Raw genomic sequence first — 41318 nt, forward strand, 5'->3', positions numbered from 1 at the left:
GTCGGGGCGCCGCGGCACGCGGAGACCCCGACCCGGAAATTTGAAACAGCCCCCCCGCGGTTAAGAAGTACTCACGGGCGGCGGAGCCGCATCGCCGAACGGATCCGACGTCCGGCCGACCAGGTCGGCGACCGATTTGAGCACCGCGGTGGGACGGTAGGGGAACAGTTCCACCGAATCCCGCGTCGAAATTCCGGTGAGGACGAGGATGGTCTGCAGGCCGGCCTCGAGCCCGCAGACGATGTCGGTGTCCATGCGGTCGCCGATCATCAGCGTGTTCGCGGAGTGCGCGCCGATGGCCCGCAACGCCGAGCGCATCATCAGCGCATTCGGCTTGCCCACGTAGTACGGGTCGCGACCGGTGGCCCTACTGATCAGTGCGGCAACGGATCCCGTGGCCGGAAGGGAACCCTCCCGGGACGGGCCGGTGGGGTCGGGGTTGGTGGCGATGAAGCGAGCGCCCCTCTCCACCAAACGAATTGCGGTGGTGATCGCCTCGAAGGAGTAAGTGCGGGTCTCGCCGAGGACCACGTAGTCGGGATCGTTGTCGGTGAGGACGTACCCGATGTCGTGCAGTGCGGTGGTGAGCCCGGATTCGCCGACGACGTAGGCGCTGCCGCCGGGGCGCTGGCTCGCCAGGAACGTCGCGGTGGCCAGGGCGGACGTCCAGATCGATTCCTCGGGAATGTCCAGGCCGGTGCGGAGCAGACGGGCGCGGAGGTCGCGCGGAGTCCTGATCGAATTGTTGGTGAGGACGATGAACGGGGTACCCGACTCCCGGAGTTCGGCGAGGAACAGGTCGGCCCCGGGAACCAGGTGCTCTTCGTGGACGAGAACGCCGTCCATGTCCATCAGATAGGTCCAGCCCGGGTGCTCTACGTCTTTGCTCACCGACTCAGTATGAGGGAGCGGGAGGGTGCATGCGCGACTATGCGAGCAGCCGGAACAGGCCGATGAGGCCGACGACGACGATGGTTCCCCGCAATGCGGTCGGCGACAGCCTGCGGCCGTAACGGGCACCGAGGACGCCTCCGAACAGCGAGCCCACCGCGATCAGGCCGGCGGCCGCCCAGCTGATCCGGTCGAAGGCCACGAGCGTGTACGCGGTCGCGGCGACGACGTTGACGAGGAGCGAGAGCAGGTTCTTCGCGCCGTTCATCCGTTGCAGGCTCTCCGGCAGGATCGCGCCCATCACACCCATCAGCAGGATGCCCTGCGCGGCGGTGAAGTATCCGCCGTACACGCCGACGGCGAACGTCCCGACGGTCAGCAGGGTGAGGCGCGCCGGGCTCAGGCCCGCCTCGTGGCTGCCGCGCTGCTTCGCCCAGGCCTGGATCTTCGGCTGCAGCACCACCAGGATCAGGGCGAGGATCAGCAACACCGGGACGACGAGTTCGAACACAGTTTCGGGTAGGTGCAGCAGTAGCCACGAGCCGAGAACCGCACCGCACAGCGACGCCGGGATCTGCCACCGCAGCCGCGGTCCCTGCCCGGCCAGTTCCCGCCGGTACCCCCACGTGCCGGACACGCCACCGGCGACCAGGCCGATCGCGTTCGACATCGTGGCGGTCACCGGAGGGAACCCGAACGCCACCAGGGTGGGGAAGGTGATGAGCGTGCCGCTGCCGACGATGGCGTTGATCGCGCCCGCGCCTACACCGGCTACCAGGATCGCGATGACTTCGAGTGGTGTCACCGAGGCGACGTTACAAGGGCCTCGGAAGGCCCGGCAGCCGGGTCGCACGACCACGGAGATGCAGGGCTGCACGCATCATCCAACCGCATCGATCTCCGTCTGTCAGTACTTCTGCGCACGGTGATTCTTGCGGCCGATCGGCACCATTTCCCCTGTGTTGCAGGGAAATACCCCGTGTTGACGGGGTTCGGGAATGCGGCTAGTGTTCGCTTCAACCATCCAGAGCGACCGAGAGACCTGGCTCGTTGACGTCGCAGCAACCCTTCCGAATTCTTCGGGTGCGGGTGCTACCGCCGGGATCGATGGAAGGCAGCACATGAACTACCCCGCGCGCCCTGCGTGGCGCAGACGGCACATCGACCTGTGCCGGACCACCTCCTGCCACTGTTGACGAGGTCTCACAGCACGCTCACCGGGCATTTCGCCCGGTGAGCGCCTGACGCGCGCCCGCATCCCGCGGAAGACGCGCCGTCCTCCTGTCCCGATACCAGGTGAAAGGCCGCCTCAGTGATGTCTGTCGTAAGTGGTGAGGAAGCGTGAGCGCCCCCGTCCGGGCGCGTTCGGCCGCGCCCCTCCATTCAGTGCCCTCCGGCGACGGGGACGCCGCGCTGGAAGTGGCGCGGAGGTGGCATCCGTGGCGGTGGATCGTCAGCGCCGCCGTGCTGGTCCTGCTCGCTCAGTTCGTCCACGGCCTCGCGACCAACCCGGGATGGGACTGGGCGACCTTCGCCAAGTACTTCACCGCCGGCTCCGTGCTGCAGGCGCTGTGGATGACGGTGAAGCTGACCTTGTGGGGGACGGTCCTCGGATTCGCACTCGGTGTGGTGCTGGCGGTCAGCCGCTTGTCGCACAACCCGGTGTTGCAGGTGATCGCCTGGGTGTACATCTGGGCGTTCCGGTCGATTCCGCTGATCGTGCAGCTCCTGTTCTGGTTCAACATCACATACCTGTATCAGACTCTGTCGCTGGGCATTCCGTTCGGTCCGGGCTTCTTCACGTTCGAGGTGAACGGTGTCATCAGCGGCTTCACCGCCGCCGTCATCGGTCTGGCCCTGCATCAGGCCGCGTACTCCGCCGAGATCATCCGCTCCGGCATCATCTCGGTGGACCACGGGCAGATCGAGGCGGCGCAGTCGCTGGGCATCCCGCGCCGACGCCAGTTCTTCAAGATCGTTCTGCCCCAGGCGATGCGCGGCATCCTGCCGAACGCCGCGAACGAGGTGATCAGCCTGTTCAAGGGCACCTCGATCGTGTCGACGATGGCAATCGCCGAACTGTTCTACCAGGTTCAGGTGATCTTCGGCCGCAACGGCCGCGTCGTGCCGCTGCTGATGGTCGCGACGATCTGGTACATCATCCTGACCACGCTGTTGTCGATCGGCCAGTACTACGTCGAGCGGCACTACGCGCGCGGATCGGCACGGGCGCTGCCGCCGACTCCGTGGCAGAAGCTCACCCGGAAGTTCGCCGAGATCCGTGACGCCGGTGTCTCCGTACCGAGAGGCGCCACGAAATGACAACCGAAGCCCATCCGGCGGAGTACGCGGTGGAAGTTCGCGGAGTCCACAAGTCCTTCGGCGCACTCGAAGTCCTGCGGGGTGTGGACCTGCTGGTCCGCAAGGGCGAGGTGACGGTGATCCTGGGGCCGTCGGGTTCCGGCAAGTCCACGCTGCTGCGCACGCTCAACCACCTGGAGAAGGTCGACCGCGGCACCATCCGCATCGACGGCGACCTCATCGGTTACCGGCGCAAGGGCGGCAAACTGCACGAACTGCGTGAACGCGACATCCTGAAGCAGCGTTCCCGGATCGGATTCGTCTTCCAGAACTTCAATCTGTTCCCTCACCTCACGGTGCTGGAGAACGTGATCGAGGCGCCGGTGTCGGCGCAGGGCCGCGACCGGGCCGAGGTCGAGGCCGAGGCGATTGCGCTGCTGGAACGGGTGGGCGTGGGTGACAAGGCCCACGAGTACCCGCGACAACTGTCCGGCGGCCAGCAGCAGCGGGTTGCGATCGCCCGGGCCCTCGCACTGCGCCCGGCGGTGATCCTGTTCGACGAGCCCACGTCTGCCCTCGACCCGGAACTGGTCGGCGAGGTCCTCGCCGTGATCAAGCAATTGGCACGGGACGGCGCGACCCTCGTGATCGTCACCCACGAGGTGGGCTTCGCGCGGGAGGTCGCCGACACGGCGGTCTTCATGGACGCCGGCGTCGTGGTGGAACAGGGCCCGCCCTCGCAGGTCATCGACAACCCGCAGCACGACCGCACCACAGCATTCCTCTCCCGAGTTCTCTGATTCTCCACACCTCGGTGTGGATCCCCGAAAGGCGCACATGTCCACCGCACGGTTCCGTACGAAAATTCTGGCCTCGGCCCTCACCACCGTCGCGCTGCTCGCCGCCGCATGCGGGGGCGGCGACGTCGAGGACGAGGGATCGGCGCCGACCTCGGCTGCCGGATACAACCTCACCGCCGACCAGAATCGCATCACCACCGACGAGGTCGAGTCGATCGCCGCGAAGGTTCCCCAACAGATTCGCGACCGCGGCACGCTCGTCGTGACGGGCAGCGCCGGCTCCGCCCCGCCCCTGCGTTTCTACGCCGACGACGACAAGACGCTCATCGGCTCGGAGACCGACTTCGCGTACCTGATCGGCGACGTTCTCGGGTTGAAGGTCGATCTCCAGGCGGCGGACTGGGCGCAGAACTTCGTCCGCATCGATTCGGGGGAGGCCGACGCGTTCATCTCCAACGTCACCGTCACCGAGGAGCGGAAGGAGAAGTACGACTTCTCGACGTACCGCCTCGACACGGTCGCGTTCGAGACGAAGAAGGACAGCGGCATCCAGATCAAGGAGCCCAAGGACGTCGCAGGTCTGAAGATCGCGGTCTCCTCCGGCACCAATCAGGAAGCGCTGCTGGTGAAGTGGAGTGAGGAGAACGTCGCGGCGGGGCTCGAACCGACCGACATCACCTACTACCAGAACGTCACCGACTACTACCTGCCCCTCGCGTCGGGCCGGATCGACGCCTACTTCGGGCCCAACCCGTCCTCGTCGTTCCACGTGGCGCAGGCCGGGGAGAGTGAGATCGCCGGAACGTTCTCGGGGGCGGGCGACGCCCTCCAGGGTGAGATCGCCGTGCTCACCAAGAAGGACAACGGACTGGTGGCCGCCGTCAACGAGGCCATCAACCACATCATCGAGAACGGTACGTACGCACAGGTTCTCGAACGCTGGAACATCGCGAGCGAGGCCGTCGGCACGTCGGTCGTCAACCCGCCCGGACTCCCGAAGACCAGCTGACAGGAGGACCAGTGACCGAGAGGACCGAATCCGTGCAGACCGTGTTCGTCGATCAGGCCGATCCGCTGGCCGCGCCGCTGCTCGAAGAACTGGCGATCGAATACAGCACCCGGTACGGGCGCACCCGCGACGAGATCTACGACGACCTCAGCACGTACCCGGCGGAGGAGTTCGCCGCACCGGGTGGCGGTTTGCTCGTTCTGGTCGACGACGGGACGTCCGTGGCGGGCGGGGCCTTCCGCCGCTACGACGACACGACGGCCGAACTCAAACGGATCTGGACCTCGTCGGCGCACCGCCGCCGCGGCCTCGGACGAATCGTGCTGCGGGAGCTCGAGGCCGCGATCGCCCGAGCAGGCTATTCCCGCATCTTCCTCACCACTGGGCCGCGGCAGCCCGAGGCGGTGGCCCTGTACCTGGCCGCGGGGTACACGGCGCTGTTCGACCGCTCCCTCCCACCGCAGGACGTCGGAATCCACGGATTCGAGAAGATCCTGCACACCCCTACCGCTCTGCCTTCCGTCTGGGCCGCAAAGGAGTACGAGTCCGTATGAAGTTTCTGCTGATGAGCCTGATCACTCACCACCCGGACCCGGTGACCGGGGAGAAGATCGGCACTGCGGCGAGGCTGCAGGAGGTCGTGGACTCCGCCGTCCTCGCCGAGCAACTGGGGTACGACGGGTTCGCGGTGGGCGAGCGCCACGAGCATCCCTTCCTGTCCTCGTCCCCGCCCGTGGTGCTCAGCGCCATCGCGGCGCGCACCAGCACGCTGCAGTTGTGGACCGCGGTGACCACGCTGAGCCTGCTCGACCCGGTCCGCGCGTTCGAGGACTACTCGACGCTGGACAACCTGTCGGGCGGCCGGTTGCAGCTCATCATCGGCAAGGGCAACGGCACCGCGCAGGCGGAGCTGTTCCACGTCACCCCGGACGACCAGTGGGACCGCAACCGCGAGGGCTACGAACTGTTCCGGCAGTTGTGGGAGAGCGAGGACGTCACCTGGGAAGGCACGTTCCGGCCGTCTCTCGAGCACGCTGTCGCCCTTCCGCGCCCGCTGCAGCGGCGGATCCGGATCTGGCACGGCAGCGCGACGAGCAAGGAGTCGGTGGATCTCGCTGCCCGCTACGGTGATCCGATCTTCTCGGCGAACGTCACGTATCCGATCGACTCGTACGCCGAACTCGTCCGGCACTACCGCGAACGGTGGGCGTACTACGGTCACGATCCCGCCGACGCCCTCGTCGGCGCCGGAACGGCCGGGTTCTACGTGACGGCGAACTCGCAGGATGCGCTGGACGTGTGGCGGCCGATTCACGCGGCTCGCCTCGACTTCGCCCGCAGCGCAGGACTTCCGGTGGTGTTCGAGACCGTGGAGGACTTCGTCGAACGCAGCTCCGCACTGATCGGCAGCCCGCAGCAGGTGATCGACAAGGTGCAGCGCTACCACGAGCAGTTCGGCCACGAGGTGATCCACCTGAGCGCCGACCGCGTCGGCAGCGACAAGCAGCACCGCGAAAGCCTGGAGCTGTTCCAGGCCGAGGTGGCAACCGGGCTGCGCGAGACCATTCCGAGCCGACCCCTCGCGGCCGGCACCGAGGAGGAAAACTCATGAGCCTGGTTCTGGGCATCGAACTCGACGGCGAGGGTGCGCATCCCGAAGCCTGGCGGCGAGCCGCGCACACACCGGACCGGTTGCTGACCGGGCGAACGGTGGCGGACCGGGTCGCGGCCGCGGAAAACGCCGCTTTCACGTTCGCGTCTTTCGACGATTCGCTCCTGCCGCCCGGCGCCGACGGGGGACCCGTGGGCCGGATCGACGCGGTGAACCGCGCAGCGTTCGTCGCCGCGACCACCAGCACGATCGGACTCGTACCGGTCGTCGGCACTACGTACGCCGAGCCGTTCCACACGTCCTCCCAGCTCGCGACGCTCGACTACGCGTCGCGCGGTCGCGGCGGCTGGATCGCGGCACGCGACACCGACCCGCGGGTCGCGAGCGCACTGGGCCGGGCCGAGGTCACCACACCCGCCGACCTCGCGCGGGAGGAACGGGACGCGATCACCGTGGTCCGGGACCTGTGGGATTCGTGGGAGGACGACGCGGTGATCCGCGACTACGCGACCGGACGTTTCGTCGACCGCGACCGATTGCACTACATCGACTTCCGGGGCGAGACGTACTCGGTGAAGGGTCCGGCCATCGTGCCCCGGCCACCGCAGGGGCAATTGGTGGTATTCGGCCGCGCGGGGCACACGGATCCGTCGCTGGTCGACGTGGTGCTGGTGTCCGGACCGACACTCGAGGACACCACCGCGGCCGCCGGGCGCGCGAAGGCCGGCGGCGCACCGCTGGTGGTCGCCGAACTGGATGTCGCGCTCGGCTCGTCGACGCCTGACCCGCCGAGCGGACGGCTGTCGTTCGCCGGCGACGCCACCGGGCTGCTGGAACTGCTCCGCGCCCTGGATACGCACGTCGACGGTGTGCGCCTGCATCCCGCCGTCGTCGACGAGGATCTTCCGGTGCTCGCGCGATACGTGGTCCCGGCACTTCTCCGTGCCGGCATCGCCCACCGCCCCGTCCCCGGTTCGACCCTGCGCAGCACGCTGGGCCTCGACCGTCCCATCACCCGATTCCAGGCCGAGCGCCTCGAAGACTCCTCTCGCTGAAAGGTTGTGGAGAACATGACCGACAACTCGTACGCCAGGCCCGGCGCCCAGGTGCACTTCGGTGTCTTCTTCCAGGGCGTCAACCACACGACGATCTGGTCCGATCCGTCGAGCGGGTCGCAGATCGACTTCGAAACGTTCCGTCGGGTGGCACTGACCGCCGAGCGCGGCCTGTTCGACGCCTTCTTCCTCGGTGAGGGCCTGCGTCTGCGGGAACAGGAAGGCAAGATTCTCGATCTCGACATCGTGGGCAGGCCGGACGCGATCACCCAGCTCTCGGCGCTGGCCGGCATCACCCGGCACATCGGGTTGGTGGCCACCCAGAACACCACCTACAACGAGCCCGCCGACCTCGCCCGGCGGCTGTCCGGGCTGGACCTGCTGTCCGGTGGCCGTGCCGGCTGGAACGCCGTCACCACGGACAACGCGTGGACCGGTGAGAACTTCCGGCGCGGCGGCTTCCTCGATCACGCCGACAGGTACGAGCGGGCCGGGCAGTTCCTCGACACCGCCCGGGCGATCTGGGATGCGTGGGTAGACGGCGCGGTCGCGACGAGCACCGACGCGCCGTCGTGGTCGACCCCGGACGGTGTGCAGGAGGTGTCCCGGCGCACGTCACAGTTCGACGTCACGGTCACCCCCACGCTGCCGCGCAGCGCGCAGGGGCATCCCGTCATCTTCCAGGCCGGCGACTCACCGGCGGGCCGGGACTTCGCGGCCGCGCACACCGACGTGATCTTCTCCCGGCACGGAACGCATTTCGACGAGGCGCTCGCCTTCGCCGAGGACATCCGGGCGAGACTGCGTCGTGCCGGCCGTCCCGAGGACGACGTCAAGATTCTGCCGGGCACGCAGATCGTGCTCGCGGAGAACGCGTCCGAGGTGGAGGAGAAGGTGCGCTGGGTTCTCGAGGGCCAGTACACCGGGCAGACGGCGTTGTCGCTGGTCGGTCAGGTGTGGGGCCGCGATCTGTCCGATCGCGACCCGGACGGTCCACTGCCCGAATTCGATCCGGTGCCCGCGCCGATCTCCGTCACCCGTGGGGCGGCGCGTGACGGAAAGGATCCGCTCGCCATCGCCCGGGAATGGCGGGCCCTGGCAGAGGCGCAGAACCTGTCGCTGCGTCAGGTTGCGATCGCGACCACCCAGCGCTCCGGATTCGCCGGTACTCCCGGGCAGGTCGCCGACGAACTCACCCGGTGGGTTCGCAGTGGGGCCACGGACGGGTTCAACATCTCGCCGTATCTGGTGCCCACCGGACTCGACGAGATCGTCGACCTGCTTGTGCCCGAATTGCAGGAGCGAGGTTCGTACCGAACGGAATACGAAGGCTCCACCCTGCGTGAACATCTCGGTCTCCGGCCCGCTCTGTCGCGGCGGGAACTCCCGCCCCGGCAGGCCGTGGGGTAACGGGGGTCCGTGTGGCGCGGCGACCGGCGATCTCTTACACTCGGTAACGACCATCCAGAGCGACCGAGAGACCTGGCTCGTTGACGTCGCAGCAACCCCCCGCCCTGCGGGTGCGGGTGCTACCGCCGGGATCGATGGAGGAACGATGTTGACCGAAGGTTTCGTGAGCGCCTGGGGGCGTCTCCACGTCGATCTCTGCCGGCTGTCCACCTCGATCTGTCACAGCTGACCTGACACCCCGATCCGTCGGGGTTCCGGCTCTTCACACCGCATCCGCGTCGGATCCGGTGTCCCTCACCTTCCTGTGCGCGTGAGCGCTGCCGAATCGACTTGGCAGCACGCACGGCACTTCTTCGAGATCACGGAGTTCTCGGTGCCATCAGTGCTTTTGTCCTCGCCCCACCGCGGTGCCCGCATCGCAGCAGGTATCGGTGCCGTTGCCGTGCTGGCCACGGCGCTCACCGCCTGCGGTGGCGGTTCCAGCAGTTCCTCCGCGGATGCGGGCCCCGCGCAGCCCGGCGGCACACTCCGCTACGGCCTGTCCCAGGCACCCACGTGCGCCGACCCCGCGCAGTCGGGCACGAATCAGACGGTCTACGTGGCTCGTCAGGTGGTGGACTCGCTCACCGACCAGGACCCGGAGACGGGCGAACTGAAGCCGTGGCTCGCCGAGAGCTGGGAAACCGGCGCCGACGCGTCCTCCTTCACGTTCCACCTGAAGGAGGGGGTGACGTTCAGTGACGGAACACCTTTCACCGCGGAGTCGGTGAAGAAGAATCTCGACGCCATCGTGAACACCCTCTCCGGCGCCAAGGCCCCGCTCGGTGCCAGCTACCTCGCCGGTTACACCGGTACCACCGTGATCGACCCGCTGACGGCGCAGGTCGACTTCGCCGCACCCAACGCGCAGTTCCTGCAGGCGTCGTCCACCCCGCAGCTGGGCATCCTGTCCGATGCGTCCGTCGCGAAGTCCGCCGAAGAACGGTGCACCGGCAACATCTCGGGCACCGGACCGTTCACGTACGCCGACTACCAGCAGGACAAGTCGGTGACCCTCGCCAAGCGCGCCGGATACAACTGGGGTTCGGACGTGTTCGGCCATGACGGCGAGGCCTACCTCGACACCATCGAGTTCAGCGTCGTGCCCGAATCCGGTGTCCGCACGGGCAGCCTGTCCTCGGGACAGCTGGACGCGATCAGCGACGCGTTGCCGCAGGACGCCCCGCAGATCGAAGGCGCGGGCGGGCAGGTGCTCACCACGTCGAACCCCGGGACCCCGTTCGGCTTCCAGCCCAACGTGACTCGCGGACCGCTCGTCGACCCCGTCGTGCGCAGCGCGCTGGTCCCGGCGATCAACCGGCAGGAACTGGTCGACACCGTACTCGGTCCCAACTTCACACCCGCCACCAGCACGCTGGCCAGTCGCACCCCGGGCTACGTGGCGCTGCCGGACGTGACGTACGACCCGGAGAAGGCGAAGTCGATTCTGGATCAGGCGGGCTGGGTTCCCGGTGCCGACGGCATCCGCGAGAAGAGCGGTCAGAAGCTGAGCTTCCCCGTTCTGTTCAGCTCCGTGTTCGCCGGCAACCAGGCCATCCTCGAACTGGTGCAGCAGCAGCTCAAAGAGGTGGGAGTGGATCTGCAGCTGAATCTCGTGTCCACTCCGGAGTCCATCGCCCGCCAGAATTCCAAGGACTTCGACGCCACCTACTACAACAGCACCCGCGCCGACGGTGACATCCTCCGCACCCAGTTCGGCCTCGACGGCCGCAACCTGAACAACCGCGGACCGATTCCCGCGCTCGACGACGTGCTCGCGAAGCAACTCGCCACCACCGACACCACCGAGCGGAGCGCGCTCGTCGCCGACGCCCAGCAACAGGTGCTCGACAACGGTCTGTGGATCCCCACGGTGGAGTTGTCGCAGGCGATCGGCGCAGGTCCCAACGTGCAGGACCTGAAGTTCGAGGCCTCGGCCCGGCTCCAGTTCTTCGACACCTGGATCAGCGGACGCTGAGCCATGATTCGCTACCTCGGACTACGCGTGCTGCAGGCGATCGCCGTCCTGTGGGCGACGTTCACCGTGTCGTTCGCCGTGCTGTTCCTGCTGCCGTCCGACCCGGTGAGCATCGCCGTCGACTCGGCGACCACCGGAACGACGGTCGACGCGGCCGCCGTCGCGGAGCTGCAGGCGCGGTACGGCCTCGACCAGCCGGTGTGGGTGCAGTACTGGAACTCGCTGAGCCACGCCGTCCGCGGTGACTTCGGGTACTCGATCGCCACCGGGCAATCGGTGACCGAGGCGATCGGGAACGCGGTCCCCAGCACGCTCGCGCTGGCGTCGGCGGCGCTGGTTCTCGCGGTCGTGTTCGGGGCAGCGGTCGCGTTCCTCGCCACCTACACCAGGGTCCACTGGGTGCGGAATCTGCTGTTCTCACTGCCTCCGCTCGGTGTCGCGGTGCCGACATTCTGGGTGGGACTGATTCTGCTGCAGCTATTCTCGTTCCGGCTGAAGGCCTTCCCGGCGTTCGGTGACCAGGGGATCGCGACGCTGGTGCTCCCCGCGGTGACGCTCGCGCTGCCGACCGGTGCCGTGATCGCGCAGGTGCTCGCGGCGAGTCTGCAGACCACGTGGCGGCAGCCGTTCATCGAAGCCGCGCGGGCGAAGGGCGCGTCCCGCTGGCAGATTCAGACCCGGAACGCGCTGCGCCTGTCGAGCATTCCGGCGTTCACCATCGCCGGTGTGCTCGTGGGTAATCTGCTGGCCGGATCGGTCGTCGTCGAGACGGTGTTCTCGCGCGCCGGCGTGGGGCGGCTCACCCAGACGTCCGTGATGGCGCAGGACATTCCGGTGGTCCAGGGAATCGTGGTGCTGAGCTCGGTCGTCTACGTACTCGTCAATCTCGCCGTCGATCTGCTCTATCCGCTGATCGATCCCCGGATCGTCGAGGGCAGGCGCAGTTCCGGCCGCAACACCACCGCGGATGTGGAGGAGAAGGTTCATGTCTGACATCCTCACCAGGGAACTGATCGAGGAGGCCGAGGGTTTCGGCGCTCCGCCGACCGAACCGCCTCCCGTGGTCGCGTCCGAGTCGGACAGTCGCGGACGCCGCGCGGTGCCGTGGTTGCGTCGCAATCTCGTGCTGGTGGCCTCGGCCGCCGTGCTCCTCGTCGCGGTCGGATTCGCGGTGGCGCCGTCGGTGTTCGCGAGCGGCGACCCGCTGGTCGGGGTGCCCGCCCAGAAACTGCAGGCGCCGAGTGCCGCGCATTGGTTCGGCACCGACAACATCGGCCGTGACGTGTATACCCGCGTGGTCCACGGTGCCGGATTATCTTTGACCGCAACGCTGTTGGCCGTGGGTATCGCGCTGGTCGTCGGTTCGCTGATCGGCCTGCTGTCCGGTGCCGTCGGAGGTGCGCTGGACGCCGTCCTGATGCGCGTCGTCGACGTCCTCCTGTCGATCCCCGCCCTGCTGCTCTCGCTCGCACTGGTGACCGCGCTGGGGTTCGGCACGGTCAACGTGGCGATCGCGGTGGGCGTGTCGCTGATCGCGAACTTCGCCCGCGTGATGCGGTCGGAGGTGCTGCGAGTACGCCGGTCGCTGTACGTCGAGGCGGCGTTCGCGTCGGGTGTCCGCTGGCACACGGTGCTGCGCCGCCACGTTCTGCGGAACTCGTACGCGCCTGTCGTGGCACTCGCCGCCGTCGAGTTCGGGATGGCGGTCCTCGCGGTGTCGTCGCTGAGCTTCCTCGGGTTCGGCGCGGTGCCGCCCACCCCGGAATGGGGCTCGCTGATCTCCGAGGGCCGGAACTACCTCGCCACCGCGTGGTGGATGACCACCCTGCCCGGACTGGTGATCGTGGCCGTCGTGCTGTCGGCGCACCGACTCGGGCATGCACTCGAACAGAGGGAAGCGCGATGAGCTCGACGACTACTGCTGCGGCAGGCACCACGGCGCCGCTACTCCAGGTCTCCGGACTGCGGGTGGCGTACGGGAGCGTGAGCGATCCCGCCGTGGCCGTGAAAGGCGTCGACCTCACGGTGTCGCGCGGGGAAGTGGTGGCCGTGGTCGGCGAGTCCGGCTCCGGGAAATCCACCACGGCGCACGCGATCCTCGGATTGCTCAGCGGATCCGGGCGGGCCGTGGCCGGCACCGTCACGTTCGACGGTGAGCGTCTCGACACCAAGTCGGAGCGCGCACTCGAGCGGATCCGCGGCGCCCGGATCGGGCTGGTTCCCCAGGACCCGACGACGTCGCTCAACCCCGTCCTGAGAGTCGGCGCCCAGGTGGCGGAGGTGCTCCGGATCCACGGTCTCGCCGACCGGCGGACGGCAGGCATCGAGGCAGTGCGCATTCTCGCCGAGGCCGGGATCGACAAGCCCGAGGTGCGGGCGAGGCAGTACCCGCAGGACCTGTCGGGCGGGCAACGGCAGCGCGTCCTGATCGGGATCGCGCTGGCGTGCAGCCCCGAACTCGTGATCGCGGACGAGCCGACCAGCGCACTCGACGTCACCGTGCAGCGCCGGATTCTCGATCACCTCGACGCGCGGATCGCCGAGTCCGGCACCGCGGTCCTGCTGATCACGCACGATCTGGGTGTCGCCGCCGACCGTGCCGACCGGATCGTGGTGATGAGCGAGGGTGAGGTGGTGGAAGCGGGCCCCACCCGCGAGATCCTCGAGAACCCACAGCACGAGTACACCCGCACCCTGCTGGCCGCGGCGCCGAGTCTCGCGGTGGGACGGGGGCCCAGTCGCGCCGCGGAGGCGGGCGGAGCCGAACCCGATGTCCTGCTGCGCGTGTCCGGGGTGTCCAAGACGTTCCGGATCGACCGGCGCACGGCCATCGACGCCGTCCAGGGCGTGTCGTTCGAGGTTCCCCGCGGGCGCACGCTGTCGCTGGTGGGGGAGTCCGGGTCCGGCAAGTCCACGGTGGCCCGGATCGCGATCCGGTTGGAATCTCCCACCGCGGGCCGCGTCGAGTTCGACGGCCGGGACATCACCGGCCTGCGCGGCGGCGCGCTGCGTGCCCTGCGCCGCCGAGTGCAGATCGTGTACCAGAACCCGTATGCGTCCCTCGATCCGAAGCTGACGATCGCGGACATCGTCGCGGAACCGCTCGGTGCGTTCGGTGTCGGCACCCGGGCGGAACGGGCGGCACGAGTCGCCGAACTGCTCGAACAGGTCGCGTTGCCGCGTACCTACCTCGAACGCAGACCGGCCGAGCTGTCCGGTGGGCAACGGCAGCGGGTCGCGATCGCCCGCGCGCTCGCGCTGCACCCGGAACTCGTCGTGCTCGACGAACCGGTGTCCGCGCTGGACGTCTCGGTGCAGTCGCAGATCCTCGGGCTGCTCGAGCGCCTGCAGCGGGAACTCGGGCTCAGCTACCTCTTCATCTCGCACGACCTCGCCGTGGTCCGGCAGATCAGCGACACGGTCGCGGTGATGCAGTCCGGCCACATCGTCGAATCGGGCACCGCGGCAGCAATATTCGACAATCCCCGCCACGACTACACCCGGCAGTTGCTCGACGCCATCCCGGGACGATCCGTCGTGCGTCCACGTTCTGCACAGCTGGAGGAATCGATTCATGCCTGAGCCACACGACCCGCTCGTCGCCGTCGATCTGTACGGCACGGGGATTCACCCGCAGTCCTGGCGTCGTCCGGACTCGCGCGCTGAGGACCTCTTCACCGCCGGCTACTGGACCGGCCTGCTCGGGCAGGCCGACTCGGCCGGAGTGGACCTCGCGTTCGTCGGCGATACCTTCGCGATCGCCACGACGGGACATGCCGATCAGCGTGGGCAACTGGACGCCGTGGCGATCGCCGCACGGGCCGTCGCGCCCACCGAGCGGATCGGCCTGGTTCCCACGGTGACTGTCACCCACACCGAGCCGTTCCACGTGTCCAAGGCCATCGCGAGCCTCGACCACGCGTCGCTCGGCCGTGCCGGATGGCAGGTGGACGTGTCGGCCGGTCAGGCGCAGGCGAATCTGTTCGGACGCAAGGACGCGCAGGATGCCGAGAGTCTGTGGGCGGAGGCGGCCGACGCGATCGAGGTCGTGAGCCTGCTGTGGGACAGCTGGGAGGACGACGCCGAGATCCGCGACGTCGCCACCGGCCGCTTCATCGACCGGGACAAGCTGCACTACATCGACTTCGAGGGCACGCACTTCTCCGTGAAGGGTCCCTCGATCACGCCGCGGTCGCCGCAGGGGCAGTCGCTGATCGTGATCGGCGCGCGGGACGAGCACTCCACCAGGGTGGCCGCCGCGCGTGCCGACGTGATCCGCATCGGCGCACCCACCGTGGACGCGGCACGTGACGTCGCGGACCGGGTGCGGTGTGCCGCCACCGAGACCGGCCGGGACCCCGCCTCGCTGCGGATCCTGCTCGACGTCGAGGTGGTGATCGCCGAGACCCCCGACGCCGCGGAACGCGACCTCGCCCAGCTCGAGAACTGGTCCGGCAGCCGGTACGAGCCCGCGTCGATTCTCCACCGCGGCGACGCGGCGGGCCTCTCCCGCCTGATCACCGACGTGGTGGGCGCCGGGGGCGTCGACGGCGTGACCCTCCGGCCGCTGGCGCTCTCGTCCGGCCTGAACGAGATCACCGAGCGCGTCCTGCCGCTGCTGCGGCCGGGCGACCGAGCGCCCGACAGCGGGGTGCTCCGGGAGCGGCTCGGCTTCGCCCGTCCCGTCAATCACTTCGCCGGACAGGACTGACATCATGAGCAACCAGCGCAAGCAGATTCATCTCGCCGCGCACTTTCCCGGCGTCAACAACACCACCGTGTGGAGCGACCCCGAATCGAAGAGCCAGATCGACTTCGACTCGTTCGTGCACCTCGCGGAGACCGCCGAACGCGGATTGTTCGACTTCTTCTTCCTCGCCGAGGGCCTGCGCCTGCGTGAGCACCGAGGCCAGATCCACGACCTCGACGTGGTGGGCCGCCCCGACACCTTGACGGTGCTCGGCGCACTCGCCGGAGTCACCACGCATCTGGGCCTGGCGGGGACGATCAACACCACGTTCAACGAACCGTACGAGTTGGCACGGCAATTCGCCTCGCTCGACCATCTGTCCGACGGCCGGGCCGCGTGGAACATGGTGACGTCCTCGGACGCGTTCACGGGGGAGAACTTCCGGCGCGGGGGATACCTCGACAAGGCCGACCGGTACGTCCGCGCAGGCGAACTGATCGAGGGCGCCCGCAAGTTCTGGGACAGCTGGGATCAGGATGCGCTGCAGATCGACCGCGCCCGGGGGGTGTTCGCCCCGGACAACTCGATCCGCGACGTCACCCACTCCGGCTCCCAATTCGACATCCGGGGGCGGTTCACGATTCCCCGGAGCCCGCAGGGGCACCCGGTGCTGCTGCAGGCGGGCGACTCCGATCAGGGCCGCGAATTCGGGGCCGCGCAGGCGGACGCGATCTTCACCATCCACGGGTCGCTCGAGGACGGCCAGAAGTTCTACACGGACGTCAAGGGCAGGCTGGCGAAGTACGGGCGCAGCGACGGTGATCTCAAGGTGCTGCCGGCGGCGACGTTCGTGCTGGGCGACTCCGCGGCGGACGCGGCCGAGCGCGCCGATCACATCAGGCACCAGCAGGTGGGCCCGCAGACGGCGATCGCGTTTCTCGAACAGGTGTGGGGCCGCGACCTTTCCGCGTATGACCCGGACGGTCCGCTGCCGGACGTCGAACCGGCCGACGACACGAACATCACCCGCGGCCGGGTGCGGCACGCGAAGGACCCCCGCGAGATCGCTGCCGCGTGGCGGGCGAAGGCGGAAGCCGAGAAACTCAGCATCCGGGAACTGATCATCGCGGTCACCACCCGCCAGCAGTTCGTCGGCACCGCCGCCGAGGTGGCCGAGGAGATCGACCGCTACGTGCAGGCGGATGCGTGTGACGGCTTCATCCTGGTACCGCACCTCACTCCGGGCGGGCTCGACGAGTTCGTCGAGAAGGTGGTCCCGGAATTGCAGAACCGCGGCAGTTTCCGCTCCGAGTACTCGGGGACGACCCTGCGCAGTCATCTCGGACTGCGCCATCCGCATCACCAGACAGAAGGAGTTCGGGCATCATGACCGCAGTCACGGCAGGCGCGACATTCGAGCAGGACTGGCAGGACTGGCATTCGGGGCGAGAGGAGTCTTTCCGCGACCCGCTGGGATGGCTGAGTCTCACCGCCCTGCACTGGCTCGTCGAGACCGACACCACGTTCCCCGATCTGCCCGGGAAGTGGCGGGCCGACGCGGACGGTGTGGTGATCACGGCGACCGCCGACGCCGGGCTCGAGGTCGACGGCGAACCCGTCGACGGCACGGCGGCCCTCGCACCTCTGGAGGGCGCACCCGGTCAGCTCGTGCGGCACGGGAGCCGCAACATCGAGGTGATCCGGAGAACCGGTGACGTCGCCCTGCGGATCCACGACCCCGAGGCGGGCACTCTCGCCGCGTTCACCGGCATCCCCACGTTCCCGCCCGCGCGGCAGTGGTCCGTGCCGGCGACGTTCACCCCGTTCCCGCAGTCCCGCGTCGTGACGACGGGTGCGGTCGTCGAGGGGCTCGAGCACCACCACACGGCGCTGGGGACGCTGACCTTCGACTACGACGGCGCCGCACACGAACTCGTCGCGTTCGCAGGCAAGAACGGTGGCCTGCACGTTCTGTTCACCGACGCCACCAGCGGGGTCAGCACGTACCCCGCGGCGCGGTCACTGGCCGTGGACGCTCCCGCCGCCGACGGCCGGGTGATCCTCGATTTCAACCGGGCGGCCAACCTGCCGTGCGCGTTCACCGACTACGCCACCTGCCCGGTCGCGCCCGCCGAGAACCGGCTGACGCTCGCGGTCGAGGCCGGCGAGAAGAACCCGCGGTAGGCATGGCCGAGAAGCAGGTCGTGCTCGGGGCGGCGGCACCCGCGGGCCGGACGGACTTCGCCGTCCTCGCGGATGCCGCCCGCACCGCGGAGCGGGGGAGATTCGACTTCTTCCTCGCCGATGGCGACACCGCGGCGAACGCGCTGGCCGGGTTCACCGACACGGTGGGGCTCGCGGCGACGCTGGACACGACCTCTGCCGAACCGTACGACGTGGCCCGCCGGCTGGCCTCACTCGATCACCTGTCCGGCGGGCGGGCGGCGTGGAACACCTGGGCTTCCGGCGATGAGTGGGCCGCGGAGTTCGTCGACACCGCACGCACGCTGTGGGATTCCTGGGCCGAGGGGGTCGTGACCATCGACCGCGGCGCGGGGCGATTCGTCTCGGATCCCACCGCAGGCGCGTTCTACCACCGGGGCAGGCACTTCGACATCGGTGGACGCTTCACCGTCCCGCGGAGCCCGCAAGCGCAACCGGTGGTGATCGTGTCGGGTGACGGCCCGCAGGCCCGGGATCTCGCCGCCCGGCACGGCGACGTGATCATCGCGCCGCTCGGCACATTCGAGGCAGGGCGCGAGTTCTACGACGACCTTGCACGCCGCACGGTCGAGGCGGGCAGGCCCGCCGATGCGGTGAAGGTTCTGTCCGCCACGACGTTCGTGGGTACCGCCACGTCCGTCGCGGACCGGATCGTCCGCTGGGTCCGCGAGGACGCAGCGGACGGGTTCGTCCTCCCCTCCTCCCTCACCCCGGACGAACTCGCCCTGTTCGTCGACACGGTGGTGCCGTTGCTGCAGGACCGCGGCGTCCTGCGTACCGAATACACCACCGTCGCGCTGCGGCGGCACCTCGGACTCGGTGCCCCGCGCAGCCATCGCGCTGTCAATCCCCGCTCTCTCCAGAAGGTGCCCTCATGACCACTCCGTTGTCCGTCCTCGACCTGTCGCCCGTCAGCGAGGGCACCACCGCCCGCACCGCCCTGCGGAACACCGTCGACCTCGCCCGGCACGCCGAAGCGTGGGGATACAAGCGGTACTGGGTTGCCGAACACCACTTCGTGGGCGTCGCCAGTTCCTCGCCGGCCGTGCTCGTCGGGATCCTGGCCGCGGCAACCAGCACCCTCCGGGTCGGCGCCGCCGCGGTGCAGTTGGGCCACACCACCGCAGCGGCAGTGGTCGAGGCGTTCGGCACCGTCGACGCGCTGTACCCGGGTCGACTGGACCTCGGGCTCGGACGGTCGGGTCAGCGGCGGGCCGAGGCGCTGAAAGCGGTTGCGGAACGCAACAACCAGCCGGCGCCGTCCCGCCGGCAGACGGAGATCCGCGACGGCGTCGTGATCCCGGCGCCGTTCGACCCGTCCGGGCTCCTGCTGTCTCCGCGGCTCACGGCGGCGCAGTCGGTACTGCAGCAGCCGGGCGCGCTGTCGCCCGCATTCGACCAGCAGGTCGACGACATCCTGGCACTGCTCGACGGCACGTACAGCACCCCGGACGGGATCGAGCTCCACGCCAGCCCCGGCGAGGGCGCCGACGTCGAGGTGTGGGTGTTCGGCAGCAGCGCGGGACCGAGCGCCGAACTGGCCGGGCGGCTGGGGCTGCCTTTCGGAGCGAACTACCACGTGAGCCCGTCGACGACGCTCGAGGCGGTCGAGGCCTACCGCGCCGCGTTCCGCCCGTCGTCGCAGCTGCAGAAGCCGTACGTCGTCGTCTCCGCCGACGCGGTCGTAGCGGAGGACGACGCGACGGCGAAGGAACTGGCGTCGACGTTCGCGCACTGGACGCACAGCATCCGCAGCGGCCACGGTGCGATCCCGTATCCCGACCCGGCGCACACGGCACCGCTCGGCGAGGCGGAACGCGCGGCGGTCGAGGACCGGCTGATCACCCAGTTCGTGGGGGCACCGGCCACCGTCGCGGACCGACTCGACAGTCTGCGAAGGCTCACCGACGCCGACGAACTGGCGATCACCAGCGTCACCCACGATCACGGCGACCGCTTGCGCTCCTACGAGCTGCTCGCAGCGGAGTGGGGACTGCCGGGCCTGCTGGCCGCCTGAGGGCACGATGATTGAACGCTGGTCCAAATGGGAATCCCACGCCCATGGACACAGCAAATACCCCTGTGCCCGAGTCCCATGACGAGCTGGTCGAGCAGCTACGGCAGTACCTGAGCTCGATCACGTCGACGGAACTCGGTCCCGACGACGACTACTTCACCCTGGGATTGGTGAGTTCGTTGCGGGCCCTGGAGATCGTCACGTACATCGAGGGCTCCCACGACGTCGTGGTCGAGGTGGAGGATCTCGATCTCGACAACTTCCGTACCGCAGCGCGGGTAGCGGGCTTCATTCGGAGAAAGCGGGGCGAGCAGCTTCGTGCGACGGACGGGGCGTCGCCGTGATCGGTATCGACACACTGGTCGCCTCCGCCGAGACCGACGCCGGCACCTGGGACGAGACCGGACTGCCGGTCGACGTCATCGAGGCTGCCGCGCGGGCGGGAGTCCTCGGGCTGGACCGGACGACGGACTGCCGGGGACTCGGCCTGAACGCGGCCGAACTCGGCTCGGTCGCAGAAAGACTCGGGGCGGTCTGCACGTCGTTGCGTTCGCTGCTGACCGTGCAGGGGATGGTGAACGCCGCCCTCGACCGGTGGGGCACCGCCGAACAGCGGGCACAGTGGGTGCCGGCCCTGGCGACCGGCGAACTCCTCGCCGGATTCGCCGCCACCGAATCCGGAGCCGGCAGCGACCTCTCCTCTGTGACTACCCGTTTCGAGGCGCACGGCTCGGATCACCGGATCTCCGGACGGAAACTGTGGGTCACGTTCGGCGAGGTCGCGGACGTACTGCTCGTCCTCGGCCGGTCGGAGGCCGGGCTGACCACCGCGCTGGTCGAAACGGACGCACCCGGAGTGTCCGTCGAACCGATCCACGGGCAGCTGGGCATGCGCGGTGCCCGGATCGCGCACATCGCGCTGGACGGCGTCGTCGTCCCCGCCGACCACCTGATCGCACCGCCGGGGTTCGGACTGTCCCACGTCGTCGGCACCGCCCTGGACCACGGCCGGTACACCATCGCCTGGGGGTGCGCCGGGATGACGCGCGGGTGCCTCGCCGACGCCGTCGCGCACGCGTCCACCCGGGTGCAGGGCAGCGCCGTGCTGTCCGAGCACGACTCGGTCCGCGCGATCCTCGGTCGCAGCTGGGTCGATGCCGCCGGCGCCCGCGCGCTGTGCGAGCGGGCCGCCGAACAACGCGACGCCCACGAGCCGAGCGCGCTGTTCACGACGATCGCCGCGAAGTACGCCGCGGCCCGCGTCGCCGCGTCGGTGAGCCAGCAGGCGGTTCAGGTGCTCGGGGCCGCCGGGTGCGTTCCCGGCAGCAGGGTGGGGCGCTTCTTCCGCGATGCCAAGGTCATGCAGATCATCGAGGGCGCGACGGAGGTCGCCGAACTCCAGATCGGTGACTACGTGCTCGGGGGAGGTGCGCCATGATGGCCGACCGACCGGTCACAGTCGACTCGGTCGCGCTCTGGTTCCCGGACGACGAGGTGACCGTTGCCGGACTGCCCGAGCTCGACGAATTGCCGATCGCGCAGCGCGAGCACGCATTGTCACTGGGCATCGACACGGTGCGGATCGGAATCGGGCTCTCCGAGGTGGATCTGGCGCACGCCGCGGCGGACGAGGCGCTCCGGAAGGCGGGCCTCGACGCCACCCAGATCGATGCGCTGCTGCTCGTCCAGGGCCGGGTTCCGCAATACCTGCTCGCGTCCGAGGCGACCCGGCTGCAGCACCGGCTCGGCGCGACCCAGGCGTTCACCACCGGTGTGGGGGACCTCGGGTGCGTGTCCGTCTCGGCGGCTTTCGCGCTCGCGTCGGCGTTGCTCCGCGGCGACCCCCGGTGCCAGAACGTCCTAGTCGTCGCGGCGGCGAAGAGCCCGACCCGGTCGCGGTACCGGTCGCCGATGACGCTTCTGGGCGACGGCGCCGCCGCGGTCCTGCTGACGACGTCGGGGACCGGGCGGTACGAACTCGTCGACCAGATGATCCGCAGCGACGGAAAATACGCCGACCTGTTCCACATCGACTACCGCGACGTCCGTGAAGCCGACTGGGTCGAGGAATGCGCCGACGAACCCACGTACTCGTTCCGCCTCGCGGTCGAGAGCCGGAAGCGGTTCACGGAGATCAACGCGGACCTGCTGGCCCGGAACGGGCTGCAGCAGGACGCGATCGGCGTCTTTCTCATGCAGAACCTGTCGCTCGGCGCGTTCACGTTCTGGCAGGAGGCACTCGACGTCACCATCGATCCCGTCTGCCGCGACAACCTGGCCCGGTTCGGCCACCTCGGATCCGTCGACGTCGCGGCGAACCTCGAGCGCGCGGCGTCCGCGCAGGTGCCCGGCGACTACTGCGTGATCATGAACAGCAGCCCGGTCGCGGCCTGGAGCAGCGCACTGCTCCGACGTCTGCCGGATCGACCCGGGCACGGGAAGTGATCGCGATGGGGCAGACGGTCAAGTGCGTGGTCTGGGATCTCGACGACACCATCTGGGACGGCGTCGTCCTCGAACAAGACGCCCCGGTGCCGAAGGCGGACGCCCTCCGCGCCCTGGACGTGCTCGACCGCCGCGGCATCCTGCACGCCGTGGCGAGCCGCGGCGAATACGAACCCGCCGCCGCACACCTGCGCATGCACGGCATCGAGGAACTGTTCTGCGCCGTCGACGTCGGCTGGGGCCCGAAGTCGGAGGCCGTGCGCCGCATCGCGGAGACACTGAATCTGGGTCTCGACACCATCGCGTTCGTCGACAACGATCCCGTCGAGCGGGCCGAGGTGTCCGAGGCGCTTCCGCCGGTGCGTTGCTATCCCGCCGAGCAGATCGCGTCGTTCCCCGACCTTCCCGAGCTGACGCCGCCCGCCGTCACCGAGGAGGCGAGGCAGCGGAGGTCGCTGTATCGCGCCGAACGGATCCGTCAGGTGAGCGAACAGGAGTTCCACGGGTCCAACTCCGAGTTCCTGGCGTCGCTCGAACTGGTCATGACGGTCCGCCGGGCGGCCGAGGACGACCTCGAACGCGCCCACGAACTGACCGTCCGGTCTCATCAACTCAACACGACGGGCCGGACTTTCGGCCTCGACGAACTGCGCCGGCTGTGCGCCTCGGACGACCACGAGGTGCTCGTGGCGTCGCTCGGCGACCGATTCGGCGGGTACGGCACGATCGGTCTCGCGGTCTCGGAGATCCGCGGCGACGATTCCGTCCTGCAACTGCTGCTGATGTCGTGCCGGGTGATGTCCCGTGGGGTCGGGACGGCGCTGATCCGGCACGTCGTCGAGCGGGCACGCGTCCACGGCAGGCATGCGCTCGCCGAGTTCGTGCCGACGGACGTCAACCGGGTGATGCTGGTGACGCTGCGATTCGCGGGTTTCGACGTCGTCGACCCGAACCCCGATCGGATGCTGCTGGTGTGCAATGACGTTCGCAGTGCTGCGGCACCGAACGCCGATCACGTCGTGGTCCTCTCGGAAGACGTGGCGCCATGACAGATGTGGTCGCGAACGGTGGGGTGATGACCGGGATCCTCCGCCAGTGCGTGCGGGTTCCCGGCCGGATCGCGATCGTGGTGGGCGACCGGGCGCTGACGTATCGCGAATTCGATTCGGCGAGCGAGGCACTGGCGCGGCAACTCGCCGCCCTCGGTGTCCGGCCGGGGCAGGTGGTGCTGATCCACCAACGGCAGAGCGTCGAGACGGTGGTGGGGATGATCGCCGCGCTGCGGCTGGGTGCGGCGTGGTGCGTAATCGAGCCCGGACATCCGGTGGGTCAGCTCCGCGCACTCCTCGGCGACATCGACTGCGGTGCCATCGTCTTCGGGTCCGCGGATCCGAAGACGTCGCCGGCGTGGATCCGGGACCTGGCCCGCAGCGCGGTCGGACGTGTTCCCGCACTGCACGACCGGGACGCCGAGCACCGGCCCGTCGCCGAACCGGCCGATCTACCCGAACACGTGCCCGCGGGCACCGCCGCCTACGTGATCACCACGTCCGGGTCGACCGGCGTCCCCAAGGCTGTCGTCGCGAGCCGCGCCAACCTCGCCAGCATGGTCGACGGCCGCAACTACGACTACGACGACGGCGACCTCGTCACGTTCTCCGCGTTCCGCCTCACGTGGGACGGTTCCCTGCTGAAGACCCTGTGGGCGTTGTGCACCGGCGGCACCAGCGTGCTCCCGGACGCTCGCGAACTGATGGACGCCGAGGCCGTCGCCGCGCTCGCCCGGACATGGCAGACCACTCACCTGGTCGCGACCCCCTCGTTCTACCGGCTGCTGCTGCCGCATCTCACCCCGCTGCGCGAGCGTCTGCGATTGGTGACGCTTGCGGGAGAGGCCCTTCCGGGCACGCTCGTCGAACAACATCGTGCGGTGCTGCCCGGGGTCCCGCTGAGCAACGAGTACGGTCCCACCGAGACGACTGTCAGCTGCCTCGCTCATCCGGTGCGCGACGTGCCCGCCTCGATCGCGCCGATCGGCAGACCACTGGGCGCGAGCACGGCCTACGTCCTCGACGCGAAACTGGTCGAGGTGCCGTACGGAGCGGTGGGGGACCTGTACGTCGGCGGTCCGCAGATCTCCGAGGGCTACGCGTCCCGCCCGGCCGCCACCGCGGCCCGCTTCGTCGCCGACCCCTTCGCGGCGCGGCCCGGTGCGCGGATGTATCACACAGGCGACCTCGCACGCGTCGATCCGCACGGCGACATCGAATTCCGCGGCCGGTTCGACGGACAGGTGAAAGTGCGCGGCGCCCGGGTCGAGAGACACGCGGTGGAGGCCGTGCTGGAGAGTCACCCCGCGATCCACCAGGCGGTGGTTCTCGCGACCGCCGACGAACACGGGGAGACGGTGTTGACCGCGTTCTGGGTGCCCGCGGCCGCGGCCACCGTACTGCCCACACCACGCGACCTGATCGCGCACTGCGCCGCGCGGCTCGTCGCGCAGGCGGTGCCCGACCGCTTCCTCGCGCTCGGCGCCCTTCCGCTCGCACCGAGCAGCAAGGTGGACGAGGTGGCGTTGCGCCGGCTGCTGCCCAGCGGAGGTGGTGGCGTTGCGTGAGCACCATACCGAGGCCGCCGGCAGCGCCGAAGCACCGTTCCCGCTGTCGTCGGCCCAATACGAGGCGTGGCTGGCCCAGCAACTGGCCCCCGACGTGCCGCTGTGCATCGCCCAGTACGTGGAGGTGCACGGCGACCTGGACGTCGACCTCCTGCGCGAGGCCACCGTCGCGACCGCCGACGAATTCGGGTCGCCGTTTCTCCGGTTGATCGACCGGGACGGTCAGCCGTTCCAGCTGGTCGATCCGTCGGCGGACCGGTCGATCGGCCTGATGGACTTCCGCGGGGACGCCGAACCGGTGAAGGCCGCCCGTCGATGGATGCGCGCCGACTGCGAGACCCCGCTGGATCCGACGCGCGATCGCCTCGTCGAATCGTCGATTCTTCGCGTCGGCGACGCGCACTATCTGTGGTACAGCAAGATTCACCACGTCGCCCTGGACGGGTACGGTGCGATGACGATGCTCAACCGCATCGCGGCCCGGTACACCGCCGAGGTGCTCGACCGGGAATTGCCGCCCAACGAGGCCGTGGACCCCCGGCATCTGTACGACGCCGATCAGCAGTACCGGTCGTCGTCCCGCTTCGCCGCGGACCGGCAGTTCTGGGCCGAACGGGTCGGCGGCCTCGGACCCGGATCAAGCCTGGCCCGACGGACGGGGCCCGCGGTCGCCACGAGCACCGACGTCACCGCGCCCCTGCCGGACGCGGCGGAGCGGGCACTCGGCGACGCCGGCGCCCACGGGACCGCGAAGATCGTCGCCGCGTTCGCCTGCTACCTGTCGAGGACGACGGGACACCGGGACGTGCTCCTGAAGGTCCCGGTGTCGGCGCGCACCACCGCGACCCTGCGACGGTCCGGCGGAATGGTGGCGGGCGTCGTGCCGCTTCCCGTGCAGATCCGCCCCGGGGACACGGTGGGGCAACTGGTGGAGCGGGTGCAACTCGACCTGATGGGCGTGCTGCGACACCAGCGTTTCGGGCTCGGCGACATCCGGCGCGACGCGGGCGCCGGTGCGGCGCAGTCGCTGTCGGGTCCGATGGTCAACGTCATGCTCTTCCACCAGGAACTCGTTCTGGGGCCGCTCGTCGGCGAATACCACATCGTCACGTCCGGGCCGGTCGAGGATCTGCTCGTCAACGTGTACCGGAGCGGCACACCGGTCCGGACCTTCGTCCACTTCCTGGCGAACCCCAACCGGTACGACGCCGACGAGGTCGGCGCGCATCACCGGCAATTCCTGGAACTGCTCGGCGACTTCGTCACGGCCGACGCGGACGCCGCGCTCACCACCGTCCACGAGGAGACGGCCCAGCTCGACTTCTGGACGCGCACACTGGCGGACGCGCCCCCGGTGCTGGACCTGCCCACCGACCGCCCGCGGCCCGCACGGCCGTCCCACCGCAGCGCCGCCGTCGACGTCGCCCTCGGCCCGGATCTGCGGCGCACGCTCGACGCGTTCGCCGCCGCACACCGCACGGACGCCGCCACCGTGACCCATGCGGTGCTGGCGCTGGTGCTGGCACGGTCGGCCCGAACCGACGACGTCGTCATCGGCAGGCGGACGGACACCGACCCGGTGGTGCTGCGGACCCACGTGCGCGGCTCGGATCGCGTCGACCAGTACGTCGGCACCGTGCGGGACGCCGACGCGGAGGCGTTCGCCCACCGCGGCGTGCCCGCCCGGCGAATCGTGGACGCGCTCGACCCGCCGCGGTCCGGGTCGCACGCACCGCTCTTCCAGGTGCTGCTCGAATTCTCGGACCCCGGAGGAGAACTCGGCGACCTCGATCTGCGCGTGACGGTGTCGGACACGACGGCCCGATTCTCCTACGCGACAGACCTGTTCGACGCCGCCACCGTGGAGGGAGTGGCTCGGCGGTTCGTGCGGACCGCCGAGGCCGCCGCCGCGGATCCGTCCGTCGTGATCGGCGACATCGACCTGGTCGAACCGGCCGAACGCGCTGTGCTGGAGGACTGGTCGACCCGTCCGGCCGATGCCGCCGAGCAGACGACACTCGGTGAGCTGTTCGCCGCCCGGGCAGCGCGGACACACGACGCCACCGCCGTCGTGTCGGGTGGCGAGCGCCTGAGTTACGCCGACCTCGACGCCCGGTCGAATCGGCTTGCACGGAAACTGCTCTCGCAGCGAGTGGGCCCGGAGTTCTCGGTCGCGGTTGCGATGCCGCGCTCGGCGGCGCTCGTCGTCGCGCTCGTGGCGGTCGTCAAGGCCGGGGCCGTCTACGTCCCGATCGACGCGGATCATCCCGGTGAACGGTCGGCGCTCGTCCTCGACGACGCCGACCCGGTGTGCATTCTGGCCACCCGGGACACCGAACGCGCGCTGCCGGCGTCGGACGTCCCCGTCCTGCTCCTCGATTCGACGGACACGGATCCCGGCGGCATCTCCGCGGACCCGCTGACCGACGCGGAACGGCCACCGGTCGATCCGGACTCGTTGGCCTACGTCGTCTACACGTCGGGATCGACGGGACGTCCGAAGGGCGTCGCGGTGTCGCACCGCAACGTAGTCTCGCTCTTCACGAGCACCCAGGATCTGTTCCGGTTCGGGGACACCGACGTGTGGACGATGTTCCATTCCCCGGCATTCGACTTCTCGGTCTGGGAGTTGTGGGGCGCGCTGCTGCACGGCGGGACGCTCGTCGTCGTCGACTTCGACACCACCCGATCGCCCGCCGCGTTCCTCGCGCTGTTGCGCCGCGAGCGGGTGACGGTGCTGAGCCAGACGCCGACGGCGTTCTCGCAGTTGATCGAGGCCACCGATACGGAGGACGGCGCGAGCCCACCGCCGCTGCGCTACGTCGTGCTCGGCGGCGAGGCGCTCGACTTCGGGCAACTCGAACGCTGGTACTCCCGCCACGGCGAGGACGCACCCGTGCTGGTGAACATGTACGGCATCACCGAGACGACGGTGCACGTCACGCACCTCCCGCTCGGCCGCGGACTCGCCGCCACCGCGTGGACGAGCAAGGTGGGGCGGCCGATTCCGGGATTCCGGGTGTCGGTGCTGGACGCGCGGCTGCGTCCGGTGCCGGTCGGTGTGGCCGGCGAACTGTACGTGGCGGGACCGCAACTCGCGCGCGGCTACCTGGGCCGCGCCGGGCTCACGGCGGCCCGCTTCGTCGCGGATGCGTCGGGCGCCCGGATGTACCGGACCGGGGACGTCGTGCGGTGGCGACGCGATGGGAGTCTCCACTACCTCGGACGCGACGACCTGCAGGTCGAGATCCGCGGATTCCGGGTGGAACTCGGCGAAATCGAATGGGTGCTGGGCCGGTGCGACGGGGTCGCGCAGGCGGTGGTGACCCTGCACGAGGATCCGGTGACCGGCCCGGCACCGGCGGCGTACGTCGTGCCCGACGCGGGTGCGATCGTCGACACGGAGGCCGTGCTGGAATTCGCCGGAGGCGCGCTGCCGTCGTACATGGTCCCGGCGTCGGTGACGATCCTCGAACGGCTGCCGCTCACCGTCAACGGGAAATTGGACCGGGCGGCGCTTCCGGCGCCCGTCGCAGCCTCTCGCGCCGAATTCGTGGCACCGGGCACTCCCGTCGAAGAGTCGCTCGCGGTCATCTTCGCCGCGCTGCTCGGCGTGCCCGCGGTCGGGATCGACGACGACTTCTTCGCGCTCGGCGGCAACTCGCTGACCGCGGCGAAGGTCGTGGCGCGGATTCAGGGTGTGCTCGGTGCGGGTGTGGGAGTGCGCGACGTCTTCGAGGCGCGGACGGTGCGGTCGCTGGCGGCTCGGGTGGGCCGGGCGGCCTCGGCGGACCGGCCGCCGCTGGTGGCGACGGACCGGTCCGCGGCGGCGCCGGTGTCGCTCGCGCAGACGCGGATGTGGTTCCTCGACCAGTTCGACACGACCTCGCCCGCCTACAACATCGCGGCGGCCTTCCGGTTGCGCGGCCCTCTCGACGACGCGGCGCTGCTCGCGGCGCTGACGGACGTCGTGGACCGGCACGAGGCGTTGCGAACGGTCTTCCCGATGCGGGGGGACACGCCGGTGCAGTCGGTGATCCCGGCGTCGGCCGCGGTGCCCGCCCTCCGCGCGGTCAGGGTGTCGGGGGAGAGCGACCTGCGGGACCGGCTCGCGGCGGCGCTGTCCGCGGGCTTCGAGGTGACCGCGCAGGTTCCGTTGCGGGCGCACCTGTTCGAGGTCGGTCCGCATGATCACGCGCTGGCCCTTGTGGTCCATCACATCGCGGCGGACGCGCTGTCGCTGGGCCCGCTGGCCCGCGACATCACCTCCGCGTACACCGCCCGGGCGCGGGGGGACGCGCCGGACTGGGTGCCGCTTCCGGTGCAGTACGCCGACTACAGCATCTGGCAGCGGGCGCTGCTCGGATCGGAGGACGATCCCGGCTCCCTGATGTCCCGCCAGCTCGGGTACTGGCATTCCGCGCTCGCCGACGCGCCGGTGGTGACGGACCTGCCGATGGACCGCGCACGTCCCGAACACCGGTCGCTCGCCGGCGCGCGGGAGTCGTTCGAGATCGGGGACCGCCTGCACCGGAAGGTGGTGGCCCTTGCCCGCGAACACGATGCGACCGTGTTCATGGTCACGCACGCCGCGTTCGCGGTCCTGGTGTCCCGCTTGGGAAGCACCACCGATGTGGTGATCGGATCCGCGGTGGCGGGCCGCGGCGAGGCCGTCCTCGACGACGTGGTGGGGATGTTCGTCAACACCCTGGCACTGCGCACCCCCGTCCACGGCGCCGACTCGTTCACCGCGCTGCTCGCCGCCGTGCGGGACTGCGATCTGGAGGCGTTCGCGCACGCGGAGGTGCCGTTCGAGCGGGTGGTCGAGGCGCTCGCTCTGCCGCGCACCACGGCCCACGCGCCGTTGTTCCAGGTCCTGTTCGAATTCCAGGACGTCGTGCGGCCCACTCCGAGCCTTCCGGAACTGGACGTGGAGGAGATCGACCTCGGTGTCTCCGTCTCCACGTTCGACCTGCAGCTGACCCTGGCCGAACGATTCGGGGAGGGCGGGGAACCCGCCGGAATCAGCGCCGGATTCACCTATGCCACCGACATCTTCGACGCCGCGACCGTCCGCAAGTTCGCCGAACGATACGTGCGGCTCCTCGACGCGGTGGTCGCCGACCCGGACATTCCACTGGCCCGATTCGATCTGCTGTCGCCCGGCGAACGCGAGGCCCTCGTCCCGGTGCGCGGGCGGCCCACCGGCACGACCCGGCTGCTGCCGGAGATCCTCTCCGCCGCGGCCGCCCGGGACCCGCACGCCGTCGCGCTGTCCTACGGCAACGCGGTCATGTCGTATCGCGAACTCGACGACTGGTCGAACCGCCTGGCCTGGGTGTTGATCCGCCGCGGAATCGGACCGGAGGACCACGTGGCGATCGGGCTCGTCCGGTCGGTGGAACTGGTGGTGTCGGTGTGGGCGGTGGCGAAGTCGGGTGCGTCGTTCGTCCCGGTGGATCCGAATCTGCCGCCGGGGAGGATCGCCGACATCCTCGCCGACTGCGGGGCGGTGGCGGGACTCACGGTCGCCGAACAGCGCGACCGGATGCCCGACGGTGTGGAGTGGCTGCTCCTCGACTATCCGGGTCCGACGCGGCGATGGGAATCCCATCCGATCACCGACGACGACCGGGTCGTACCGCTGCGACCGGGCCATCCGGCGTATCTGATGTACACGTCCGGGTCGACGGGGGCACCGAAGGGCGTCGTGATCCCCCATGCGGGGCTGCAGAACTTCACGATCGATCAGCGCGCCCGGTACGCGACGACGAATGCCTCGCGCGTCCTGAATCTCGCGTCACCCGGGTTCGACGCGACGATGCTCGAATACCTCATGGCGTTCGGTGCCGGTGCGCGACTGGTCATCGCGGCGCCGCACGTGTACGGCGGCGCCGCACTGACGGAACTGCTCGCGGCCGAGCGGATCACGCACGCGTTCGCCACCCCCGCGGTCCTGGCCACCATCGACCCGCGGGGTCTGCGCCTGCTCCGCGCGCTCGTCGTCGGCGGCGAACGCTGCCCGCCGGAGTTGCTGGCCCGCTGGGCGTCCGGGCGCACCCTGCTCGTCGGCTACGGCCCGACGGAGACGACGGTGATGTCGAACATCGGCGACCCGATGACACCCGGCGACCCCGTGCGGATCGGTCACCCGATGCGCGGTGTCCGCGAACTCGTCCTCGACGAGTGGCTGCGTCCGGTGCCGGTCGGTGTGGTGGGTGAGCTGTACGTGCTGGGGGAGGGTCTGGCGCGCGGCTACCACCGGCGGGCAGGAACCACCGCGGCCTCGTTCGTGGCGAACCCGTTCGACCACCCGGGCTCACGCATGTACCGCACCGGCGACCTGATGCGCTGGACGATGGAAGGCCGGCTGGAATACCTGGGCCGCAACGATTTCCAGGTCAAGTTGCGCGGCCAGCGGGTCGAACCGGGGGAGGTGGAGGCGGCGCTCACCCGCTGCCCTGGTGTCGCGCAGGCGGTGGTCGTGGTGCGCCGCACGCCCGCGGCCGAGGCGGTCCTCGCCGGATACGTCACCGCGGAGGACGGCGCGGACCTCGACACGACCGAGGTGCTGCAGTTCGCCGGATCCGTGCTCGCACCGTTCATGGTGCCGGCCTCGGTGACGGTCCTCGACCGGCTGCCGCTCGGGGCCAACGGCAAGGTCGACCGGCACGCACTGCCGGACCCCGAATTCGCGCCCCGCATCTTCCGTGCACCCGGCACACCGTTCGAGTCCGCGGTGGCCGACGTGTTCGCCGAGGTTCTCGGCACCGGCGTCGTCGGAGCAGACGACGACTTCTTCGCGTCCGGTGGCAACTCCCTGACCGCGACGCAGGTGGTCGCGCGGATCAACTCCGCGCTCGGCACGGACGTCGGTGTGCGGGACGTGTTCGAGACCCCGACCGTGCGGGCGCTCGCGGCACGGATCGCGCGCGAGAGCGCGGGCGGCGACGCCCGGCCCGCGGTGACGGTGCCCCGGCGCCCCGACCCGGTGCCGCTGTCCTGGGCGCAGCACCGGATGTGGCTCCTCAATCAGTTCGACCCGTCCTCGCCCGCGTACAACGTCGCGATGATCGTCCGGCTGTCGGGTGACCTCGACGTCGACGCACTGACCGCCGCCCTCGCCGACGTGGTGGACCGGCACGAATCGCTGCGCACCCGGTACCCGTACGGCGAATCGGGACCCACCCAGGTGATCGTCGGTGCGGGCCACGTCGCGCAGCTCACCGTGTCGACGTCCGACGATCCGGTACGCGACCAGATCTCGGCACTCGTGTCCGCGGGTTTCGACGTCGCCACCGAAGTCCCGATGCGGGCAAGGCTGTTCGAACTCGGCGACCGGGAGCACGTCCTCGTCGTCGTGGTGCACCACATCGCGGCCGACGGGTTCTCGATGGTTCCGCTCGCCCGCGACGTGATGACGGCCTACACCGCGCGGTCCGAGGGCTGTGCGCCGGGATGGGAGCCGCTGCCGGTGCAGTACCCCGACTACGCCGTGTGGCAGCGAGAACTCCTCGGTTCGGAGGACGACGCCGACTCCCTGCTCTCGCGGCAACTGGACTACTGGCGATCCGCTCTCGCCGATGCGCCGGCCGTGACCGACCTGCCCACGGACCGTGACCGCCCGCCGCGGCGCTCTGCCGCCGGCGACCGGGTGACGTTCGGGATCGGCGCCGACCTGCACCGGGACACGGTGGCGTTGGCGCGGACCCGGCGGTGCACCGTGTTCATGGTCGTGCACGCGGCGCTCGCCGTGTTACTCGCACGGTCGGGCGGTACCGGCGACGTGGTGATCGGGTCGCCGGTCGCCGGCCGCGGCGAGGCCGTCCTCGACGACGTGGTGGGAATGTTCGTCAACACCCTCGTGCTGCGGACCGACGTGTCGGGGACCTTCGACGAACTGCTCACCCGGGTCCGGGAGACCGACCTCGCGGCCTACGCCCACGCGGACGTGCCGTTCGAGCGGGTGGTGGAAGCGCTGAACCCGCCTCGCTCCCAGTCGCATTCACCCCTGTTCCAGGTGTTGCTCGAGTTCCGGAACACCGAACACCCCGACCTCGCCCTCCCGCACCTGGAGGCCGAAGTCCTCGAACCCGACGTGGAGGTGTCGCTCTTCGACCTGCAGCTGACGGTGCGGGAGAAGTACGACGAGTGCGGAACACCGGAAGGGATGACCGCGGGATTCACCTACGCCACCGACCTCTTCGATGCGGCGACCGTGCAGGCCCTGGCCGATCGGTTCACCAGGATCCTCGCCGCAGTCGTCGCGGATCCGAGTGTCGCCGTCGGAGACGTCGACGTGCTGGCCCCGGACGAACTCACCCGGATTCGCGAGTGGAGTGCGGCGGCCGAGACCGTGGTGCTCGATCCCCGGTTGCAGCTCACCCCCGAAGGCGTGACCGGTGCGGTGTACGTGGCCGATACGCGGGACCACCAGGCCTCGGCGCGGGTGGCGGCCACGACGTTCGTGGCGAATCCGTTCGGCGTCCCGGGCTCCCGGATGGTCCGGACGGGCGCACTCGCGCGGTGGAACCGGTCCGGACGACTGCTGAGCGTCGGCGCCACCGGATCTCCGGCACGGTCGGTCACCGACGTCGTGGAGAGTCACCCGGCGGTCCGCGAAGCGGTGGTCCTCACAACCGCGACCGGTGTCACCGCCTTCTGGGTCCCGGCGGCCGCGGCGGCCGTGCTCCCGATGGCCGAAGACCTGCGGGAGTTCAGCGCCGGACGGCTCGACGCCCGATCGGTCCCCACGCGGTTCGTCGCACTCGGCGCGGTCCCGCGAACGCCGGACGGCGAGGTGGACGAGAACGCGCTGCGCACGCTCGTCTCCGAGACGGAGCCTGCGCGCGGCGAGTCGCGGCAACGCTGGACCGCGCTGCAACGGTCGGTCGCCGAACACTGGGCGGCCGTGCTGGGCCACGACGACTTCGGTTCCGAAGACGGGTTCTTCGACGTCGGCGGCAACTCGCATCGCGTCGTGGAACTGCAGCGTCGTCTCGACGAACAGTGGCCCGGGGCTCTGCGGGTGGGCCAGCTGTTCGACCTCGTCACCGTGGCGGCGCAGGCCGAGGCGATTGCGCAGTCCACCGACACGAGCGAGGCGTCCGCGCCCGCCACCTACGAGTTCTGACCAGCAGGGAGGAGACAACCGTGAGCGTGCGACATCCCACACCGGGTGACGACGACATCGCCGTGGTCGGCATCGCCGCGCGCTACCCCGAGGCCGCGAACCTGGCGGAGTTCCGCGCCAATCTTGCGGCGGGCCGGGACTCGGTGCGCCCGCTGTCCCGGTCACGGGCAAAGGCGACCGGGCTGGGGCCTCCCTCCCACTACCACGCGATGGGTTTCGTCGAGGACATCTCCACGTTCGACTACACCTTCTTCACCCTGTCGAAACGGGAAGCGTCGCTGATCGACCCGCAGCAGCGTCTCGCACTGGTCCTCGCGTATCAGGCGGTCGAGGACGCCGGTTATTCGGTGGCCGAGTTCCGCGACAGCGCGACGGCGGTGGTGTTCAGCGCCGCCACCTCGACGTATCCGGCGATGTGGGCGGAACCGGGTGTGCTGAGCACACTGGGCAACGTTCCGTTCGCCGTGCCGGCCCGGATCGCGTACCAGCTCGGCCTCACCGGACCCTGCTACGCCGTCGATTCGGGGTGCAACGGGTCGCTGATCGCGGTGCACCACGCCTGCCGGGAGCTGCGGTCGGGTGACGCCGATTTCGCCCTCGCGGGTGGAGTCAGTCTGCGCGTGAACGGCCTCCGCGCGGACATGGCGGAGGGATCCGCGGAACTGATGTCACCCGGCGGGCGTTGCCGCGCGTTCGACGCGAACGCGGACGGCACCGCGGTCGGGGAGGGTGGGGCGGCGCTTCTCCTCACCACGATGGCCCGCGCCCGTGCGGATCGCGTCCCGGTCCACGCCGTGATCCGTGGCACCGCAACGGTGTCCAGCGGTCATTCGTCCGCAACCATCAGCTCCCCGAGCGCGCGGGCGCAGGTGGCCGTCATCTCCCGGGCCTGGCAGAAGGCGGGTCTCACCCCGGACGATGCCGGGTACCTCGAGGCCCACGGATCGGGAACTCCACTGGGCGACGCGGTCGAACTCGAAGGGATCACGACCGCGTTCCGGGACCGTTCAGGCGTCCTGCCGATCGGTTCGGTGAAGACCAACATCGGTCACCTCGACCACGCCGCCGGGGTGTCCGGCCTCGTGAAGGCGATCCTGAGTGTCGAGCACGGCGAGTTGTACCCGTCGCTGCACTTCGACCGACCCACCGGCGGAGTCGACCTCGCGGGCAACGGAATCGAGGTGGTCACCGATGCCCGGACGTGGAGCGACGAGACCGGTCCCCGGCGGGCCGGGGTGAGTTCGTTCAGCCTCGGCGGCATCAACGCACACTGCGTGGTGGAACAGCCGCCGGAGCGCGCCGCCGGATCCCGCGCGGGCACGACAACTCGGCTGGTCGGGGTGTCGGCGAAGAGCGTGGGCGCCCTCGCGACGCTGTGTGCCGAACTGGGGACGGCCGTGCGCGGGCACGACCTCGACGATGTGGTGTTCACCCTCAATCGCGGTCGCCCGCACCACGACCACCGGGTGGCGGTGCACGCACGCAGCATTGCCGAACTCTCGCAGTCGCTCGCTGCGCGCGCCGCCGAACTGGGTGCCCGCGGCGAGGACTCCGCACCGCCCACCCGGCAACGCCCCGCCGTGGCGTTGCTGCTGTCACCCGACCGGATGCCACCCGCACTGCGCGGCCGCAGCCTGCCGTCGGGGCTTCCCGCCACCGGCGACGAGGCGGACCTCCTCGCCGGCCAGATCGCCGTCCACCGGGACCTCCGCGCCGCCGGGGTCACCGTCGACGCCGTCCTCAGCGGTGGCGTGTCCCGGTACGCGGCCCGGTATGTGCGGGACACACTGTCGGCGGTGGAGGCCGCCGACATCGCCGCCGCAGCCGCGGACCCCTCGATCGACACGGACCGGCTCGTCGCCGTCGCGAAGGGCATGCTCGCGGACGGACCCGTCGTCTTCGTGGAGCCGAGCCCGGAGGGACGCCTCGGGGCACTGCTCGCCGATGCCCTCCGCGACACGCCGGACGCCGACATACTCCGCGCGCCGGACACGTCCGACGCGGTCACACACCTCCTCGCCGGGCTGTACGAGCGCGGAATCGACCTCGACTGGGCAGCCGTCGACCGCGGTGACGACTCCGCCTGGCGAGTGCGACTACCCGGACACCCACTGCGCGGTTCGCGGTGCTGGTTCGACCTCCCGGGTCGACCCGACTGGGCCGACGCCCCGGACAATCCGTCGGCGGAACCGAGCCCGCAATCGGCGACGGCCGCGCCGGAAGACAGCCTCGACTGGTTGCAGACGACACTGCGCGAGTTGCTTCACAGCGAAAGGGACGTCGGCGCCGACGACGACTATTTCGACCTCGGTGGAAACTCGCTCATCGGCATGCAACTCGTCGACCGGGTGTCGGACCGATACGGGGTCCGGCCCAAACTCATCGACCTCTACGAAAGGCCGAAGGTCGCAGACTTCGCCGCACTCCTCGCGGCCGGCACGTCCGCGTCCGGTGGGCTGCCCCCGATCGTGCCGCGGGGGCGGCACGTGATGTCGTTCGGTCAGGTACGCATGTGGTTCCATCACCAACTCGACGCCGCGACGACCATCTACAACCTGCCGATGGTCAGCGAATTGCACGGTCCGATCGACGAATCCGCCGTCCGGGGTATGTGGGACGATCTCGCCGCACGGCATCGGGTGCTGCTGTCCAACTACGTCGAGGTGGACGGGGAGCCGGAACTGCGGATCCGCGAATCCCTCGGCGACTTCTTCCGCACCGCCGACGTGTCGGGCGAACCGGATCCGGTGGCCGCGGCCCGGGCACTCGTACACGAGGTCGCGGTGGCGCCGTTCGATCTGGCCACCGACCCGCTGGTGCGGGCACTGCTCATCAGGATCGGCCCCGACGAACACGTCCTGCAGGTCACCACCCACCATTCCGTCAACGACGGGGGTTCGCCGCGGATCTTCGAGCAGGAACTGCCCGCCCTGTACGCGGCACACCGAGCCGGTCGCCGTGCCGATCTCGCCCCGCTCCCCATCGAGTACTGGGATTACGCCCTGTGGCAGCGGGAACTGATCGCGAGCGCCGCGCTCGACTCCGAACTCGAATACTGGAGAACCGTCCTGGAGGACGTTCCGCTGCTCCGGCTGCCCACCGACTTCCCGCGCCCGGAGCGGAAGAACTTCACCGGCGCGTTCCACACGTTCACCGTCTCCGAGGACCTGACACGGAGGCTTCGGGCCGTGGCGCGGAGGGAGTCCGTGTCGCTGTTCGTGGTGCTGCTCTCCGCGTTCTACCTCCTCATGGCGGGCCGCAGCCGCCAGCGCGACCTCGTGGTCGGGACACCCACGACCGGACGCAACCGGCCGGAACTGTCCGGCATGATCGGGTACTTCAACAGCACGGTGGCGCTGCGCGCCGACCTGTCCGGGGATCCGACCGTCGCGGAGTTGTGCGCACGCGTGCGTGATGTGGTGCTCGGTGCCCTCGAACACCAGGAGATCCCGTTCGACCGCGTCGTCACCGCACTGACCGGCGACCGGGACCTGAGCCGGACACCCCTGTTCGACGTCTGCCACGTCCACCAGGAACTGCCGGCGCTGCAGTCGCAGCAAGGACTCACCGAGACGCTGTTCGACCAGGAGGATCCCGCGGCCATCGCGTTCGGCGGGGTGCCGTCCGGCACGGCCAAGTTCGATCTCACCCTCGTCACCACGGAGCGGGGCGGCGAGGACGGCATGGCGGCCGGGCTCGAGTTCAGCACGGAATTGTTCACCGAGCAGACTGCCGTCGCGTTGTGCGCCGAGTACGTTCGCATCCTCGACGGTGTCGCGGATTCTCCGCGTACACAACCCATTTCCGTGTTCCTGAACGACGCGGCGCCGGCGCCGATGTCGCGATTGGTGGCGCCGCCCCTGGTCCCGGCGGATCGGCCGCGGCAGCCCTCGAACGGTGCGGAACCGCTGCGCTATTCGACCGCACGGGTCACGGCGACGCTCGACGGACAGCCGGGCCACCCGGAACTGCTCGCCGCCTGGCTCACGCTCCTCGCCTGGTACACGGCGCAGGACGAGGTGGCGGTGGGCACGGCCGCAGGACCAGAGGCATCGCCGCGGATCGTGGCCGTGGACCTGTCCGGCGACCCCACCTACCCGGAACTGGTGGAGACCGTACGCCGGGAGCTGTCTTCGGGCAGTCGCGCGGCCGATACGGCGACGCAGCACTTCCCGGTGCGCTACGACGGGGAGCGCGACGACAATCCCGAGCGGGCAGACCTGTCACCCGTCGAACTCGGGCTGTCGTGGACCCGCGGCCCCACAGCCCTCACCCTCGAACTCGACTACGCCACCGACCTCTTCGACCGGACCACGGCCACCGCGATGCTCACCGACCTCCGGCGGCTGCTTGCCGGACTCGTGACTCATCCCGACCTGCCCACCCAGGAGGTGGCGATGGAGTACGTGCACCAGGACGACACAGGCTTTTCGACGGAGGCGGCGCGATGAGTGAAGGCAGTGCGATGAGCGTCGGTGTGGTGGGGGCGGGGACCATGGGCGCCGGGGTGGCCGAATGTCTCGCGCAGGCCGGCCACGACGTGATCGTCGTCGACCCCGACCCGCAGGCCGTCGAACAGGCGCGATCTCGGATGCGCGACTCGCTGCGGCTCGCGATACTCCTCGGCCGGGCCGGTGGTCCGAAACCCGCCGAGGTCACCGCGCGGGTGCACTGGACCGGGCAGCTGACCGATCTGCGGGACGCCGCCGTCGTCATCGAATGCGTCCCCGAGCGAATCGACCTCAAGGAGAAGGTCTTCGCCGAACTGGACCGTGTGTGCGCACCCGACGCGCTACTCGCGTCGTGTACCTCCGGCATCCCCGTCGACCGACTCGCCTCGAGTACCACGAGACCGGAACAGGTTGTCGGACTGCACTTCATGAATCCCGCCCCGCTCAAGGACACCGTCGAGGTGGTGCGGGGGCCGCGGACGTCGCCGCAGTCGCTGGACCGTGCGCTGACGCTCCTCGCCACACTGGACAAGACCGGCATCGTCGTCGGCGACGGACCCGGATTCCTGCTCAACCGTGTCCTCATGCTGTGTATCGCCGAGGCGGCAGCCGCGCTCGGCGACGGTATCGCCGACGCGGAGACCACCGATGCGTTGTTCGAAGGCTGCCTCGGCCATCCGATGGGACCACTGCGGACCGCGGATCTGATCGGCCTGGACAACGTCAACGACACGATGACCGCGCTGCGCGAATTGACCGGCGACGATCACTACCGCCCGCCCGAGTCGCTCGTCGCCCTGGTCGAGGCCGGTCATCTCGGGCGTAAGACCGGGCGAGGATTCCATGAGTACCGGTGAGGTGCTGCCCCTCACCTACGACCAACTCGCGGTGCTCCGTGCCGGGGCACACGACGCCTCCTTCGGTCAGTATCTCGAACTCGACGGGCCGCTCGACGAAGACCGACTCTGCCGGGCACTGCAGAAGACGTTGGCCGAATGCACCGGCCTGCACAGTACTTTCGTGCTCGACGGCCCGGAACCCGGCCAGGTCACCGGCGCCGCGGTGACCGGCCCGGACGTCCTCGACGCCGCTGGGTCCGACGATCCCGGCCGACTCGTGACGACGTGGATCGACCACGAGCTGAACCGGCCCATGGACCCCGGCACCGGACCGCTGTACGTGCACGTCCTGTTCCGGCTGCCGCACGGCGGATACGGGTGGTTCCAGCGTTACCACCGGCTGGTGAACGACGAACCGGGCATGACGGCGATCGTCCGCCGCGCCGCCGAGGCCTACGAGACGGGGGACGCCGCTCCCACCTCGCCGCCCGAGTCCCGGCCGTTCGTGTCGCCCTCCGTCCCGCTGACCGCGGATGCGCGATACCGCGAGAGCGCCGCGTGGGCGGACGACCGCCGCTACTGGGAGCACCTGCTCGCCGGAGCGCCGCGACACGAGACCCCGCCCGGACCGATCGCCGAAGGGGAGAACCTCGGCTCGTTCACCATTCCCGCCGACGGCGCGCTCGTGCGGCTCGCACGCCGCAGCGGTGGTGGTCCCGACGCCGTTCTGCTCGCCGCGCTGGCGGTGTACTGGCACAGCCGCACCGCCGTCGAAGACGTGCTGGTCGGGCATCGGTCGCACGGGTCCACCACACCCGTGAGGCTTTCCCTCGCACCGCAACTCACGTTCGACGCGCTGACACGGCACGTGGGTCTGCAACTGCGAAGATCCCGACGACACCGGTACCTCGTTTCCGAAGATGGTGCGGCGGACTCCTGGCCGGTGGCGGGCGGCATGCGGGAACCGCTCGGCGTCGAGCGCATCGGTGAGGGTGCTGTCGCCGTCGTGAAGCGATGGGACTCCGGCGGCGACGGGATGGTCGTGGAGGTCGACGACCGCGACGGGTCCTGGACCGTCGACGTGCACGGTCCCGGCGACGCGCAACGTGTCGCCCACATTCTCGCCGCCGCGATCGGGGCACCGGATGCGCCGCTCGCCGGGCTGGATGTGTTGGGTTCGGGTGAGCGGGGTGTGTTGGTGCCGGTGCGGGGTGGGGTGGGTGTGGGGGTGCGGTTGTTGCCGGAGATTTTGGCGGGGGGTGTGGGGTTGGGTGGGGGTGGGGTGGCGGTGTCGTGTGGGGGTGTGGAGTTGTCGTATGGGGAGTTGGATGAGTGGTCGAATCGGTGGGCGCGGGTGTTGATCGGGCGGGGTGTGGGTCCGGAGTTGGTGGTGGGGGTGGCGGTGCCGCGGTCGGTGGAGTTGGTGGTGGCGGTGTGGGCGGTGGTGAAGTCGGGGGCGGCGTTCGTGCCGGTGGATCCGGGGTTGCCGGAGGTGCGGGTGCGGGAGTTGTTGGTGGATTCGGGTGCGGTGGTGGGGTTGTCGGTGTCGGGGGTGGTGTTGCCGGCGGTGGTGGAGTGGTTGCGGGTTGATGATGTGTCGGTGGTGGCGGGGGTGTCGGGGGGTGTGGTGTCGGATGGGGAGCGGGCGGGGCGGTTGGTGGGTGGGTGTGCGGCGTATGTGATGTATACGTCGGGGTCGACGGGGCGTCCGAAGGGGGTGGTGGTGACGCATGGGGGGTTGGCGAATTTGGTTGAGGAGGTGCGGGTTCGGTTTGGTTTGTGGTCGGGGTGTCGGGTGTCGCATGTGG

At 69.7% G+C, this 41318-nt stretch carries 29 protein-coding genes and 2 riboswitches; of the genes, 27 read left to right on the top strand and 2 right to left on the bottom strand.

Translation table 11 applies throughout. The features are described from left to right. Positions 1 to 60 precede the first annotated feature (60 nt). Positions 61 to 852, bottom strand: a complete 792-nt coding sequence (locus QM841_RS41255; protein ID WP_280780012.1) for an HAD-IIA family hydrolase — start codon at positions 850 to 852, stop codon at positions 61 to 63. Between the two features lie 76 nt (positions 853 to 928). After that, positions 929 to 1696, bottom strand: coding sequence for a sulfite exporter TauE/SafE family protein (locus QM841_RS41260; RefSeq protein WP_280779768.1), 768 nt, complete (start codon positions 1694 to 1696; stop codon positions 929 to 931). Between the two features lie 212 nt (positions 1697 to 1908). Continuing rightward, positions 1909 to 2005: riboswitch (SAM riboswitch) on the top strand. 7 nt (positions 2006 to 2012) lie between these two features. Between QM841_RS41260 and QM841_RS43700 the strand changes: the two genes are divergently transcribed. The 27 genes from QM841_RS43700 to QM841_RS41385 all read left to right on the top strand — a co-directional run. After that, a complete protein-coding gene (locus QM841_RS43700; protein ID WP_369426197.1) occupies positions 2013 to 2087 on the top strand; it encodes a putative leader peptide in 75 nt (24 codons plus the stop codon). A 145-nt stretch (positions 2088 to 2232) separates the two neighbouring features. After that, positions 2233 to 3213 (top strand): amino acid ABC transporter permease, encoded by a 981-nt coding sequence (locus tag QM841_RS41265; RefSeq protein ID WP_502943330.1) that lies wholly within the window; start codon positions 2233 to 2235, stop codon positions 3211 to 3213. Further along, positions 3210 to 3992, top strand: coding sequence for an amino acid ABC transporter ATP-binding protein (locus QM841_RS41270; protein ID WP_283336535.1), 783 nt, complete (start codon positions 3210 to 3212; stop codon positions 3990 to 3992). Before QM841_RS41265 ends, QM841_RS41270 begins: the two co-directional genes overlap by 4 nt. A 37-nt stretch (positions 3993 to 4029) precedes the next feature. Beyond that, on the top strand, positions 4030 to 5001 hold the full coding sequence (locus QM841_RS41275; protein WP_283336537.1) for an ABC transporter substrate-binding protein: 972 nt from the start codon (positions 4030 to 4032) through the stop codon (positions 4999 to 5001). A gap of 11 nt (positions 5002 to 5012) precedes the next feature. Continuing rightward, a complete protein-coding gene (locus tag QM841_RS41280) occupies positions 5013 to 5555 on the top strand; it encodes a GNAT family N-acetyltransferase (protein ID WP_283336538.1) in 543 nt (180 codons plus the stop codon). Next, the gene (locus QM841_RS41285) at positions 5552 to 6613 is read left to right on the top strand and encodes an LLM class flavin-dependent oxidoreductase (RefSeq protein WP_283336539.1); all 1062 of its coding nucleotides are present in this window, start codon (positions 5552 to 5554) and stop codon (positions 6611 to 6613) included. The genes QM841_RS41280 and QM841_RS41285 overlap by 4 nt, the downstream gene beginning before the upstream one ends. Further along, a complete protein-coding gene (locus tag QM841_RS41290; RefSeq protein WP_283336540.1) occupies positions 6610 to 7668 on the top strand; it encodes an LLM class flavin-dependent oxidoreductase in 1059 nt (352 codons plus the stop codon). The genes QM841_RS41285 and QM841_RS41290 overlap by 4 nt, the downstream gene beginning before the upstream one ends. 15 nt (positions 7669 to 7683) lie before the next feature. Next, the gene (locus tag QM841_RS41295; RefSeq protein WP_283336541.1) at positions 7684 to 9078 is read left to right on the top strand and encodes an NtaA/DmoA family FMN-dependent monooxygenase; all 1395 of its coding nucleotides are present in this window, start codon (positions 7684 to 7686) and stop codon (positions 9076 to 9078) included. Between the two features lie 47 nt (positions 9079 to 9125). After that, a riboswitch (SAM riboswitch) is annotated at positions 9126 to 9219 on the top strand. 4 nt (positions 9220 to 9223) lie between these two features. After that, entirely contained in the window at positions 9224 to 9307 is an 84-nt protein-coding gene (locus QM841_RS43295; RefSeq protein ID WP_310794466.1) for a putative leader peptide, read from the top strand. Between the two features lie 153 nt (positions 9308 to 9460). Next, positions 9461 to 11095 (top strand): ABC transporter substrate-binding protein, encoded by a 1635-nt coding sequence (locus QM841_RS41300; RefSeq protein WP_283336559.1) that lies wholly within the window; start codon positions 9461 to 9463, stop codon positions 11093 to 11095. A gap of 3 nt (positions 11096 to 11098) precedes the next feature. Continuing rightward, positions 11099 to 12088 carry an ABC transporter permease gene (locus tag QM841_RS41305; RefSeq protein ID WP_283336542.1) on the top strand — a complete coding sequence of 330 codons (990 nt, stop codon included), beginning with the start codon at positions 11099 to 11101 and terminating at the stop codon, positions 12086 to 12088. Beyond that, positions 12081 to 13001 (top strand): ABC transporter permease, encoded by a 921-nt coding sequence (locus QM841_RS41310; protein ID WP_283336543.1) that lies wholly within the window; start codon positions 12081 to 12083, stop codon positions 12999 to 13001. Before QM841_RS41305 ends, QM841_RS41310 begins: the two co-directional genes overlap by 8 nt. Then, positions 12998 to 14677 carry a dipeptide ABC transporter ATP-binding protein gene (locus QM841_RS41315; RefSeq protein ID WP_283336544.1) on the top strand — a complete coding sequence of 560 codons (1680 nt, stop codon included), beginning with the start codon at positions 12998 to 13000 and terminating at the stop codon, positions 14675 to 14677. The genes QM841_RS41310 and QM841_RS41315 overlap by 4 nt, the downstream gene beginning before the upstream one ends. After that, positions 14670 to 15806: an LLM class flavin-dependent oxidoreductase gene (locus QM841_RS41320; RefSeq protein ID WP_283336545.1), complete on the top strand. Its 1137-nt coding sequence runs from the start codon at positions 14670 to 14672 to the stop codon at positions 15804 to 15806. The genes QM841_RS41315 and QM841_RS41320 overlap by 8 nt, the downstream gene beginning before the upstream one ends. 4 nt (positions 15807 to 15810) lie before the next feature. Then, the gene (locus tag QM841_RS41325) at positions 15811 to 17175 is read left to right on the top strand and encodes an NtaA/DmoA family FMN-dependent monooxygenase (protein WP_283336547.1); all 1365 of its coding nucleotides are present in this window, start codon (positions 15811 to 15813) and stop codon (positions 17173 to 17175) included. After that, positions 17172 to 17969 carry a DUF1684 domain-containing protein gene (locus QM841_RS41330; protein ID WP_283336548.1) on the top strand — a complete coding sequence of 266 codons (798 nt, stop codon included), beginning with the start codon at positions 17172 to 17174 and terminating at the stop codon, positions 17967 to 17969. Before QM841_RS41325 ends, QM841_RS41330 begins: the two co-directional genes overlap by 4 nt. A gap of 2 nt (positions 17970 to 17971) precedes the next feature. After that, complete coding sequence (locus QM841_RS41335) at positions 17972 to 18886, top strand: LLM class flavin-dependent oxidoreductase (protein ID WP_283336549.1); 915 nt, start codon at positions 17972 to 17974, stop codon at positions 18884 to 18886. Then, positions 18883 to 20025: an LLM class flavin-dependent oxidoreductase gene (locus tag QM841_RS41340; RefSeq protein ID WP_283336550.1), complete on the top strand. Its 1143-nt coding sequence runs from the start codon at positions 18883 to 18885 to the stop codon at positions 20023 to 20025. Before QM841_RS41335 ends, QM841_RS41340 begins: the two co-directional genes overlap by 4 nt. A 44-nt stretch (positions 20026 to 20069) precedes the next feature. Further along, on the top strand, positions 20070 to 20369 hold the full coding sequence (locus QM841_RS41345) for an acyl carrier protein (RefSeq protein ID WP_105415177.1): 300 nt from the start codon (positions 20070 to 20072) through the stop codon (positions 20367 to 20369). Next, entirely contained in the window at positions 20366 to 21463 is a 1098-nt protein-coding gene (locus tag QM841_RS41350) for an acyl-CoA dehydrogenase family protein (protein WP_280779781.1), read from the top strand. Before QM841_RS41345 ends, QM841_RS41350 begins: the two co-directional genes overlap by 4 nt. Then, positions 21460 to 22470, top strand: coding sequence for a beta-ketoacyl-[acyl-carrier-protein] synthase family protein (locus tag QM841_RS41355; RefSeq protein WP_283336551.1), 1011 nt, complete (start codon positions 21460 to 21462; stop codon positions 22468 to 22470). Before QM841_RS41350 ends, QM841_RS41355 begins: the two co-directional genes overlap by 4 nt. Then, entirely contained in the window at positions 22467 to 23519 is a 1053-nt protein-coding gene (locus QM841_RS41360) for an HAD-IIIC family phosphatase (protein ID WP_349307464.1), read from the top strand. The genes QM841_RS41355 and QM841_RS41360 overlap by 4 nt, the downstream gene beginning before the upstream one ends. Continuing rightward, entirely contained in the window at positions 23516 to 25087 is a 1572-nt protein-coding gene (locus tag QM841_RS41365) for an amino acid adenylation domain-containing protein (protein WP_283336553.1), read from the top strand. The genes QM841_RS41360 and QM841_RS41365 overlap by 4 nt, the downstream gene beginning before the upstream one ends. Beyond that, a complete protein-coding gene (locus QM841_RS41370; RefSeq protein ID WP_283336554.1) occupies positions 25074 to 34220 on the top strand; it encodes a non-ribosomal peptide synthetase in 9147 nt (3048 codons plus the stop codon). The genes QM841_RS41365 and QM841_RS41370 overlap by 14 nt, the downstream gene beginning before the upstream one ends. Positions 34221 to 34240: 20 nt before the next feature. Then, on the top strand, positions 34241 to 38671 hold the full coding sequence (locus tag QM841_RS41375) for a condensation domain-containing protein (RefSeq protein WP_283336555.1): 4431 nt from the start codon (positions 34241 to 34243) through the stop codon (positions 38669 to 38671). Continuing rightward, positions 38668 to 39528, top strand: a complete 861-nt coding sequence (locus tag QM841_RS41380; RefSeq protein WP_283336556.1) for a 3-hydroxyacyl-CoA dehydrogenase family protein — start codon at positions 38668 to 38670, stop codon at positions 39526 to 39528. The genes QM841_RS41375 and QM841_RS41380 overlap by 4 nt, the downstream gene beginning before the upstream one ends. Then, a partial coding sequence (locus tag QM841_RS41385) for an AMP-binding protein (RefSeq protein WP_283336557.1) occupies positions 39515 to 41318 on the top strand: 1804 nt, incomplete at its 3' end. The genes QM841_RS41380 and QM841_RS41385, both read left to right, overlap by 14 nt.

Source organism: Rhodococcus sp. IEGM 1307 (assembly GCF_030056915.1).
GTDB lineage: Bacteria > Actinomycetota > Actinomycetes > Mycobacteriales > Mycobacteriaceae > Rhodococcus_F > Rhodococcus_F opacus_D.

Bases quoted from the DNA above. Each gene is read 5' to 3' on its own strand.
- QM841_RS41255 (WP_280780012.1), bottom strand. From the start codon at position 852: ATGGACATGGACGGCGTTCTCGTCCACGAAGAGCACCTGGTTCCCGGG.
- QM841_RS41270 (WP_283336535.1), top strand. From the start codon at position 3,210: ATGACAACCGAAGCCCATCCGGCGGAGTACGCGGTGGAAGTTCGCGGA.
- QM841_RS41275 (WP_283336537.1), top strand. From the start codon at position 4,030: ATGTCCACCGCACGGTTCCGTACGAAAATTCTGGCCTCGGCCCTCACC.
- QM841_RS41285 (WP_283336539.1), top strand. From the start codon at position 5,552: ATGAAGTTTCTGCTGATGAGCCTGATCACTCACCACCCGGACCCGGTG.
- QM841_RS41290 (WP_283336540.1), top strand. From the start codon at position 6,610: ATGAGCCTGGTTCTGGGCATCGAACTCGACGGCGAGGGTGCGCATCCC.
- QM841_RS41295 (WP_283336541.1), top strand. From the start codon at position 7,684: ATGACCGACAACTCGTACGCCAGGCCCGGCGCCCAGGTGCACTTCGGT.
- QM841_RS43295 (WP_310794466.1), top strand. From the start codon at position 9,224: ATGTTGACCGAAGGTTTCGTGAGCGCCTGGGGGCGTCTCCACGTCGAT.
- QM841_RS41305 (WP_283336542.1), top strand. From the start codon at position 11,099: ATGATTCGCTACCTCGGACTACGCGTGCTGCAGGCGATCGCCGTCCTG.
- QM841_RS41310 (WP_283336543.1), top strand. From the start codon at position 12,081: ATGTCTGACATCCTCACCAGGGAACTGATCGAGGAGGCCGAGGGTTTC.
- QM841_RS41315 (WP_283336544.1), top strand. From the start codon at position 12,998: ATGAGCTCGACGACTACTGCTGCGGCAGGCACCACGGCGCCGCTACTC.
- QM841_RS41320 (WP_283336545.1), top strand. From the start codon at position 14,670: ATGCCTGAGCCACACGACCCGCTCGTCGCCGTCGATCTGTACGGCACG.
- QM841_RS41325 (WP_283336547.1), top strand. From the start codon at position 15,811: ATGAGCAACCAGCGCAAGCAGATTCATCTCGCCGCGCACTTTCCCGGC.
- QM841_RS41330 (WP_283336548.1), top strand. From the start codon at position 17,172: ATGACCGCAGTCACGGCAGGCGCGACATTCGAGCAGGACTGGCAGGAC.
- QM841_RS41335 (WP_283336549.1), top strand. From the start codon at position 17,972: ATGGCCGAGAAGCAGGTCGTGCTCGGGGCGGCGGCACCCGCGGGCCGG.
- QM841_RS41340 (WP_283336550.1), top strand. From the start codon at position 18,883: ATGACCACTCCGTTGTCCGTCCTCGACCTGTCGCCCGTCAGCGAGGGC.
- QM841_RS41345 (WP_105415177.1), top strand. From the start codon at position 20,070: ATGGACACAGCAAATACCCCTGTGCCCGAGTCCCATGACGAGCTGGTC.
- QM841_RS41355 (WP_283336551.1), top strand. From the start codon at position 21,460: ATGATGGCCGACCGACCGGTCACAGTCGACTCGGTCGCGCTCTGGTTC.
- QM841_RS41365 (WP_283336553.1), top strand. From the start codon at position 23,516: ATGACAGATGTGGTCGCGAACGGTGGGGTGATGACCGGGATCCTCCGC.
- QM841_RS41380 (WP_283336556.1), top strand. From the start codon at position 38,668: ATGAGTGAAGGCAGTGCGATGAGCGTCGGTGTGGTGGGGGCGGGGACC.